Origin of the sequence: Lysinibacillus sp. BS3 (assembly GCF_039614735.1) — a bacterium.
Classification (GTDB): Bacteria; Bacillota; Bacilli; order Bacillales_A; family Planococcaceae; genus Lysinibacillus; species Lysinibacillus capsici.
Genome location: NZ_CP154860.1, coordinates 1902369 through 1960039, shown reverse-complemented (window position 1 = coordinate 1960039; position 57671 = coordinate 1902369). Strand labels below are relative to the sequence as shown.

Sequence of the window (57671 nt, the reverse complement as noted above, 5' to 3'; positions counted from 1 at the left end):
AAATAAGAGGAAGAGTACAACGAAAAGGGGAACCGCATGTGCGTAAAATTTATACAATAGATACATCGAATTTTGAACAAGATCAACTTCATTTTAGTTTAAACGACAATGAAGTAAATTTACAGTTAAAACCTGCTGGACAACTCATTGCAGATTCAGATGATTTTGCATTCATTTATTTACTTGATGCAGGTGAAGACTATCATTACTTGCGTTTTCCACCGAGTAGTTGGGGGAATCTTGTACATATTTTACAAAAAGGGAAAAATCCATTGCTACGAATAGGTGAAGAAGTGATTGAGCTGACAAATTTCTACGAGGAATTGGAAATGCTCGTGTATAATATTGAAGGAAATTACAATTATGGGGCAGAATTTGTCCAGGCAGTGGAACAACACTTCAAGGCTATTCTTGCTGAATAGAAAGACAAAACGAACAGACGGTGGTGTTCGATACCGATTGTCGGGAGGTTTTTACAATGGGACAATGGGAAATTTTTTTAAGTCCTTATAAACAAGCAGTAGACGAATTAAAAGTAAAATTAAAGGGCATGCGTTCGCAATTTGGTATTGTTAATGCAAATTCACCAATTGAATTTGTTACAGGACGTGTCAAGCCTTTAGCAAGTATATATGACAAAACGTTAGAAAAAGGACTAGCTTTTGAGCCTTCTAAACAACTTGGTGATGAACTTGGTGATATTGCTGGCCTTCGGATTATGTGTCAATTTGTTGATGATATTTCAACGGTAACTGAGCTAATTCGTCAGCGAAAAGATATGCGTGTAGTGGAAGAACGCGATTATATTACACATAATAAGCCTAGTGGTTATCGCTCCTACCATATGATAGTGGAGTATCCTGTTGAAACAATTCAAGGAAAAAAAGTAGTATTAGCAGAAATACAAATCCGTACACTAGCCATGAATTTCTGGGCTTCAATAGAGCATTCTTTAAATTATAAATATAAGGGCATGTTCCCAGAAGAAATTAAGAATCGCTTGCAAAGTGCTGCCGAGGCAGCATTTCGGTTGGATGAAGAAATGTCATCCATTCGTAGTGAAATTCAAGAGGCACAGGCCTACTTTAGCGAATATAAAGAAGCATCGAATCCTAATTTACTAACGGAGAAGGAGCGTGACGCGCAATGAAATTTTCGATTCAATCACGTAGAGATGCACAATCTAACGAGCTGATGGAACTTGCTAAAACCTATTTACAGGATTTTGGCTTGACCTATGATGAAGAGACGCCAGAAATTGTTGTTTCGATTGGAGGAGATGGCACACTATTGCATGCCTTTCATCGATATTCCCATTTATTAGATCAGGTAGCCTTCGTTGGTATCCATACAGGGCATTTAGGATTTTATGCGGATTGGAAACCATCTGAATTAGAAAAATTAGTTTTGTCCATTGCTAAGAAGGATTTTAATGTTGTGGAATATCCACTGCTGGAAGTAAGGGTAGAGCATCATAATGCCGAATCAAATACGTATCTTGCTTTAAACGAAGCAACCGTCAAATCGCCAGATGTTACACTTGTGATGGATGTAGAGTTAAATGGCAATCAATTTGAGCGTTTCCGTGGTGATGGTCTTTGTGTATCCACTCCCTCGGGTAGTACGGCTTATAATAAAGCTCTAGGTGGAGCCATCATACATCCTACACTAGCGGCACTCCAAGTCACTGAAATTGCCTCAATTAATAACCGCGTTTTCAGGACAGTAGGATCGCCATTAATCTTACCAGCACACCATCATTGTGTATTGCGTCCTGTAAATGAACAAAATTTTAATATGACTGTTGATCACTTGCAAATTACTCAAGGTGATGTCAAAGCCATAGCGTTTAATGTAGCAAATGAAAGAGTACGTTTTGCCCGTTTCCGACCATTCCCATTTTGGGAGCGAGTGCATGAATCATTTGTTGCAAATGAATAACGTGGATACAAGATTTACATTACAATTTGAGGCAAAGAAAAATGGCCAATTATTACGAGAGGCTCTTCAAGAGTGGCGTATTTCTAAGCGAGCTCTAACAGCTATTAAGTTTGATGGTGGCATGTTGACTGTGAATGATGTCGAACGTAATGTGAGACATATCCTGCAAGTTGGAGATTGTGTGAAAGTAACGTTTCCTCCTGAAGAAAAAAGTGAAGGGCTTGCTATCGAGCATGGAGATTTGTCCATTGTATACGAAGATGATGCCATCTTAGTGCTCAACAAACCAGCTCATCAAAGTACGATACCCTCACGAGAGCATCCAACAAACAGCATTGCAAATTTAGTTTGTGGCTATTTTCAGCAACAAGGATTGGCCTCTACGGCTCATATTGTTACAAGGCTAGACCGAGATACATCAGGTTTACTATGCATAGCTAAGCATGCTCATATTCATCATTTAACAGGGCTTGCTCAGCGTAAGAGAGAGATTTCAAGACAATATGAAGCCATTGTACATGGGCATGTCGAACAAAACTTTCAATCGATTATAGCTCCGATTGGTCGTAAAGAAGCTAGTATTATTGAAAGAGAAGTACGAGAAGATGGACAATATGCACATACGGATGTAAAGGTTCTGAAGCGTTTTTCACTGGGTGCTGAACCAATGACACATGTACGACTTCAATTGCATACAGGGCGTACACATCAAATTCGCGTGCACATGTCACATCTTGGACACCCACTTGTGGGGGATGACCTTTATGGTGGTAGTCGTCTTCAGATTGATCGACAAGCATTACATTGTGTATCTTTAAGTATGGAGCATCCTTTAACAAGTGTGCCATTACACTTTACAAGTATGCTAAATGAAGACATGCAAAGATTACTGAAGGAATCTTCAGCATAAATTTTTGATAAAAGGAGGTGTTCGCGCAAACGAGCATCTCCTTATCATTTTTTGAATTAGGTTAAACTGTGTATTTCTTCACGAGGGAGATTCTTAATATCACAGGTCGTATGGTAGGTGAAAATTGGATGTATTGTTTATCTGCGCGTCAACAACAACTATCCTGGAGTTTAGAGAATTAGATTATTTTACACCTTATTCATAACAAAGTGACAAAGGTAAGGTATAGTAAAATAGAATCGCCATGATTTTAGGCGTAATATTGAATTTTATAAAAATCTGCCCAATTGCTCATAAATATAACTTAAAAAAGAGTTTGCAGAAAAGGTACATTACACTCTATTATATAGAAGGTAGATTTACGGCAGCATTGCCCGTAAAATGATTGAAAGCTCGGAAGGAGGGGACAAGCATGATAGAGGAAAGAAATGAAAAGGATGATGTGCAATTTGATGAGGCACATCTACGAGAAATGCTGGAAGCACATAATATTGACGCATTCCGTGATGAGTTTTTAGAACTTCATCCATATGATCAGGCAACGTTTTATGAAAAGGTGGAACCTGATATAAGGAAAATCATCTATTCGTTCTTGTCTCCGACAGAAATGGCTGATATTTTTGAGGCAATCGATATTGAAGATGATGAGTATAAAGCATATCTTGCTGAAATGGATCCATCATACGGTGCAGAAATGCTATCTCATATGTATGCGGATGATGCGGCAGATGTCTTAAATGAACTGGATACAGCACAGCGCGAAAGCTATTTAGAAATGATGGATGAAGAAGCGGCAGAAGATATTAATGAGCTATTAAGCTACGATGAATATACTGCTGGTTCTATCATGACCACTGAATATGTCGCTATACCAGAAAATTCAACAGTTCGTTCAGCTATGGCCATTTTGCGTAAAGAGGCACCAGATGCAGAGACCGTTTATTATATTTTTGTTGTGGATGAAGAACATCGTCTAACGGGTGTTATTTCGTTACGTGATTTAATCATTGCTGACGAGGATACACTTATTCGTTCCATTATGAATGAACGTGTCGTGATGGTACATGTAGGCGATGACCAAGAAGAAGTCGCGCAAATTATGAAGGATTATAATTTTTTAGCGACACCTGTTATTGATGATAAAGGAGAATTACTTGGTATTATCACGGTTGACGATATTATTGATGTTATTGATGAAGAGGCTTCTGAGGATTACTCTAAATTGGCTGGTATTTCGGATATGGATAAATTTGATGTAACACCATTCCAAGCAGCTAAAAAACGTTTGCCATGGCTAGTAGTTCTACTGTTTCTAGGTATGTTAACAGCTAACCTAATGGGGCAATTTGAGGATACTTTAGATAAGGTTGCCTTACTAGCGGTCTTTATTCCATTAATTTCAGGAACTTCAGGTAATAGTGGAACACAGGCATTGGCCGTGGCCATTCGAGGGATTGCAACAGGTGATGTAGAAGAACATAGTAAATTGAAGTTACTATTACGTGAAGCAGGTACTGGCTTAATGTCAGGCATTGTTTGTGGATTAATTGTTATTGGGATCGTTTATTTTTGGAAACATGAACTTGTCCTAGGTATGTTAGTAGGGGCAGCGCTTTGTGGTTCTATTTTAGTGGCAACATTAGCTGGTTCATTTATTCCATTGTTAATGCATCGACTAAAAATTGACCCTGCTGTTGCATCAGGACCCTTTATTACTACATTAAATGATATTACAAGTATTTTAATTTATTTGGGCTTAGCAACAGTTTTCTTAAGCCAAATAGGCTAAGAACCAATTTGCTTACTTTCGCATATTGTATGGAAAAAAGGGAAGTGAGTAAAGTGGATCAAGAACCACGCTTGTTTATAAAATCACCATCATATTTTTTAAATATTTCTAAGGTGTTACATGAACTTGATTTGGATGAAAGTACATCTGTCTATGTAAAGGACACTATGTTCGATGAGCAAATAGTTGAAGAAAAAAATGAGACAGTGGATGAAGTACAAATAGATCCTTATTTACTGAAACAGCTCCAGTTTTTAGAAAAACCATTTCGTCAGAGAGCCTATCAGCCATTATTAGTTTGTTTAAAGGATGGTAGAAAATTAACTGGGACAGCTTCAGATGTACAGAATGATTCTTTAATGCTCACATCATTAGAATTAAAAATACAGGAAATCATTCATTTTGAAGATATACAGCAAATACTTTGGCGAGGAAGAAAATTGCCAACTTTATAAAAAAAGTGTACAGCAGAGGATGCTGTACACTTTTTTTATGTGTGTGTGTCAAAGGTGAAAGAATTAGTCACAAATCCCTAAGTCAACATCAGCGATACATTGTACAGCGCAGAAGCAAGATAAATCCACAGTAATACAGCTATCTGTTGAGCTCCAGTCATCTACTTTACAGATTTTCTTCATGTTGATACAACAACCATCTTTGCTTAGTAAGTCTACTGTACTTTCACTAGAGTCAAATGTACATAATGGCTCTAAAACACGTAAAGTAGCACAGCATTCATCAAACATATCTTCTACGCGGAAGAATACGGATGTACAAATACAAGGATCTGCTGTTGGAGAGTTAAAGAATGCTTTGAAAGGAGTACCATCTTTTGTAATTAACATGAAAACACGTGTATCTGCTTGTGAGCGTGCAGGACTAACAATCCCGCCTAGTGGCTCTAAGAAACAGTTTGCTGTACATGGAGAACACTCATCTCGCACCGCTTGATTTTGAATATCTAAAATAGCGCGAACTACGTCACAAACGCAGCCTGCTGAATGGATTGGTCCAATAGGATTTGTTGGCTTACCACAACCCATATTGTCACCCCCTTTCCTTGTTACTACTTCTACAATATGTACTTTTGAAAACTGGACTCGGGCTTTTGTGTATTTCTTTGAATGAATAGTTTTTTTATGTGTGGAGAAACTGTAAAGAAAAGGAGGGTAAAACTTGAGGCTACTAGGAATGACGTTACCTCTCTTAGTTGTTTTATCGCTGTTAAATGGTTGTGCTGAAAAGGAAAAATTTATCGTCTATGGGTCTCCACAAAATGAAAGTGAAGTCGAAACCCTTATTAAAGAAGAAGACTATGTTGATCGCTCAACGGTTATTCAATATGACGATAGTATGCTTATCGCAGTACAAATTAAACCATGGGAAAAGTGGAAAAAAACTAAGTTAGAGAAAAAATTGCAAAAGAAATTTGAAGAGAAATATCCAAACAAAGAAGTGTTTGTCTCCGCTGATTACAAAATTTTTTATGAAGCCAATAAAATAAAAAAGGATCAGATGGAAGATAATAAATTAAGCGATAAAATTACAGAACTAAAAGAGCTTGCAAAGGAGGAGACATAAATGGAAAAAGAGCAGTATCAACAGTTAGAGCAAAATGTTACACCAAAGCCCCCTTATTTAAAGAATGTAGCAAAAGCCTTTTTCGTTGGCGGTTTTATTTGTGCAATCGGTCAAGCTGTGTCTCTTTTTTATATTATTTTCTTCAATTTTACAGAAGCAACAGCAGGAAATCCTACGGTTGCAACGATGGTATTTTTCGCAATGATATTAACAGGTCTTGGCCTTTATAAAAGAATTGGTCAATTTGCTGGGGCTGGATCAGCAGTTCCAGTAACAGGCTTTGGTAATGCTGTTATTTCGGCAGCAATCGAGCATCGTTCTGAAGGGCTAGTATTGGGAGTCGGAGGAAATTTATTTAAATTAGCAGGATCAGTTGTTTTATTTGGTGTAGTGTCAGCATTTTTTGTAGCGCTCATTAAATATATCCTCGTAACGATAGGAGTGGTTTCATGGTAATTGTATTTCAATCGAAGCCCTCTCTTTTAGCAGGTGGTGTGGTAGCAGGTCCATTAGAAAATAGGAGTATTTTTAGTCAATATTTTGACTCTGTGTATGATGATGAACGTTGGCAAATGAAAACAAACGAACAGGGACATCGTAAAATGATCGAAGAGGCCTGTGAATTTGCTATGAAAAAAATGGGCGTACAAAAAGGTGATATCAATTATTTAATGGGTGGAGATTTAGTCAACCAAATGACACCAACTAATTTTGCCGCTAGGGATTTAGAAATCCCTTTTATTGGACTCTTTTCGGCATGTGCCACATCTGTATCTTCAGTCATTATTGCATGCCTGTTAACCGAGTTAGGTGCTGCTAATTTTTCATTAGCAGGTGCCTCTAGTCAACATAATGCAATTGAACGCCAGTTTCGTTACCCCATCAATTATGGAGCACAAAAACCACAAACAGCTCAGTGGACTGTAACTGCTGCTGGTTATGCGTTAATTGGCAAGCATCGCGAGGAATATCCTTCTATAGAAGCGGCAACAATTGGCAAATCCGTTGACTATGGTATGGATGATCCTTTCCATATGGGTGCAGCAATGGCACCTGCTGCTTTCCAAACGATTCAATCTCATTTACAACAGAGAAATCAAAAAATTTATCATTACGATTTAATTTTAACAGGCGATTTGGGCCAGCTTGGCTTAAAGCTATTGAAAGGAATGCTTGTGGAAAATGGCGTGAAAAATGAAGAGCTCACGTTATTACGTGATGCAGGTGCTGAATTTTATGGACAGGATGAAGCATTCCAATCTGGTGCAAGTGGTGCAGGCTGTTCGGCAGCTGTTTTTTTTAGTTATGTTATTCAACAAATGCGTGCAGGGAGCTATAAGCGAGTATTACTAGTAGCAACGGGTGCGTTATTATCTCCGCTATCCTATCAGCAAGGCGAGACGATTCCATGTACGGCACATGCGATAGAAATTACGATGAAATGAGGCAAAAAACATGGTTATGACTTTTGTATTTGCATTTATTGTTGGAGGCATTATTTGCGTCATAGGCCAATTATTAATGGATGTTGGCAATTTAACACCGGGCCATACACTAAGTACGTTAGTGGTTGTAGGTGCGATTTTGGATGGTATGGGCTTATATGAGCCATTAATTAATTTTGCTGGAGCAGGGGCGACAGTGCCCATTACATCCTTCGGGAATTCATTAACACATGGTGCTCTGGCGGAGGCAGAAAAACATGGACTTGTTGGCGTATTAACAGGCATGTTCGAAGTAACAAGCTCAGGAATCAGTGCTGCTATTGTGTTCGGCTTTATTGGTGCCTTAATATTTAGACCAAAAGGAAATATTGACTAGACGAATACCCCTCCCATTTTTACGACCGAAACATATTATAGGTTGTAGAAGGGAGGGGTGCTTTTATGGGATACCAAGGCTGGGGCTCACAACCGTACGGAAATAACGTTGGTGGGTGGAACAATAGCTACTGCGGAGGATACTCTGGAGGCAACAACTATGGTTATGGTTCTACATTTGTTCTAATTGTTGTACTATTCATTCTATTAATTATTGTTGGCGCTACTTACATCTAATTTGATGAACATAATAAAGGCTTTAGCTTTTATTTAGGAAATTCTAAATAAAGTTAAGGCCTCCACCATTTGCGAAATGTTTCGTGCAAGAAGCAAGGTCATATTGAGTTTTAATGATAGGAGGGAAAACATGCATCGCTCGTTTTTTAATTCGATTGAGCAAAAAACAGGTGTATCGATGGATGAAATCTTCGCATTAGCCAATGCCATTCAACATGCGGATTTTACCAGTGAAAAACAAGTAAGAAAAATTGTACGACGTGTTGCTAAAATATCTAACAGATCAATTACGCAAGAGTTAGAAGATAAATTAGTACAATCTATTATTCAAGATGGCGCATCACTAGATTTCGATAAAATCACTAGAATGATGAAGTAGCGCATGGCATATCTACTTGGCAATGCAGCTTGTTACGATAGAGTAGATAAATGGTGGCAAGCGAATTCGTCTCATAAAAAGGGGTGTTACGACATTATAAATATCGTAACACCCTTTCATTAAATATTCTTCTCCATAGCACGGTGTGGAATACCTGCATCCATAAACTCAGGTGAGGTAACTGTAAAGCCTAGCTTTTCGTAAAAGGGAATTGCATAGCTTTGTGCATGAAGTTTTAAGGCTTTTTTATTAATAGAAATGGCATGCTTCTCCATTTCCTTCATAATTAAAGCGCCTAATTTTTTGCCGCGTTGGGATTGTAAAATACAAACACGCTCAATTTTAGCTGTATTGTTGTCAATACTGCGTAAACGTGCTGCTCCTACAGGCTCATCGTTATTATACATAATGAAATGTGTTGCAGTTGCATCCTCAGCATCACATTCTAGATGAAGCGGAACACCTTGCTCTTCAACAAATACTTTTTTGCGAATGGCAAAGGCATCATCGTGCTCTTGCTTTGTTTCAACAATTTTAACGGTATACAACAATCACTCAGCTCCAGACAAACGGAATGTTTCGTATGTTGTCCATGAACCATCTTCTAATTGATATAAAAGATGAATGCGATCAATTGTATCTTTTTCATCAACGCCCGTCATGCGTAATTGACCAAAAATGTCATCATGCTCTGAATCTGACATTTTTTGAGCGATTGTAATGTGTGGTACAAATACATGCTTCATTTCCCCATAAGGGATTTTTTCTTGAAGTTCATGTTGGAATGCTGCTAATTGTTCTGTTGGTTCAATGCGGAAGTAAATCGCATTTGTTGTAGGGAAAAACGAACTAATGCGAGATGCATGAATGTTTAAAGGTGCATATTTAGCAGCAAGTTCATCTAATTGCTTGACGATGGTTTGAATCTCTTCTTCAGACGCATCGAAGCTGTCCTTTAATGTCATATGCGGTGTAATCTTTGCATAATGAGGATCGTATCGTTTGCGATAAGTATTCGCTAAATCTTGCAATTTTTTTGATGGAAATGCCACAATACCGTACTTCATAGTCCATTACCTCCCGAAAATAAACAATTTTTCTAATTAAGTATAACAGAAATTTCAGTTTTCGTAATTTGAATCGCTTCATATTAATTGAAATTTTCAATTAATGCACGTCGAAGGTCTGGTTTCCAATATTTCCATGTATGATTGCCATCAAACTCGTCATAAAATGTAGTAAACCCTTTATTTATCATGAGATCATGCAATTGACGATTAGGTGTTAAAAAATCTTTGATGGTTTTATCCATTGTCACAACCTGATCTTCGCCTTTGCCGACGATATGGTAGATAGAAATAGATCCTGGATCTTTAAAATTTTCCACAGCCTTTAATACATCAGCATCTACATAAGGTGATTGTAGGATGACTTTGCCAAAGATGCTTGGATACTTTAAAGCAGCCATTAAGGAAGCAGTGGCAGCCATAGAGTCACCAATCACTCCACGACTCATACCCATTTGGTAAGTGGCATACTCCTGATCTAAATAAGGCACTAGCTCATGTGCTAAAAAGCGAAGATAGGCTTCATGTTGCTCACCGCTCGGGATATATTTATGACGTCGATCTTTTATGTCTTTGTAAGGAACAAATGCAATAATTAAATTTTCGATTTCATAGTCATCAATCAGTTCATCAGCTAGCTTTGTAATACCACCAAGTTGGAAATAATCTTTACCGTCTGATGCGATTAAAATGTTGTATTTATATAGTGGAGAATAATTTGCAGGAACATAAATATAGAGCTGTAATTCTTCCTGTAATGACTCACTGTAAAATGTTAAATCCTGTACTGTTCCCTTATCCAATGATGACACTCCTTCTTGTGTTTGTAACAAAATTGTACCATATTACGTAAGTAAAGGTATAATAGGTTGGGCTAGCATTATACTAGCAATAAAAATCGAAATGAGGGTTAAATATGCATAATAAAAGTATTCGTGTGCACTCTGACGAAGTAGCAAAGGCAGCTCAAGCCGCGTTAATTCGTAGAGGTGTAGCGATAGAGGATATCGCACAAATTGTTTACGAAATGCAAAAAACCTATAATGAAGGTTTAACACTAGAGCATTGTGTTCATTCTGTTGAACGTGTATTACGTAAGCGAGAAGTGCAACATGCTTTATTAGTAGGGATTGAATTAGATGAATTAGCAGAGAAAAAATTATTATCTTCACCACTACAACAAATTATCGAATCAGATGAAGGTCTATTTGGTGTAGACGAAACAATCGCACTAGGATCTGTATTTACATATGGCAGCATTGCCGTTACTACTTTTGGTCATTTAGACAAGCAGAAAATAGGGATTATTAAAAAACTGGATACAGAACCCGGACATCATGTCAACACGTTCTTAGATGATTTGGTTGGTAGTATAGCAGCGTCAGCAGCTTCCCGTATTGCACATCGTATGCGTGACCTAGAAGAAGAAGGCGAAACATTCGCTGATATCGAACCTGAAGAGCTAGGACCAAAACCAAAATCACATAATGAAATTTAAAATGAGTTTCTTCTATATAAAAGTGAGCCTTCTCAAATTTTGAGAAGGCTCTAATTTGTATTACTTTTTATCGTTATATGCTTTTACCAATTCTTTTACTTTTTCGCTATCTGCTTCAAGTTTTAAACCAGTATCAATTAATGGAGAGACTGTGGATACAGCTGGTTTTTTATTGCCTTGATAATAGCTAATGAATTCATCTTGGTTAATAGAGTATAGAATTGCTTTACGTAAATCTGCTGAATCAGAAACCGCACGGCCAGATGTATTCATTTGTAGGTAAGACACAGCATTACTATCTGCCGTATTTAATGTTAATTTAGCATCTGATTTGACAATATCCAGTTTCGTTTCTGGTACTGTTTGCAGAACATGAATTTCACCATTACGTAATGCAGATAGGGCACTATCAACATCAGAGATAAAACGGACATTGATTTTAGCAATTTTTGGCTCATATTCGCTACCAGCTCGATAAGCAGGATTTTTCACAAACTGTGCTTCATAATCATTTTTCTTCACTAAAATGTAAGGACCACTTGCATATAACTGGTTATTGAATGTAGCTGAACCTTCCGTTACAGTAGCTTGATCACCATAGGCAATGTCCTTGTCAGGGTTGTAGTTAGCCACATCATACGTATTAACACTTGTTACTTGTTTTTCAGATACGATACCACCAGATTGGTGTGCTAAATAGTTTAATACTTGTGGGAAAGGTGTAGGTGTTGTAATTTTAACAACTTGGTATGCACCAGCTGCATTATTAACAGCACCTTTATCTTCTGCTAATTGCGCTACAGAAGCAGGTAGGTTTTGTGATAATGCTTCTAAAACGGATTGCTCAGAGCCTGCTACTTTTTTATTTTGTAATTCAGTTAAATCTGAAACGATTTCGACTGTTTCAATGTTTTCATGAATGCTGTAAGTACGATGATCTGGTACTGAATTAGCGTCTTTCGCACGGTTTAATGAAAAGACTACATCTTCAGCTGACACTAATTCACCTGAATCAACAGCTGCACCATCTTTCACTGCTGCAAAATTGATATCATCTCGTAAAATGAAGTAATATTCTTGATTCCCTTCAGCCATTACATGGTTGTAAGATAATGAACCATCTGACACAACTTCATCTGTGTCTGTTAAGTTAACAAGACGAACATACATATTCGTGTTTAATGTGTTGATTGAACCATCATTCCCTTTGATTGGGTCTAGTGAAGTAAGAGAATTGATTGTTTGGTGTAAAATTAAAGGTTCTGTTGTATTTTTAGATGTATCATTAAATTCTATTTTTTCCCAAACTTGTGCTCGAGATTTTGGTAAAAGTACTGTTTTAGGGTTTACAAGTTCAGAGTAGATACCTTGATACTTATTGGAAATATATAAAGGCGCAATATAAGCTTGATCGAATACTAATAATTGTTCTAAATCTTTATATTTAGCTGCTGCTTCTTCACCAGTCAATGTACTCGCTTCATCAATCAATGCATCTAGTTTTGAATCTGCCACCACACTGTAGTCACCGCCAGTTTTAAATAAACCACGAACAGCATAGTCTGGGTTCCCTGTAACTGTCGTCCAGCTTGAAAGAGCAAGATCATAATTACCTGCTTCTTTTTGAGCAGAGAAAGAACCGTAATCAGGTTGAATATTTAGCTTTACATCAAAACCATTTTTCACTAATTGGTCACGCACAATATTCATATCTTCTTCAGAAGCTGCCATCCCTAATACTTCAATGGCAACCTTGCCATTGCTCTTGTCACTATCTTTTGAATCTTTACTGCCTTCTACGTCAGTTTTTGTTTGTACACAGCCAGCCAAAGCTAGTACTGCAACGAATAAAAATACAAGTAATTTCTTCATAGTTACCTCCGATTAATTTGTTTTTGGATCTAAAGCATCTCGTAAACCATCTCCTAAGAAGTTAAAGGAGAGGACAAGAAGCATAATACAAAGACCTGGGAAAATCGCGACATATGAATGTGTTTCCAGGTACGTACTACCAACTTTTAAAATATTGCCCCATTCAGGAATGTGTGGCTCAATACCTAGCCCTAAAAAACTTAAACTACTTGTGGAAATAACAGCTCCACCAATCGTTAATGTTGCTTTCACAATCATTGGTGCTAAAGAATTGGGGACAATGTGCTTGAAAATAATAGCTGCATCAGATGCACCTAAAGCTCTAGCCGATTCTACAAACTCATAATTAGCAAGCTGCATAACATTTGCCCGCATTGTACGGGCATAGGTTGGAATTGCTCCAACACTAAGTGCAATAATAAGATTCACAGTATTAGCACCAAATGCGGCGATAATAGCAATGGCTAACAATATCCCAGGAATGGCATATAAAATATCGAGACTTCGCATGATGATATTATCGGTGGATTTACCATAATAGCCTGAAAATGCTCCTAATGCGCCACCAATAACTGCGGGGATAATCGTGGAGAAAAATCCGACGATTAATGATATTTGTGCCCCAAACACAATACGAGAAAATAAATCTCGACCATAATTATCTGTACCTAGTGGATATTCTAATGTCGGTGTTTGTAGCAATGCTCCATAATTATTTTCAGTAGCGAAATCATAGTCGAAAGTCCAAGAACTTGTAACGGATAACGAGAACATGAAAATAATGAAGAATAAGCCGAATACAGCCATTGTATTGCGTAAAATCTTCTCCCATATTTTTTGCCATTTCTCAATAGAAGATGGATTTGCCCTTCTAGCCTTTTGGATAAGGCTATATCCTAGTAAAGTCGCAAATAGATTACCAGTGAAAGTCGCCAATAATAGGACAATACCTGGAATGAGCATCCAGTTAGGTGCCTCAGTTGCTGTGACATATTTCGTACATAAAATGGCCATCACGATATAGAGAAGCGAGAGTACTAAGAAAACGCCCATTGCCAGTACAAAGGTATCTGTGACATATGGCTTAAATAAATTCAATGCTGCAATACCTAAGATGAATAGCTGTGTTATAAAGGCATAGGCAGCAAAAGTATATTCAGCAGTCTTTCTTTTTGACACAAGCATAAATGCAAAGGATGTCGAAAAAATATTGCCTGACAGTATCGTTATTAAAAGAGGATAGCCAAACATTCGAGTATTTTTTTGAATGTCACCATACGTTGCTAAATCCTTTTTAATTCGTAAATTGACGAAGGCAACATATGCCGTAGTGATGACATAAATAACAAAAAGAAGCAGAACCACTGGTCGCCAGCTATTGCTGGAAAAATTATAGCTATAGGCTAGAAATAGTAAAGAAAACAGTAAGGAAAAGACAAAAGTAAAATGAGAATTGACATATTCCTGTGTAATCTTCAAGAGTAGTTTGACATGTAAGATGTTTTTCACAGGTGATCCTCCTTTAAGACTTCTTCATTTTTGAGCGAATGCGTGGATCAAAAAAGGCATACATGATATCAATGAATAAATTGACAATCGAAATGGTGATGGCAATATAAACAACGCCCCCAAGAATGGCCGGAATATCAGGGATAAATTGTTTATCGACGATATAACTACCTATACCACTAATGTTGAATACCTTTTCTGTTACAGATGCGCCTCCCAACATACCTCCAAAAAGAAGTCCAATCACCGTAATAATCGGAATCATAGCATTGCGAATGGCATGTTTTGAAATCACTTTGAATTCATTTAAGCCCTTAGCTTTTGCTGTAATAATGTAATCCTCATGAATCACCTCAAGCATACTTGACCTTGTCATCCTAGCAATAGAAGCCGTAATGGATGTTCCTAAGACGACAATTGGCATGATAAGCGATAGCCAATTATGAGGGTTATAGGTAGCTGGAAACCATTGTAGCTTTAGAGCAAATGTCAAAATAAAAATTAAACCTTGCCAAAAGCTTGGGATGGATAGACCAATTAAAGCAATGAACATAAATGTATAATCCAAATATGAATTTGGACGAACAGCTGAAATAATTCCAACTGGTATGGCAATAGCAATAGCCATTAGCAACGACAATACGGCAATTTCAAGAGTGACAGGAAATTTTGTAGCAATGCTATGTGTGATATCTTCTTTACCTGCAAAGGATGTACCTAAATCAAATGTAAATAGACCAGATAATGCGTTCCATAGCTGTGATAAATAAGGTTGATCCAAACCATGAATGCGATTAAAGTTTTCTATTTGCACAGGTGTTGCTTCAACTCCGAGTAGGTTTCTTGCTGGATCAAAAGGTGATAAATATAAAATGGTAAATACTAATGTAGCCACTCCAACAATCACAATGAAGCTTTGTAAAATACGTTCAATGATAAATTGCAGAAATGGATTCGCAAATAAGATAAGTACTACATAAAATAAAACAGCTGGTAGAAAGGTAAGAGCCACAAAACGTTTGTTAGTTAGTTGCTGATTAAAAAATTGGACATAGGATAGTTGTTGTATGTCCTCTTTTTGTAAATCCTGATCCACTTGCTGTTGAAGCTTCCTTTGAGCTAAGTGCTTGGCTGTGAGCTGAATTTGTGACTCCAATACAGCCTCTTTAAAAAATGTAGCTTTTGCTATTTCTTGTTGCTCAAATTCCTTTTGCCACTGGGCAACCAATCCATGATCTATATAGTACTGACTACGCAATGCAAAAGCCTGATCATAAGTGTTTGAAAGTTTCCTTTTCCGATAGATAAAGTATGTAAAAGGGTGAACTAAAATACTAAAAAGAAAAAGAAGTAGATGATAAGGCTTTTGATGCATTAGTTTTTGATAAACCGTAGAAAAGAAAATAAATTTCTCTGGTTTTAAATGATTTTTTGAAGTAACCATGCATTTCCTCCAAACGTAAATAAAATATTCAGCATTATATTGTATAATTCCTATCAGTATTGTAAAGTATGGATTATACTTGAAAGTAAGTCAATCACAAATTTTAAAAAGGATGGGTCGAATGAGTGAAAAGCTTTTAGAAATCAATAATCTTCGCGTATCCTTTATCACAGGGGAGACAGAATTTGAAGCCGTTAAGGACGTTAACTTCCATCTAAATAAAGGTGAAACACTAGGAATTGTGGGAGAGTCTGGGAGCGGGAAAAGTGTAACGGCTCGCTCCATTATGCGTTTATTACCATCGCCACCTTCATTTTTGAAATCTGGCTCAATTGTGTTTAAAGGGCAAGAACTCACTGAATTTAGTGAAAAACAAATGGAAGGGATACGTGGACAAGATATTAGTATGATTTTCCAAGATCCGATGACATCCACAAACCCTACTATTCGAATAGGTGATCAAGTGGCTGAAAGTTTAATCAAGCATCAGTCAATGTCAAAAAACGAAGCCTATCAACAAACAATAGAATTATTAAAACTGGTTGGTATTAGAGACGCAGAAGAACGGTATCGACAATACCCTCATGAATTTTCAGGTGGTATGCGTCAACGGGTAATGATTGCTATGGCGCTTGCTTGTAATCCCTCACTGCTTATTGCAGATGAGCCAACAACAGCACTGGACGTTACTATTCAAGCTCAAATCCTAAAATTGATGCGCGATATGCAAAAGAAAATGGGAACGTCTATTATTTTAATTACACACGATTTAGGCGTTGTTGCAGGTATGTGTGATCGCATCATAGTGATGAAAGAAGGAGAAATAGTTGAACAGGGCACAACAGAAGAAATTTTTGCAAATGCCCAGCATCCGTATACCCAGAAATTATTGAATGCCTTACCAAAACTGCATGAGAAAAAGCAGCCAAAAGAGATTGCTACTATTCAGCCAGGTATCGATCGACATAAGCCGTTAATCGAAGTGACCCATCTATCCAAAGAATTTCCATTAGGTCGTGGTCAAACGTTGAAAGCAGTGAATGATTTATCGTTCTATATATATCCTGGTGAAACATTGGGCTTGGTTGGTGAATCTGGTTCAGGTAAATCGACTACAGGTAGGACGATTCTTCAACTTCATCAGCCTACAAATGGAGAGATTCTGTATCAAGGAATACCTGTAACGAGGCTATCGAAAAAACAGCTAAAGGCAATGCGTCGCCATATGCAAATTATTTTCCAAGACCCCTATTCATCGTTAAATCCTCGCAGAAAAATCTTAGATATTATTGGCGAGGCTCTTGATATTCATGGTCTGGTGAAGACACATGAGGAGAGGCGACAACGGGTAGAGGAATTGCTTGAACTTGTTGGTTTGAAAAAAGAGCATGCCATGCGTTATCCTCATGAATTTTCGGGAGGTCAGCGTCAACGAATTGGTATTGCGAGAGCATTAGCGGTTGAGCCAAACTTTATTGTTTGTGATGAACCCTTATCGGCACTTGATGTTTCCATTCAAAGGCAGATTGTTGATTTATTAAAAGAATTACAACAAAAGCTTGGGCTGACGTATTTATTTATTGCCCATGATTTATCCATGGTGAAGCACATCAGTGATCGTGTAGCCGTGATGTATGGTGGAAAGATTGTAGAACTGGCAGAAAGTGAAGAGCTATACGCTAACCCACAACATCCATATACACGTGCATTACTACGTTCTATTCCTATTCCAGATCCTGCAATTGAGAAGCAGAAATATACTGATGCTGATCATGCAGAAGATGTGAAAATACGTTATGAGGTAGAAAATAGTCAGTTAGTAGAGGTTTTACCAAATCACTGGGTAGCAGTGACAATATGATAGCTTGAATGTAGTAGCTTGATATTTTACAATAGAAACATCGTGAAACTTGTTGTCTTTCTGATGATGAGGTGCACAACTTATACGAATCGTAAGTATAAGCAATGATGATTAGTTGTGAGGGGCCTACTACATGAAAATGCAAGATATAAAAACATTAATAACAAGTGGTACGATTATTTTGGCTGTAGCATTGTACATGATATTTGGCAGATCACCTGCGGAAGATCAAAGTACTAAATCAGTTACAGATCAGCAAGGTACTATTACCATTGAACAAGTGGAAGGAAAAACAGGTAATAAACGCTTTGAGATAGACTATAATAAAGCATATGATGGGTTATCACTATAAAACTGTATATTAAATTATTGTACACATTAAAATCGTAAAGTGTTGGTATTACTGTAATTTCATGTAGGACTCTAAGAATCAGGTGTACACATTAAAAAATGTTTAGTTATAGAATTTAGTTGTATCTTGATTAATTGTTTTCTAAGAAATTGTACGTATTTATCCCATGTAGAGAAAATAATGCATCACTATATAGATATTACTTATTATAAAGGACTATTAATCTTCAGTTTAAAGACTGAAGATTTTTTGTTTGAATAAAATTATTTCATGCCTTTTGAAAAGAAAGCTAATTCATATGCATTGTGATTTTACAATATAGATAATAGACTAAAGTAAAGTGTTTATTGAATTTAAAGAAGAACTAATAGATATGAATGATAAAGATATTAAGACCTTAATTACAAGTGGGACTATTATTTTGGCATTTGTATTCTATTTGATTTTCAGTTAATGGAAAGCATTTATTATTAATGATATTTAATAATTGAAGGTAAAGGTGTTAATCGAGCATTATCTATTTTATTTGAAATTATAAGGAGGATATATGTTTTATATAACGAGTTTTAGATCACCTAAGAACAAAGTAGGATTTCATTTGGTACCTGATAATTGGAATGATTATGGATATCGAACATTGTATAACTTATTTTATGTGGATGAAAAAATGAATGAGCATGAAATTGGACATGTGAAAATTGGTTATACTGATGAAGAATTAGCAAGTCAATTATATTATCCTTTTGAGAATTTACAGGAAGGTTTATTTTCCTTAGGACAAGGTGTTTCTTATTATAGTAATTTAAGAAAGCTTGGAGATTCAGTCAGACTAAATTGCCTAATTGGATTAAATGATTTAGCTTATTACACAGATAAATATGAAAAGTACAAGCATTTAGAAATTGTAAGAAAATCTTTAATGAGAGAAATGAATATAAGGAACATGGAAAAGCAGTACAGGAGGGTAGCACATGGGGGAGCGGTTTTAACTAAATACGAGCTTGATTTTCCAATTCAATCAGGTAATGGAACTGGAAACTTTGAATTTGTAGTAACACCTGAATCATTTCCACCAACTAATATTCATGCTTTAATAGGTACAAATGGATCTGGGAAAACTACTACATTGAAAGGTATTATAAAGGGCTATTTATCAGATTCATTGAGTGAACAGTTTTCAAATGCCATATTTGTTTCTTTTAGCTTATTTGATAAAAGTATTGAGTATGATTTTACTGATAAATCAAAAGAATACTATTATGTAGGTGTAGTTAATTCATTAGATTCCAGTATAAAATCTCTAGAAACATTAAATACTGAATTTAATGTTTCTATTCAAAATCTATTAAAGAAAAACCGAATTTTATATTTACATCGAATGATTGAAATATTAAGTACTGACAATAATATTAAAAATTTAGGGCTATTAAATATTGTTGAAGATTTTTTAGAGATAGATTTGGAAAAAAAAGGGGAAGACTTAATCAAGGAACATAGCCTAAGAATGACACAAGTTTTCGATACGCTAAGTTCGGGACATAAAATTATTTTGTTAACAATTTCTAAAATTGTAGAATTAGTTGTTGAGCAATCTTTAATAATAATTGATGAACCTGAAACACATCTTCATCCACCTTTGCTATCTGCATTTATTCGTGCAATTTCTGAAATAATAATAGCTGAGAATGCTGTTGCAATTATGGCTACTCATTCACCAGTAGTTTTACAAGAGATACCTAAATCTTGTGCGTGGATTATAAGAAAACATGGGTCAGAAATGAAAATTTTTAGACCAAGACTAGAAACTTTTGGAGAAAATATTGGGGTACTTACTGAAGAAGTATTTGGTTTAGATATTCCTAAAACGGGATATCATACCCTTTTACAAAAAGTCATAGAAGAAACAAATTCTTATGAAGATGTTTTAGAGAAATTTAATTATGAATTGGGTATAGAAGCCAAGTCCGTTATAAGAACTTATATTAATGAAAAAAATTTGAGAGAGGATTAATTTAATGTAATGTATTTATTAAAAAAGCCTAGTTATAAGATAGATGATTTTTATGATGAGCTATTGATTAATCGTCACAACAACGAAAAAAATGATTTTTTGATTACAAAGTTAAATACATTAAAACAAACGCTTATTAATGCTGAAGAACAGTACTTTAACAATGGAGAAAATAATAAGTTACATGAAATAACTCAGGAAAGTGAAATTAATCTACCTTCAAGAATTGATCAAGTTAAAAATAATAAAGTCACCTTTAAAGACATTGAAAAAGTATATTCAAATTACTTTGTAGAAAAACCCGGCTCTACAAAAATTGGTCGTGTTATATATGATTCAATTTTAGCAAATGCAGAGTATAATTTATGTCCTTATTGTTCTCATAGAGAGGTTAATACTTTAGATCATTATTTACCAAAATCACAATTTATTACTTTTGCTATTACTCCAATAAATTTATTACCTTGCTGTACAGATTGTAATAAAGAAAAACTAGATACTTTTAGTTTGAAAAAAGAGAGTATGCTAGTTCATCCTTATTTTGAGAATGTAGATGATTTTAATTGGCTGCATTGTGTAGTTAAAGAAAACGTTTGGCCAATAACATTTCAATATAGTATCTCAAATAATATCCAGAACAAAGAACTGGAGTCACGAATCCAATATCAGTTTATTTTATTAGGGCTAGGTAAATTATATGGAGACAATGCAGGTAGGGAATTTAATAGAAGAGTTAAGTCGTTAGTTAAAGAATACAATTCAAAGAAAAGTGAGGAAGTATCGCGATTTTTGGAAGATAATATTGAATCTTATAAAGTAGCAGGAAGAAATTCTTGGCAGACAAAAATGTTTGAAGCATTAAAGGAATCTAAATGGTTTATAACAGAGGCATTATCTAACTTAGAATCATTTTATTTGAGTTCCAGAAAATGATACATAGTTTATGTTTTATTCTTCTGTTTATTGCTTCTAAGTGCATGTACAGAAGAAACTTGTACGTATATTATTGAAAGAGAAGATGTACAAATTATTGTAAATTCAACAAAAGAAAATGCTGAAAAGCATAAAGTAAGTGAATTTGAAGAATATGAGTTGCAAGAGATAATTGACGGATTATCACTATAAAATATTGTACACATTTTTGCTAATAATAAGATAGAATATAAAATAGTATGATCTTCAGTTGTGAGAACTGGAGATTTTTTTTATTCTGTTTGTTATAAAAGCCGTTAGAAATTAAGGCTATTCGTAACAAGTAGTGGAGACTAATTTTTAAAAATTATATTTCACTACGCATTTTAAACATATTGCGGAGAAAGGAATTAATATTATGATTAATTTATATGTGGATGATTTAAGAGATTGTCCTATTGGTTTTGCCGTGGCAAGAACGTTTCAAGAAGCAATTCACTTACTTGAAAATCACGAAGTAGATATACTTTCTCTTGATCATGATTTAGGAGAAGATCTACAAGGTAATCTATTGCCAACAGGTTATGACTTAGTAAAATATATTTGTGAAAAAGGGTTACGGGCAAACAAAATATATATTCATACTGACAACCCTGTTGGTAGAGAGAATATGTATCAAACACTGCATGGAGCGAAACGAAGAGGGTTCATTGATTCAGATATTGAAATTTACCACTATTCTATTACGGAAAATAAATATACCGAATGAAGTAATACTAAACAATTCGAAAATTGTTTAGTAAGAAAAGGAAAATTAATGGGCAGTCAACCACTTATTACGAATGCCCGAAATTAAAATTAATGAAATGAGCTTGATTTATTGTTATGGTCATACATTGATAATAAAATGTAGAGTGGCGATAATAAGAGTTGGAAAAGGAGTAAGGAAAATGAGTGATAAAGACATAAAGACTTTAATTACGAGTGGTACAATTATTTTAGCGGTTGTATTGTATTTGATATTTAGTTAAATCATGCAGCTAGGAGAGTAGATAAGTTTGAAGTTAGAAGGGGAATAATATTGAAAAAAATTTTGTATGTATTATTTTTCTCTACATTACTTTTAAATGCATGTGTAGAAGAAAATACGACAGATAATGTAGGTACAGAAGACATTCTGGGGATTGTTTCATCAACTATAAAAAGTGCTGAAAAGTATGATGTAAGTAATTTTGAAAAGTATGAATTACAAGAAATCATTGATGGAGATACAATAAGAATAAAATACAATGGTAGCTCTGAAAAAGTTAGGCTGCTTCTTGTCGATGCCCCAGAGACAAATCATGAAACATTAGGTGAGCAGCCGTATGGACCTGAAGCTAAAGAGTTTTTAAAACAGTTATTAGGTGGTCAGGATTCAGTATATGTAGAATTCGATGTTTCGTATCGTGACAAATATAAAAGGTTATTAGCTTACCTTTATACAGAAGATGGAATAAGCATTCAAGAACAACTTTTAAAAAATGGTTTAGTACGAGTAGCATATATTTATGATCCTAATACGAAGCATGTAGAATGGTTTAAGGAAGTTCAAAAGACTGCACAAAATAAAGCAATTGGAATTTGGTCAGTTGAAGACTATGTAACCAAACGAGGCTATGATAAAGAAGTTTATTATGCTTCTGTCAAAAAGGATACTTTCGCTAGTGTAGATGAAAATAAAGTGGATTTAACTGAAGATAATGGGAGCTGTGCAATAAAAGGTAATATTAACTCTAAGGGAAACAAAATTTATCATATGCCAGGGCAACAAGATTATGATAATACAGAAGCAGAAGAAATGTTCTGTACAGAAGAAGAAGCAAAAGACGCTGGATTTAGACCAGCAGCTCGTTAAGGATACGATTGAAATATTTATACAATATTATAGAAGAAAGTGATTATTTTGAATTATTGTAACTATTTCACTTGATTAATAAAGTACAGATGGTATATATTTTTGTATATAGAAATCCGACAAAATTTTTATTATTAATATTGATGAAATGAACATTCGTTTATATATCAGGAAAATCTGTTTTTAAAAAAACAGTATTAACTTGAATATATGTAGCGGATGTTTTTTTTGTCGTTTCATATAGTATAAACGCAAAATATTTTTAAATATATGTAAGTTGTATAACCCTAGTATTCATCAATGATAGAGAGGTGTTTTAATGTGAATAATAGAAAGATAATCGAAATTTTTCCTAATAAATACGAATTTATTACAACAACAATTTGGTCAAATGATGCTATTAAAAAAACAAAGAAACAATTGGCTTTAATTTGTATACGAGAAACAGCTACTAATCTACAAGTTATTCACCCGCTTAGCAATTTTATTATTAATTGGAAGTGGAAGGATCGAGCATATAATACGCAACGTAAACAAGCGAAAAATATTGTTCGATTCTTAAATTATTTATTAAGCAAAGGGATGGTTATTAAAAGTTTATCGAACTTAACGATTGAAATTGGAAATGAATATCTAGATAGTATGGTAAGTGAAGGACGTAGAAGAGATACAGTGACGGATGCAGGGAGAAGTCTTACAGCTTTTTATGTATGGCTTTCCAAACAGGGGCTTTTAACTGAAATTAATGAAAATTTTATAGAAAGCAAAAAATATACTAACCCGAAAACGTATAAAAGTTTTTATGAATCATTATTTAGTCCAATTTTGCCTCCAAAGATGGCAACTAATAGAAAACACTTAATCCCAACAAAATATATCCCTCTACTTTTAGAGATAGCTACATTGTATGCACACCCAATTGTATTAGGAATTTATCTACAAATATTTGGGGGATTAAGAGCTGGAGAGGTAGTTAATTTAAAACGTACACAAATCAAAAAAAAGTTAGATAGCGGTGATTTCTTACTGGATATTAAAGAGCAAAATTTCAGAATGGATCTTAAAGATAGTTCTGGAGCAAGTTATGTGAAAAAAAATAGAAAACAGCAGGTTCTTCAAATAAAGGATTGGGGTGAAATATTATATAAAGAACATTTTGAAATTTATAAAGACCAAGATATAACAAATACAGGGGCACTATTTATAAATAGGGATGGTCTTCCGATGTCTGGCAAGAGTTACTGTCAATACTTTTATAAAGTAAAGGACAAGTTTGTGAATTTTTTAAGAGATTATGGGACTGCTGAAGATCGTATTATAGCGGCAGATTTAAGAATTAGTAACTGGGGAACCCATATTGGTCGAGGTACTTTTACAAACTTGATTGCAGAAGAAATTGAGAATCCAGCAGAATTAATGTTTTTAAGAGGGGATAGTGATTTATTATCGTCATTACCCTATTTAGCAAAAACGGATAGAGTGAGAAAAAAAATTGAAGATCGTCTACAAAAGATGCATGAAGAATATGTGCCAACTTTAGTGTTAAGGAAGACTGAAAATAATAGGTAGGTTTTTATATGGATAATAAAGAAGTGCGACTACTTAAAATGGCAGAAATAGCGAAAATGTTAGGGTTAGGGCATAGTACATTTACTAAAAAGATTTATAACGAAGATATTGAAAAAATTTATGTGAATAATAAAGTATTTATTCCGAGTACTGAATTGAGCAAAATAAAATCAATAGTAAAGTTTAATGAAGAGTTTTTAACTGGAGAGTATATTTCAACATCAGAGGCAAAAAATTATTTCCAATCTCACTTTATAGATATAAAAAGAACTGATATTTCAAACTGGATTAGAGTGGGGAAAGTGAAAACTATACTCCACATGGGATATAGATATATCAAAAAACAAGATTTATTAGAATTGGTTACTAAAATTGTAGATGAAAGGACTATACCAGACGGCTATTGCTCTGTAAATGAAGCTGCTGAATATAGTAATAATTCTGAAGCAACAATAAAAATTTGGGCAATGAATCAAGATATTCAATCTAAATTGATTATTCAGGAGGGTTATAAAAGGATATTTATAAAAAAGATGAGTTATTAAGGGTAAAAAAAGAAAAAAATGAAAAGATATTGAGTTGTTTAAATATTGATGTAGAAAAAAAATCTCTATTTTTGAATGTAGAGGATTTTGAAAATAAAAAGAAAGAAAAAGAGAAAATAGAAAATGATTTAGGATACATAAATTTAAAGGATATCGAAAGTAAATATTGTATTGATAAAAAGTTCATAAAAAGGCATAGTGTTAAATATTTCAAGAATACCAAAAAAATACTCGGTGATTGGTTTATTTCAATTGTAGATATTCAAGAATATTTTGAGCATTCATCAATTGAAGGATTTATAAGTATGGCAAAGGTATCCAATGAATATAAAATCAAAAGAGAAAGGATACATCAAATTGTAAAAGAATTTAATATACCAATGAAAAAAGGGCACAGAGGTAAAATTTATTTAGATGAAAACTCAATTCGATCAAAATTAGGTGAAGAAGTAATTAAGAACTTAAATCTAAAAAAGGAGAAAGAAAAAGAAAAGGCAAAAATTCAAAAAGAGAGGGAAGAACGAATAAAATTAAAAAAGGAGAAGGAAGAACAAGCAAAAGTAAAAAAACAACTACCAAGTGGATATGTAAGAATGGGGGATTTAAGCAGTTTATTAGAGATAAGTAATTATGCGATTAAAGCTTTAGTGAGAAAAGGAATAATACACGAAACAAAGATAAGAGGGATGAATTGCTATAATATCGGAGAATTGAAAAACTATTATGAATATATTGAAGAACAAAAAAGACAAAAAGAAGAGAGGGAATCTAGAGAGAAAGTAAATTTAATAATACCGAAGAATTTTATAACAAAACAAGAATTAAAAAAAATAATAGGAAAAAGTAATAGTACTATATCGAGGTTAGTGAAAAAAGGGGTCTTAAGACGAGAAAAAATAGGTAAACATAATTATTATGATAAAAATTTTTTATCAGATTACTATGATTATAAAATATCCATAGAAAAAAAGGCAAATATCAAGAAAGTTTCAATACAAAAATCTAATCCTTTAGGGGGGATTTTGACTAATGAAATAGCAAAGACATTAAGTCGTAGAATTAAAGAAACTATATTTATAGATGAAATCAAAAGATTAGTTACTATAGGTTTTTATCATATTGATGAAATTGTAGAGAAATTAATGGTTGATAAAAAAGAAGTCGTTAGGGCTTGTAAACAAGGGATTATAGATTGTAATTATATTAAAAAAGAAATTTTTCTACATAATAGTCAAATTAAGTTATTACAGAATCATTTTGATTTACTTAAAGAAATAGAAGAAAATAGATATATTTCTCTCGGTTTAGCAGCTCAGATGTTAAAAAAGCAGAATAAAACAATAAGTAAAATGTGTTCAGAGGGTATCTTAAGTTATGCTGAAGTATATGGGAAACTGTATTTAAAAAAGGATACAATTTTGAATTATCTTCAAGAAAAAGAAGATGAAAAACTCCAGAAACAACAAGCACAAAAACAGAGATACGAAGAAAAAAGAAAAAAAATAGAGGTACAAAAGCAGAAAGACGAAGAAAAAAGAAAAAAAATAGAAGGTTTTATAAAAATAAGTGAAGCAGCAAAAATCTTAGATGTGTGCATTGAAACAGTATCAAAATATATAAAAAAAGGTATAGTTGAAAAATCTAATAAAGTGGGTAGAAATATATATATATGTATGGAGGAAATAAATACATTAAAAAAAGAACGAGAGTTGAATCGAGTAAAATCACGCACTAAAGAAGAATTGATTGCTGAATATGCTTCTTTCATTAATGGGGTTTCAGTAAGAACTGTACACAAAAAGACTTTTGATTTATATAAAAAATTTGGATTGGCAAAATTGAATGCTACAGAAGGTCGGATTAGTAATATAAGAAGGACTTTGAGCTATGTAATAAGGCTATATGAAGATATCTTAACTAAATTAAAAGGAGAAATTTTTTCTGTTAGTGAAGAAAGCATTGAACTAGTTTTAAAGAATCAAAAATATTCCAATCCGCTAAGAGAATTGTTTTTGAAGTTCATTAAATATGCATTTTCAAATAGTAATATGGAGTTACCAAGAGAATATATGCTTTCTAGAAAAGTGAAATTAACGAATAAAGATATTAATGATGAAAGGTACAGCCCTGAAACGTATCAAGTGTATTATTTACATACGAAGAATACTCAACATATTTCGGCAGCTATCACATCCAGGGAATACAGTAATATGTGGGTTTTTGTAACGATGCTTTTAACTAATGCGTGGAGACCAAGCGATATAATTTATGAAATGCCAAGAATCGATTTAGAGGTAGTGGGAATAGCTGACTTCGTATGGTTCCAATCTAATGTACTCACTCTCGAAAATTGTAACCTCATAATTCAACAATTGTATTTAAAATTAAATAATGCAGAAGCTAGTAAAACTTCGACAGTATTAAATTTTTTGGTGGTTCCTACGATGATTGAGGCTCTTGCAAACGCCTGTGTTATTTCAGAATTACATGCAAGGAAAGCTGAAAATTCAGGAAAATATGAGGAAAAATTATTAGGTAGCTTTATTAATCAAAATACATTAGAAACCAATACTTCTGGTAATAGGAAACATAAGAAGTTTTTTGGTAAGAATATTCAATTAAAGGACTTTAAAAGTAGAAAGCTGCAAAATAGTACAATAACCTATTTATTTTTAGGGATTAGTGAAAATCAAGAATCTGCAGAGTTATCTTTAGAAATGCCTGCATGGATGAGAAGCCACAAAAGTATCGAGACTACTGCCACGTATATTAAGCTAACAAATAAAGATGGTACTTTAGATAGAGTAGCTATTAATTTATATGATCGAGGACATTTTGGATGGTTGTATAATTATATGGTTCAATTTGCATATAAAAATTTGAATTATACTCAAACTATTGAGCAAAGAACAGATACTATTATTGATTTAAAAAAAGAATTTATGCCCTTAGAATTAGAAGATTGGTCAAAAGAACTATTGAATCAAACGGAAAAGCAGAGAAATGTAATTTATAAATTAAATCAACTTGATGAAGACTATTTGAAGCAATTGATACTAAAGGTTTTTAAGGGTGAAATGCCAGCAAGGGATACTACAGGACAGTGTTTAAATTTCCCAAGCTGTGAATATCCAAATCGAAAACTTTGTGTGGGTTGTGAGTTCCATATTCCCCAATTATATCAGTTTTTATTTGAAATAAAGATAGAATTTTTTAGATTAATTGATGCTATAGAAAAGAATACATCTTCACTACTAATTAAAAGGGATACTAAATTATTGATGAATTTATTAGTTGTTTTAAACGAGGCAGTTAATACATTTGGAATAGAAATAATTAATTCGTTTATAAGTATTGAAGAAAGAAAAGAAAATTTGCATAAAATAATCGGAAAGTTAATTTATTGAGGGAGGTGTAATTAATTATGGAAGTACAAAAAGATATTAATTTTAGAGGTGTAAGTAAAGTATATGTTAAAGAAAAGGTGATTTTTAATAAATCAGAACTAGGAGAATATATAAAGATATTTGATGAACTTAAAGAGAAGGGCTATATTATAGCTGAATCTTATGAGTCTAATAGATGGATTTTACCCTGTAAAGCATCAAATGAGTATCATAATTTGAACTTTGAAGTGGATATTTTTCCTGATTTTAAAGAGGCTTTAAAATGTTTTTGCCTAATAATATTAAGGAAAGGGAAATCTAGAGCTCATGTAGTGCTTAGTGCTATTAAATTGAATGCAACAATTATAGTTTCTAAGGGTTTTAAAGATGCTGAATCATTCGAAATGCTCCTTCAAAAAGATAGTCAAAAATATATTTTAGCAAGAACGGTAATAGCTTTTTTAAAATATATAAATATACCAAATTCGGAAAAAATCGAATTAATTTGTGATGAAGTTTGTGAATGTGAAAGAGGAAACAAAGAGTTGCCACCTATAAAGGAAGTATTATTATTTGATGAAGTATTAAATGATTATTTTGTATTGAATGAAAATACTTTCGATTTAATATATTGGCCGATTAGATTATGGTGGGAAATCACTACGATTTTACCTATGAGACCATCAGAATTTTTGAGATTAAAGACTAATTGCGTGGAAAGGGATTCAAACGGTATCTATTGGTTAACTGTTATTAGATCCAAAAAAGTGAAGGAATCTGTTTATGATGTTGATCCCGTACAAAAAATTCAAGTTAATGAACATATTTATAAGTTAATCCAAAAGTTTGTGAATGAATTATTGCAAGCTGAAATATTTACAGAGTATCTATTTTCACAAGAATATTATGATTTACGATCGAATTATGGAAAAACAAGAAAAACCGTAGTAAACAGGTTACATTTGGATCAATTTAGATCGATTTTAAAAAAATTTCAAAAAGAAGTAGTCGAGGAAAAATATAAAATAGATATGACAAAAACAATAGTGCCATCCCATACTCGGCATTTCGCAATTATTAATTTGTTTTTACAAGGATTCAATCTTGTATCAATAGCAGAACTTGCAGGGCATAATGACTTGAATTCTCCTGCAAATTATTATAATCATGCAAAAAATTATGTAGAGTCTTACACTTATTTATTAAATAAGGTTAATCTAACCAATAATATAAATAAAAATTTTAGTGATGGCTTTATTGGCGGTAGGCGTGAAAAAATTGATAGAGGTAAGATTTATTCTACCAGTGAGGCTGAGAGTTTATTTCTGAAAGTAGATTATGGATATTGTAAGGATACAATTGATTTTCCGAAAAACTGTGGGGAAGATTGTAGAATATGTCCATTTTTTATCTTTAAGCCAACAATAAATGATACTACAGAAGCTTTATATTGGTTAGAGGAGTATTCTGGAAAATGTTCGGCGGATATTGGCAAAGTTGTTGAATCAATGATCAATTCTAGTAAAGCTTTACATGCTCATTATAAGCCCGATTTAAATGAAGTTTTAAAATTAAAATCAAGATATTTGCAGCAGCTTATGGATCACAAATTGAAAGTCGAACAAATATTGATGGAGGAACAATTGTATGACTGATGTTATTAAAGGGAAAAGGGGTCCTAAAGAGAAGCTAACGGATATTCAAATGAGAGAGCTGGCTTTGAAAGTAAAAAGGAAATATAAAAATAAGGCTTTATCTTATTTACTGTTAGAAAAGGAAACAGCGATTAGCAGAAATACTTGGAAACGAAGATTGGAGAGTTTTATACAAGAATTAAATACTCCAATTGTTCGTGAAATCAATAATGTAGATGGCGATGAAATTTATTTTCCGAATATTGAAAGTATTTTCGAATTGTATGGAGATAACACTGATAAAATTATTAACGAACTTCAGGATTTCGAAATATTATTTCAACTTTTATTTAAAGAAAGAAATGAATTGAAGACTAAATTTAAAACGATCCAGAAGGTCGCAGAAAGAGCTAAAGAACAAGAAGAGTTTATTGCTAAGCTGAAGTTAGAAAAAGAGCACTACAGGCAATTATATGAGCAAATTACAGTAGCCAGTGTAGATTCAACTTTAAGAAATCAAATGGGGCTGAAAAATAACTTAATCGATTTTAATGAATCAGTTAATCAAAATTTAGGTTTAAATAATTTACATGATTATTTCCCTGCACCACAGCAAACGAAGGAAGAAAAAAAATCGATAAATATGGAGAAACTTAAAGATAAATTTGAAAATTTATTTTGATTTAATTCAGAAGGAGATTTTGAAAGAGCGAACGGTTAGAGTTATATGACAGATTCACAACCCATACAGCCTTGATGAAATTTCTGTAAGGGTTGTGAAATTTTAATTTTGTTTTTGTAAGGTATTATGATTAACCTTCTCGATTTCTAAATATTTATGGAAAGCGTTATTAATCATATATCGCTCATTATTAGTACGTTCAGTATATTTGAGAGCAAGTTTATTTATGATTGCCTTATTTCTACGTTCACTATAGAATTCAAATTCATTTTCTCTTATTTCTTTTCCTAAAAAAGTTAATTCACATAGTATTTCAATTATATTATTACAAGTGTCAGAGTTCGTTTCACCCAAACATTTTTCGATTTCTAATCTTGATAATATTGATTTTTCTCCAGCGAAGTCATATAGTAAGCTTTCAAAATTCTCTATTCTTCCTCCGTTTTCAGGAAGTAAAGATTGTAAAGCATATTGGGAATAAAGGTACTCAGCTTCTAAAAAATCAGCTTCTTCTACTATGGTATGTCCTCTATTAATAGATTCTTGTATTGCTGCTTTAAATAAAAAAACAATATCACGAGGTCTAGGTAAAATTAATTTTTCAACGTATTCCTTAAGGCTAACGCCATTTATTGTTTTGCAAAAGTATTGATTCCATAGTTCTTCTGGACTTGCGATAGATTGACTGCTATACTCGATTCTATTTTCTATGACTCTGAATAATTGAGATGTGTCATTCCAAGACATATGTTTAAATGGAATTTTATCTTGTTCAGGTGCAAAAGAAAGGATTCTGCTAAATATATCGCTACGCAAGAAAACGATAAGAGCCAAATTAACACTATTGTGTTTATAATTCTGTTTTTTAAAGTCATCTGAAATTTTATGAGTAACATTCAAGAGTCCAAATAATAATAAACTTAATTGCTCTAAATCTTCATTATCACTCCAGGTCTTGTCTAGGTTATCAATAAGAACTATTACCTTTTCTTTTTTATTAAGAATTTTACCTAGATGGAATCGTAAGTTACTAATTACAGTTTCATGTAAGATTTCACTAATTTTTATTCTTTTATCTTCTAACGAATACCCTTCCTTTTTTTCAATGATATTTTCTAAGATATTTTCTAATCTCAATGTAAAATCAGCATTAATGAATTTATAATTTTTTCGTAAAATTCAACAAACTCTTTTTCGTCTTCGCTGAAATCGTAATGCTGAGGTTGGTTTATTAAAGAATCATAATATTGTTTTGAAATTTCTGTGTAAATTAAGTATTTCCATATACTCTCGATTAAATGCCCTTTTTCAGAATTTGATAAAACCTGTTTCATAATGTGCAATATTCCTTCAAATTCATGACCAAATGGTTGAATTACAACAACAAAATTTCTTTTATCATGATTAAAAGTATCAGTTAATTTAATTAAATTTGCAGTTTTTCCTGTTCCTTTTCTTCCCACAAATAATATTTGTCTAGAGGTTAGAGCTTCTTTATATTCAGATGTTTCAATAAAATAATCAATTAAATCTATTTGTTCATTTTCAGCAATATGATCGCCTAAAATTAAATTTGATAAAGCACTTAAAGCTTTTTTATCTTTTACATACCCAGTATATTTTTCGTTATTAATTTTAAATTCTTCTTGAAGTGGAGCAATCCATTCTCTTACAATTTCTTCGCAATGAGCAATATTTTTAGGCGTTTGGATTAATGCTTTATAATCCATTGGAGCATCTTCAGCATCATCATAAGAAAGTAAAAGAGACTTAACATTAAATCCGTAAGCTAGTCCTGCAATGAAAGCTTTTTTTGCATCTATACTATTGAACTCATCATTATTTCTCGCATTAAAATGAATAACTATTCCATAGGAATTAGGGAGAAATTCTAAAAACCAGTTTAATAATTGATTACCTTCATAAGGATCTTCAACTTTTAATGGAATACCGCTTTTATCTAATATACTTGTAACTTTCTCGGTTGGAGCTTCATTTCTATCACATTTTAAATAAACTAGATTTTTATCAATAGATGTTTGATAAGAATGTATATTGTTTTCAGATTCATGAGGAAGTTCAGAAAAAAAGTTATCTCTTAAATGATAACCGTCTTTATAAATGGTGTACCCTATACTACTAATAGGGAGCTTACCGTATAAACTTTTACCATTTCCGATATTTTGATTTAATACGATCCAAATTTTCTTTTTCTTAGCTATTGCGTAACCTAGTTCAAATAGCACGTTATAATTTAATAAGGATAAATCACAAATAAATACATCGTTTGCATCAATTGTTGCAAAGATTTTTTCAGGGATGAAATTACCGTTAATACCTAATGACTCCCATGAAGTAATTTCTAAAATTTGGGATTTGTTGATTTCATTGATGGCATAATTAATTTGAGACATTAATTCTTTATCTTGACTACTATATGCGAAAAAAGCTCCCAAATAAGACACCTCCTATTTTAATACAAATTATATACTTAATTTGTATTAAAATCACTTCAATTTATCTATGTGTTTATTAGTAATTTATTAATATGAAGTTAACTGCACTGTAAATAGAGGTTTCTTTATGAGTACTAAAATATATTATTTTTGAAAGTAGTATAAATAGTTAATGTGTCATCGTTTATACTTGCCAAGTACATTATTCATCTTAAATAGTTTTTATTGTTGAAGATCCTTTCCGATGTTAGCTCTCATATTAGAGCAGAAACAATAAGAATCTATACAACCGCTAATAGGTATATTATGTTTGTATTATGGTTATTTATGGTTATATATTCCTATTATCTAACTAATGACGTACAATATATGTACAGTATAATTTGTTACAATTATTTTAAAAGGAGGAAATTATGTATTTAAAGTATGAAACCTATGCTGATTTTGTTGAAGGAAATCAAGCCTATAAATATCATGAGTGCGAAACTTGTAATGGTATTAGAGAATTAAGTATTGAAGATTTAGACATTACGATTGAGAATAGAAAAATGCACTTCAAGGATTTTTTAGTACTAACTTGTCTAAAATGCGGAGAAAATTGCGTACCTCAACATTCTAAACAAATGGTCGATGGCTGTTATAAAATCATGATTAGGGATGGTCATTTGGAAGGTATTCAAAAATATACTGGGTACAAGAAAAAATTTATGTATTGTTCACAACAAAACTTCAATTATGATCATAGAGATTATTATAATATTCCAGGATTATGCTTTGATGAAGAAAATTCAGAAGAGGGATTTCTTACGCCTGTATATTTCACCAAAAATGTATTAATTTACTTTATGCATCACCCAGAATATAAAATGAATTTATTTTCTGAATCATATGGAGTAATAAGTTATAAAGATGAATGGAATGTTCCGTTTGGTATAAATAGGAATGGTAAAGTGATTTTTTGGTTAGGTGATCTGAACTTAATGGATATAACAAGTTTAGAAATAATGAAACCTCATAATGTTGATTCAGATCATAAACTTATCGATTCTGAATTTTATGCAGCACAGCTGTGTTGTATTTGGAGTGAACCTAATAAAGAGTTAAAAGCATGTTATAAAAAGCAAGAATTATTTGATTTAATATTGAAAAAATATGGTATTAATTTATTTCATTTAGAAGATGAAATAGAACAACAGATGAGAGACTTTGATAAACCTGTAATTTTCACAAAAAAATCAATTGAAGCAGCAATTAATATGTTACATAAAGTACTAATTGAGGGCGTAAATATAAAGTCTTTTAGAGAATTATATGTACAATTGTATGAACATCCAGAAAAAGGGTATAAAGAGTGGAAATCTATAAAATTTTATCATAAGTTGCTAGAAAAAATAATATCCGATCAAGACAAAGTGAAAGAAATTATTGCACCACTATATTTGATAAATGATTTGAGGCAATATTACGACCATTTATTACCGAAGGATAAAAAAGAATATATTGAAGCTAATGTAAAAACATCATTAGGTATAGATTCTTTTGAAAATATTGATTTAGTTTATGATGGATTGATAAATAAATTGAACATATTATTTCAATACTTAGTTATCGAATATTCGAGAGATTGATATTTTACTGATTTATGTTGCTAATCTTCTGATTAAATAAAGAAAAGGTCATCTGAAAATTCAGACGACCTTTTCTTATATATTGAAAATGCTTTCGCTATGCTACATTTAAGGTATCGTAGAAAATTAATGATTCCAGTATAACCAGCAAACGATTATCTCTTAACGGAACTCTTGGTGATCGTTTAGATAAGGCAAAACGCTTTTTAGTCATAAATTTTGTAGCTAAATGATCAATTCTTAAAGGTGAATTTAAAACCGTAAAGCCATCTAGCTTCCATACATCATAATCTCGATCATCAGCATAAAGTTTTTGTGCAATACGTATTTCTAGTTGTCCAGTAGCAAAAACGTAAGTTTGCTCGCCAATTTGTTTGGTTAATAAGACATTCATTCCTGGTTTCCCTGTTTTTTGACTAAATCCTACTGCTTGATTAGCTAGACTAACCTGAACATTTTCGTCATTTGTTTCATGTGAACATAAAATCATACTTATCTCCCCTTAATATGATTGATTTTTTACATAATCGATACTAACTTTAATAAATCAGTTACATTTTCAACTTCGAAAAAGCTAATGTCCTTCTCATTAAAAATATCTTGTACAAACTTCACTAATTTCGTAGGAGAAATAAGATGCAATAAAGTATCATATTCATCCAATTCGTCATCAAAATCCGTGATAAGAGCTACCACCATATCGAAATCATTATCAATTGAAGTTAAAAAGAATGACATAGCAATATCAGTTTCATAATCTCCATCTTGATATACTGCGTTTAACGTCACTACATCACCTTTAATGAATACGAAGTTAGGAAGTAATTCATCCAGTTCGTCTAAATTAATATACGTCCCTACTAATTCCTTTGTTTGTAATAAAATAGTTTCATGTAAATATTCATTTGATACAAGAGCTACATTTACATTTTGAGGACAGCCTTCATTTACTTCAATGTCTTTCGATTCATTTGATACAAGAGTTACATTTACATTCTCGTTTGTAGTAATCATATTAAACGCCTCCGATTCTTCATGTTTTTTTATTAGCGTTTTTAATTCAGTTATAGCCAAATTAAAATTAGTGTATGAAATTTTTAAATCAACATTTAAAATTTCTTTTGCTTTTTGCAACAATTGTTCATTATCTGCGTATCGTTCAAGGAAACTTACCCAAATTACCAAGTGCTCCAAATGAACCTTTGAATACCTAATAATATTAGTATTAATTTTAAGCACACGACTAATTGCTTGCTCCAATGCACTCGCTCTATCTGGAAGATCTTTGTAATTATTAGAGGTTTTTACAATCTGTGATGAAAAATTTCTGTAATTTGTTGGTTCTACTTCATTATTTGTTCCTAATTCATCATCCGCTGAAATGATAATCAATTTTGCTAATGTTAGATTTGATATGGATTTAAATTTGCTAGTTGATTTAACAAAAACACTTGTTTTCATACCTTGAAAATTAGTTAAAGCCCTTTGTCTTAAATTCATTAAATTTGCCCTCCTTGGTAAGTTGAGAGATTATTTTTGACTCCCTTTAACGTAATTATATATGTAAAATTATGTTATTTAACCTTTAGTTTTTTTGAATCTATTATTAAAAAAAGTAAAGGGACACTAAAAAAACAAGATATCATTTGATACCTTGATTTACTAGAAATACAACGATAACCCTAAAACAATTGTCACTCCCATTTTTGCACTTTAAATCTCCTCAACTATTAAACTAAGTAGGGGGGCGTTATGAACATCACAAACTGGTTTAATTCTCTTTAATAGTATAAAATATGAAAATATAGGGTTATATTTGTAGAATTTTGCTTAGCATATGCTTTGTGCGAAATTTTGGCGATACTGATGACATCAAAGATGACGCCTTGGTGAGGGTAGTCGAAGCTCCTGATGTTGTATTTGCTTATGAAGCAGTGGCGTTAGCCGTTAAAAAAACTTTTTATATAGAGAAATTTTTGTGGTAGGGGGCAGTTTTTGTGACGCAAGAGGTTGAAAAAAATCCAGTAGTTTTTATTAGTTATACGCATGATTCTGATGAGCATTTAGATAGAGTTCTAGAATTTTCCAATAAACTTCGTGCTGAAGGTATAGACGCTGTTTTAGACCAATATGAGGAATCACCTCCTGAAGGCTGGCCTCGTTGGATGGATAGACAAATTCGTAGAGCTGATTATGTCATTATGATTTGTACGCCTTTGTATTTTAAAAGAGTTATGGGAGAAGAAAAACAAGGTGTTGGATTGGGGGGAATTTGGGAATCAGGATTGATTTACCAGCATTTATACAATGAGGGTGGAATTAATAATAAGTTTATTCCGGTTTTATTTGAAGATGTTTCTTCATATATGGATATTCCTACTCCATTACAAGGTTCTACTCACTATATTGCTAATAATGAAAGAAGTTTTGATAGATTATATTGGCGATTACGTGGCGTATCTAATGCGGCAGTTAAACCAGATTTAGGAAAACTACGTCCTGTAGAAGAAAAAGAACGAAAAACTATGTTCGTTACTTCTTTGATTGATATTGAGGTTTGGAATCAAGCTAGTTGGAAAGGCTGTGCTTATTTATATTCTCCGAATGGAGAATTACCACCAGCCATTGGTTTGTTATTTGAAAACAAAAAGGCTGCTGAAGTTATTTTGAAGCAGTGGAAGAGTGCATTATTCAAGAATCATTCTTCCAATGATTTTTATGAGGAATTAAGGATTTCTATAATCAATACTGACTTTGAGGGAGAAAAAGCAGGTTATTTTATAACAGTCGGAACTAACCCTGATGGATTATTAAAGCGTTATAAAGATTTAGGTGTAGAGGTTGATTATGATACATCACTGTTTATGATGGTTAGTCGAATTCAATATATGAACCGTATTCAAGGCTCTGTACATCAGCAGATATTTTTTGACCACTATAGTAAGCATGGTAAATATTTTGTTGAACTTGGTTATTTGGAAAATGGACAAATAAATCTTTTAAAAGATTTTAGGTTGGAGAAAACAGTTATTGAACAAAGACATATTTCTGAAATAAAAGAAGATGATTTAGATGTTTCAGTATTGGGTAGATATCAAGAAATGTTAAACGATTAAAATTTTTATATCGTTAACTTTGTTCCATAAATGGTTTAAGATAGTTAGTTTTTTAAAAGAAAGGCAAAGTTATTTACCTTTGAAAAATAGGCTAGTTTGGAAATGGTTTTCATCTGCATTCACTACCATTTATTTGTATACAAAAGTATTTAAAGGTTATAGAGTATGCAAAATAAAACTGTATAACGTTCTCAAATAAAAGTTTGAAAATGCATGAAAAAAGCACGAATGTCGTCACATGAGCGTTTCGTGCTTTTTCTTATGAACAATATTTATGCAGTATTTTATACAGCGTGTTTAAAACGTTGAGACGATTGAATTTATGAAACGTATTCCTCATTTTGTATAGAATTTTGTATATTCTTAGTGTTATAAATCATCATTTTTCTGAAGAGATTCCCTTTTTGATAAAAGTCACTTTTCATTCCCCTTAAATCGACCAAAAATCTCATTAGATACATTCAATAACATACGAATATCATCTACATCTTTATCTTCAAGTGTATTTATTAAAAGGTTTAGAATCTCATTTCTATTGCTCGGTGAATCATCGTGTGCTCTTGTTTCAGGTATGAGCACACTTGCTGCATCAACCTGTAGAGCGTCTAATATTTTCGTTAATGTTTGTAACGTAATATTTCTTTCGCCACGTTCAACGTCTGATAAGTAGGGGGCTTGAAAATCACACATCTCTGCTAATTCATCGATTGTTAGTTTTTGAGCCTTTCTTATTGCCCTAATGTTCATACCCACTCTTTTTGTTAAATTCATTTGAATCACCTCAATTAAAGCCTAATTGAGCTAGGGGAAACATAAAATACCACTTAAATATAAAAAAAATAACTTATAAGTTATTTTTGGTTGCTTTATATTATCTTTTAGTATTAAGATGTGAATACCTAATTTAAATGTGCGAATAGCATGAGGTGACCATGTAAGGAGAGAAATTAAAAGATGGTTAATACAGATAATTTTAATAAGAAGTTTTCAGAGCTTTGTTCTGTAATGAGCAATGATGTATATAAGTATTACTTTTACGGATCAGATGAAGAAATGGATATTGTAATTGATTTTTTAAATCATGGGGAAATTGAATATGACATTAAGAGTGGGGAAGTTTCAATTCGCCTAGTGAAGCATTACCAAAAATATGATAGTGATCGATATGATTGGGATGAAAAATTAGACAACTTAAGAAAAGGTGCAATAATAGAAGTTCTAACATACAGTGAATCTTCGAAAATGACCTCGATAATAAAAGATCGGCTAGTAGTAATTGAATGTAACGGTGAAGAAATAGATACCAAAGTCACTTTATACATCAAGTTCGAAAAATTCTTCAGTGATCTATTAATGTTCTTTTGTAAAACAGGGATGTTGAAGTTAGGTTAAATGAGGCTATTAAAAATATAAATTACTTTGAAAGTTCACTTGCATTAACTTAATGCATATGGGCTTTTTTTAATAAATTTAGATGCTAGAATCAAAGATGTACATATTAAATAATTAATATGTACATCGATTTTTTATGTACATAGTGAATTATTTGATGATATATTTGGAAATAAAGGGTTTTGATAAAAATTTTAATTTTGTACACTTTTAATTATGTTGATATGATGGCGATACGATTCAGGCGACAATTAATGGTGAGAAACGAAAAATTCGTCTATTAATGGTGGATACTCCTGAAATGAATTACAATAAAGGTGGCGCTCAGCCATATGCGGAAGAAGCAAAAGAGTATACGATCAATTTATTGGAAAAGGCTAAGAAAATTGAAGCGGTCTATGATGTTGGACCAGAAACAGACAATTATGATCGCCTTCTAGCCTACGTGTTTGTAGATAATGTCTTATTGCAGGAATCTTTATTAAACGAAGGGCTTGCAGTTGTACGTTATATTCATAAACCAAACAATACATTTGAAGATGCATTTAGATCTATTCAACAAAAAGCTCAGGATGCAAAATTAAATATTTGGTCACATGAGGATTACTTCCAAAAAGATGGTTTTCACCCTGAAGTAGTTCAATAATCTATAAATCCATTACTATACGCTTTTAAGTTTAATTTTAGCTAGGAAGCTGCTTCCAGTATCTTACTGGTAGCAGCTTCCTATTTTAAATTCCCTTTGCAAAAGCTTTTGGCATGAGAGGGTGATTCCCTTTTCTAGGGTCGTCTCTCTGTATATAATGCACTCATGATATTGGTCGTAAAAATCTACTGTAGAGGTTCAGCACACGGTAGCGGAAAGCGATCGCACAAAGGAAAGCAAGATGCCAGCAACGTTTTGTTTTCCTAACAGAGGAAGACGGCTACTGATAAATGAAAAAATCATTTTTATTAATGTTGACAATCAATATGATAATGATTATCATTATCATATAAAGAATATTCCTTGTTCTACAATACAGTGTAGAGAGGATGAACTTTAGCTACTTTTCTCCAGAAGTTTGCTAGTTCATGATTACGCTCCTGAAACCCCCCTCATTTTTGGGAACGTTAAAAATTGTAGACGGCTCATTCTATTATAGAATGAGCCGTCTACAGTCTGAATCTATTTACTAATGAGTAGTAAATGGGTTCTCTTTTTATGCTTGTACATCTTTCGTCCATTCGGCTACTTTATCTTGATTATTGGCAATCCATTTTTTCGCAGCATCTGTGGCACTCATGCCTTCCATTATATCAAACATTACACTTTCTATATCTTCAGCACTCCAGTTGAAACGGTCAAGGACGCTATAGGCTTCAGGGGCATCCTCTTTTAAACCATTCCGCGCAAAAGTGCCAATATATTCTTCGTCTCCATATAAACCTTTGGGGTCATCTAAGTACTTTAAATCATAGGCATTAAAGATCCAGTGTGGTGACCAGCCTGTGATGATGATTTCTTCATTATTAGAGATAGCTTGACTGAGGGCTGCGGTCATTGCACCAGCAGACGAGGTCAATACATTCCAACCTTCCAGATTCTTATATTCCTTATAGGCATTTTCTGTCGTAGCCATCATATTAGCTCCTGGTTCAATGCCTGTAATGGTTTGATTAGCTTGGTTTGTTAAATCTTCAATAGAATCGACATCCATATAACTTGGTACAACCAAACCAATCTTAGCACCAGTTAGGTTTTCTCCTAAGTTCTCTATCTTATTGTTGTATTTTTCTACTTGTGGGGCATGTGTTTGTGGCAACCAAGCAGATACCATACCATCGACCTCTCCGTTTGCAAGTGCTTCCCACATGATCCCATTGTCTAAAGGTGTCAGTGTTACCTTATATCCTAAATCTTCTAGTACTTGTCCTACTACATGTGTAGATGCAACTTCAGTATCCCATTCAACATATGCTAAATTAATTTCACCTTTATCAGTATTCTTTGTGTCCTCATTTTCTAAACCACATGCAGTTAACACAATAAGGCATATAAATGCTATTCCTATTTTCAATAACTTGATGAGTTTCATATTACATCTCCTTTCTATTATTTCTTACATAAAAATAAAAATATTAACAAGTAACAACTTAATTTTATAAACAAGTTGTTACTTTTGTCAAATTGATGGTTTAGTCACACCGTGCTAAAAAGATGAAACATAATCAACTAACTTATTTGAGCCCATTAATTTTTTTATTGTTGTCATACGATAGGTGAAAATGGAGACGGAGATTTGAGGAGGCTTAGTATGCATTGGATTACAATTATTCTAATAGGAATCGCTGCGAATTTAGATAACTTGGGGATTGGTCTAGCCTATGGAGTTAAACAAGTTAAAATTCCAATTTTATCAAATGCTGTGATTGCTGTTATGTCGATGATTGTCACATATGTCGCAGTAACAGCTGGTAGCACAGTTGTTGAGTATATTTCACCGCATACTGCCAATTTACTAGGGAGTTTACTACTGTGTGTGATTGGTATATGGACTTTGATGTCCAATAATTTTTCTAATCAGCGGATAGCAGGAAATCCCGAATTATTTGATGAAGATAAAAATCTAGTAATCTCAACAAGAGAAGCAATGGCACTTGGCTTTGTCTTGTCAGCAAACTGTTTAGCAGGGGGGATTGCAATAGGCGCAAATGGCATCTCAGCCCTTTGGACAGTCATTTCCATCGGCGTATTTTCCTTTATCACAGTTGGAGTAGGAAGTAGATGTGGCTCTTTACTAGCAAAAACGTTTATTGGCAAGCATTCTACAGCAATCTCAGGATGGCTACTTATCATGATTGGTATTTTTGAGGTTTTTGCAAAATAATATATTGCTGCGGCTAAATATCACCAAATATTGGTGATATTCTTTTTATTACATAGAGAGGGATGTACCGATGACTCGACTTTTTTTATGTTTTAAAAATTTATTTTTAATTACTTGACGTAACTAAATTATTAATATATAGTAGGTTACAGAAAGTAATTAAAAACTTTTCATAAGCTAAGATGTAAACACATAAGTAACTACAAATGTTTATCCTATCCAATTTTGGGTAACATAAAAGATGTAGTTGCTTCATATTTTAAAATATATCTCGAAATCGAGATAAAATCAACCAATTGGAGGAATTTATAATGGCAAAATGGAACATTGATTTAGGACACTCAGCAATTAACTTTCAAGTAAAACACATGATGGTATCAAAAGTTAAGGGTGTATTTGACAGTTACTCAGCTGATATTGAGGCAGCAGATCTTGCAGATTTAACAACTGCTAACATTAGTTTTACAATCGATCCAGCAAGTATTAATACACGTAGCGAAGATCGCGATAATCATTTAAAAGCAGCAGATTTCTTTGATGCCGAAAAATATCCAACGATTACGTTTAAATCTACAAATATTGCTAAAAAAGCAGGCGATGAATATGCAGTAACTGGTGATTTAACAATCAAAGACGTTACAAAATCAGTAACATTTGATACAGAATTTAATGGAAAAGGCACAAATCCATGGGGTCAAGAAGTATACGGCTTTGAAGCTGAAACAACAATTAATCGTGAAGACTTTGGTCTAACTTGGAATGCGGCATTAGAAACTGGTGGGGTCCTTGTTGGGAAAGATATTAAAGTAACGGTTGAATTAGAAATTAATCCAGCTTAAAAATAGATAGCTAGGGCATGTTTGAAGTAATCTTCAAACATGCTTTTTATATAGCTCAAAATAGATACTTGTGAATGAAGAAATCTAGTAAAAAGAATTTGAGAAAAATTTCCAGTAAATAAGTTTCTTGCATATTTTTAGTAATTACTGCATATAAATCATCATATTGTTTTTGGGGGCGATAGGATGAATGTATTAGTGACAGGTGGCTATGGTTTTATTGGCAGTGCAGTAGGTAGGCGCTTTTTTGAAGAAGGTGCAACGGTTTATATTATTGATAATTTAAGTACGGGGCATTTACGGAATGTTGACTTCGAGCATAAATCCTATCTTTTAAATGTTGAGGATGAGGTTTGCGAGCATCTCTTTAAGGAAATAAACTTTGATGTGGTCGTCCATTGTGCAGCGCAAACGAGCGTGCAGCAATCTATCCAGGAGCCAGTAAAGGATATTTTGACAAATATAGTTGGGCTTAGCCAAATGCTTTTTTTATCATCCAAGTATAAGGTACAGCACTTTGTCTTTGCCTCCTCAGCAGCTGTTTACGGGGATAGTCACTATCCTCCATTAGAGGAATCAGATGTCTGTGAACCAATATCTATGTACGGATTAAACAAGAGCATTGGCGAAACCTACTGTGAGAAATGGCAAAAAGATTATCGTTTGCCCGTTCTTATCTATAGATTTGCCAATGTTTTCGGGCCAAGACAGCAAATGCAAGGTGAAGCAGCTGTGATTCCAAGTATGTTAAAAAGCAGTATGGCAGGTAAACCATTTACAATTTATGGTGATGGTGAACAAACACGTGATTTTATTTATGTAGACGATATTGCTGATGCTATTTACGCAGGTGTATCTGCACGTTTACAAGGCACGTATAATGTATCCACTAATGAGGCTTGGTCAATTCACCAGGTCATCTTACTGCTCCAACACTTAAACCATCCACTTGAAATTCAATATGCCCCAGCACGAGAAGGAGATATTGAGCATTCATTTTTAAATAATGATAAATTAGCCAATGCAATTGGTTGGAAGCCTAAAATATCTTTTGCAGAAGGCATTGAACGTACATTGCATGCGCTACAAAATGAATCATTAGCAGAAATTCAACAAAAAAGTGGATAAAGTAAAAAGACATATTACATTGAGTAATATGTCTTTTTCTATGTCTATAGTATAATAATTCATTAAAGAAATGGTTGTGGACGGAGGTTTACATATGCTTGTAGATTTTAGAGTAAAGAATTGTTTAAGTTATAAAGATGATACGTTGTTTTCAATGGTAGCTGGAAGTCGCCTACGAAAATGGAAGGATACCCATACAATTCAGTTTGATACACTTCGTCTTGTAAAAAGCGCATTTATTTTTGGTCCAAATGGAAGCGGAAAATCTAATCTGTTTACGGCTATTAAAGTATTACGTTCCTTGCTTTTTAATTTTGAAAACTTAAATAATGTAAAGCAGTTACGTCTACCCTATCAACCGTTTAAGTTAGGAAGTCAGCAAGACAAACCAACAGAGTTTATGATATCGCTTTTTTTGGACGGAGCTTTATATGATTATGAAATACAGTATAATGCTTCTCAAGTTCTTTATGAACGTCTTGTGAAAACGAACAAGTCACTGAAGGAAGAACTATTTGTCAGACAATGGGATGGTACAGAATATTCTTATGAGACATTTCAAACAGCTTCACAGGAATTGACAAGATATACTCGTAATAATACAGCCTTTCTATCCGTATTACATGTTTTTAATGATCCAGACGCTTTAAAGATATTCGATTGGTTTTTACATAAAATTCTTTTCCTAGATGAAGCAAATCGGTTATCAAGTCATCCTCTTATTCGTAAACTTGAAGAGGAGCCCTTTAAAAAGGAAGTGATCAAACTGCTAAAAATTGCAGACCTCTCCATTCAAGATGTCACGGCTAGACGTGTGGAACGCAGAGAGAAAAATACAATTGGCTATGAGTTTGATTCGCCTGAGGTGATTCAAGAAGTAGATATTGATCTACATTATTTATCATTTGATGAAGCAGGTGCACCGATAGGGACAAAAACAATTAATTGGACAATGGATTCTAAGGGCACAGTGCGAATGCTACATTTAGCCTGTGTGATGGTGGATGCTTATAATAAAGGAAAAACCATTTTTATAGACGAATTCGACACAGCCTTCCATGTATCGATTTGTGAGTTTTTAATGGCTATTATGAATAGCAAACGCAATAGCAGTAATCAATTTGTCGTGACAAGTCATGAAATAGAATTACTTGATCAGCCACTACGCGCCGATCAAATTTGGTTTGTTAATAAAAGCTTTAAAAATGAATCGGAACTATACTCCTTATTTGATTTTGCAGATTTACAAAGGAAACGTGGAGATCTTTCTTATGCGAAACGCTATATGAAAGGGGAATTTGGTGCAACGCCTGTCATTAATGAGTATTTATCTGAACAATACTTAGAAGAAGCGGAGGTATCTGAGCAGTGAGAGTACGTCAACAAGGGAGCCGAACACTGCGTAAAACTATTTTAATTTATTGTGAAGGTGAAACAGAACGCATCTATTTTGAACAAATGCGTATTTTAAAGCGCTCTAAGATGGTTAGCGTCAAGATAAAAAACGTTAAACGTTCAGCGATTAAGCTTGCCCAACATGCTTATCGAGATTCCAGCTACCAATACTTTGATGAAGTTTGGATTGTTTTTGATAAGGATGATCTAACCGAAAAGCAACTAGAGGAAGTAAATCAATTTTGTGAGGAAAAAAATATTCATATTGCCTATACAAATGAAGCATTTGAATTGTGGTTACTCTTGCATTTTGAGGAAGTTGATAGTACAGAAAAGTACCCTCGTGCTGTCCTTAATGACAAAATGGAACAGCACCTTGGTGTGAGTCGTTATTTCCGACATAAGGCTGATGAATCCCTCATAGCCCCCATTGCATTACGACATGAGTTAGCGATTAAAAATTGCACAGATATGATGGCACTTCGAGAGACAGAGAGCCGTGACAACCCATACTGTAACATACATGAAATGATACGATACATATTTTAAGATTGAGCAGGTTTTCTATTAACAAATAGAAGCCTGTTTTTTATCTTTACATAATGCTTTGTCGGAATGAAGGTATGTTTCTTTTTCCGAAACATATAGTGTATATGGAGCGAAATTAGTACATGTATGAAAGGGGATTGTGTGGATAACTCAAAGTCGAATCAATCCAAAAATGGAGAAGGAAACCCAAAGGATCATCAATTAGAGCCGTTTCGTGTCGAGAATGAGGGTACGAAAATGACAACGAATCAGGGACTAAGGGTGTCCAATGATGAGGATTCGTTAAAGGCAGGTGTTCGTGGTCCGACAATTATGGAGGATTTTCATCTTAGAGAAAAAATTACCCATTTTGATCATGAACGTATTCCAGAGCGTGTTGTACATGCCAGAGGTTTTGCAGCACATGGCGAGTTTGAATTATATGAATCCATGTCGGAATATACGAAGGCAAAATTTTTGCAGGATCCGAAAAAGAAGACACCTGTGTTTGTCAGATTTTCGACAGTGGTAGGGAGCTTAGGTTCAATGGACACAGCTCGTGATGTACGTGGGTTTGCAACAAAATTTTATACGGATGAGGGGAATTATGATTTAGTTGGTAATAATATCCCTGTATTTTTTATTCAGGACGCCATTAAGTTTCCCGATTTAATTCATGCCGTAAAGCCCGAGCCTCATAATGAAATGCCACAAGCAGCCTCCGCACACGATACTTTTTGGGATTTTGTAGCCAGTAATCAGGAAATTGCACATATGATAATGTGGGTAATGTCTGACCGTGCCATTCCGCGAAGCTTTCGTATGATGGAAGGTTTCGGTGTGCATACATTCCGTTTCGTCAATGACAAGGGAAGATCAAGATTTGTGAAATTCCACTGGAAGCCTGTGTTAGGAGTGCATTCTCTTGTTTGGGATGAAGCACAAATAATTGCAGGGAAGGATCCAGATTTTCAACGGAGAGATTTATGGGAAGCCATCGAAATTGGAGATTATCCAGAGTTTGAGTTAGGCATACAGATACTAGAACCTGAAGATGAATTTAAATTTGATTTTGATATTTTAGATGCGACAAAGCTTTGGCCAGAGGAATTAGTACCTGTGAAGAAAATTGGAAAGATGACCTTAAATCGCAATGTGGATAATGTCTTTGCTGAAACAGAGCAAGTTGCCTTTCATCCAGGTAATGTTGTACCTGGCATAGATTTTACGAATGATCCTCTACTACAAGGTCGATTGTTTTCCTATTTAGATACACAATTGATTCGATTAGGTGGACCAAATTTTGCAGAAATCCCTATTAATCGCCCGATTTGCCCAGTGCATAACAATCAACGTAATGGCTTTAGTCGACAGACCATTAATTTAGGCAGGGTAAGCTATCATAAAAATTCATTAGCAAATAATACACCAGCTACCTCTACTGCAAGAGAAGGCGGATATGTTCATTATGAAGAAAAGGTTGAAGGAAGAATCACGAGAGCGCGTAGTAAATCCTTTAACGATCACTTTTCACAAGCAAGGCTATTTTGGAACAGCATGTCTCCACCTGAAAAACAACACATTATCGATGCCTTTAGCTTCGAAGTAGGAAAAGTGAAAAGTAAATCTGTTCGACAGCAAGTAGTGGATATGTTTGTTCATGTGGATAAAGAAATGGCTACCACAGTGGCAGACAACGTTGGTGTTAATCGACCTAATGGCGAGCAGTCTAAAGTAACGGCCTCTTCACCTGCACTGAGTCAAGCCAATACCGTTAAATTACCCTATACGTTGAAAGTAGGCGTCTTAATTGGTGATGGCTTTGATGCAAATGAAGTTGGGGAAGTATTGAAATATTTAACAAGACAAGGTGTGCGCTATAGCATAATCTCTGATCGACTAGGTGTGGTAATAGGGAATAATGGTGTGCAATTAACGGCTACTGACACATTTATTACAACCGATGCTGTATTATTTGACTCATTATATGTTGTTGGAGTAAAGGCAAGTAATCAGGCGAAATTCAATACTTATATCGTCAATTATATAAATGAAGCATATCGCCACTTTAAGCCTATAGGATTTGCTGCAACTGGCACAACCTTCTTCAATATGTCGAATGCCAATGTAGGGCCAGGAATCGTTTTAGCTACAGGTAATAAAGATTTTCCGAAAAAGTTTGTAGCTGCCATTGCCCAGCAACGATTTTGGCAACGAAATATTTATTAAAAAGATCAATGAGCGTCGAATACTCATGAAAGAGAAGCAAATACCCGCGGAGAGAAAGCCTTATACCTGCGAAAGAGAAACGAATGCTCATAAACGTATATAAATAAGTCAAAAGGCCTTTCATTGTAATGAAAGGCTTTTACTATGTCTGTCATTGCATTCAAAATTTGCAAATGATATGGTGGTACATGAGGTGAAAATTATGGAAAATTTTGATATTGCTATTATTGGAGCGGGACCAGGTGGCTATGTGGCTGCCATACATGCAGCCAAGAATGGCAAAAAAGTAGCACTCATCGAACGAGATAAATTGGGAGGAGCCTGCTATAATGTTGGCTGCATTCCATCAAAGATTTTATTGGAGCATAGTAAACTTGTGCAGGAAATAAAAAGAGGGAATAGCTGGGGAATAGAAGTGCCTAAAGTGGAAATTAATTTTCCTCGACTAATGCAACGGAAAGATACAATTATTCATGAACTACTAACAAACATTGAGCAATATATTATCGATAATCATATAACTTTATATCGTGGTGAAGCTTCAATCGTAAAGGACTTAACGATAACTATCGGGAATGAGACGATAATGGCATCAGATATAATTTTAGCGACAGGTAGTAAACCCTTTGTTCCACGATTCGAAGGGTTAGAGACATCCACCTACTATACGACGGACACATTTTTTGAGATAGACAAGCTTCCAGCCCAGCTAACAATCATTGGCGGGGGCGTAATTGCCATTGAAATGGCGTTTAGTTTAGCACCACTTGGTACAAAGGTAACAGTGCTTAATCATAGCGAGGATATTTTACAAACGGAAGAGGCGGATGCAAGACCGCTGATTCGAGAAAAGATGAAGAAACTTGGTATTGAACTTGTGACAGATTTTCAATTTGAAAAATTTGAAGGTAATATCATTCATACATCTAAAGGATCTTATACATATGAAAACCTTTTATTTGCTACTGGACGTCGTCCCAATATAGAAATTGCTGAGCAACTAGGATTAGCTTTTGATGGTCGATTAATCGCTGTTAATGAGCATTTTGAAACAAGCCTGCCGAATATTTATGCGATAGGTGACTTAGTGGGTGGTTATCAACTTGCACATTCTGCCAGTGCTGAAGGAATTTACGTTGTCGATTATATTGTAGGAAATCAACCAATACCAATTGATCAAACAAGCATTCCACGTTGTGTTTATACAAACCCTGAAATTGCTACATTTGGTTTACTAGAAGAGCAAGTCAAGGCACCGTACATTGTAACCAAAATGCCACTACAAACAAACCCAAAGGCATTAATGGAGGGGAATACTGAAGGCTTTGTCAAGCTAATTTCATCTAAGGATAATGGGCAAATTTTAGGGGCTTGTGTAGTAGCTGATGGTGCAACAGAAATACTTAATGCACTATTAGCAACAAAAAATGCTGGTGGTACAGCTCTAACACTTGCACATATGATTTTTCCACATCCTACTGTATCGGAGCATATTGGAGATGTGGCTAAAGCTGTGTTTGGGAAAGCAATACACCAATAAAAAGCTGTTGACATTCTAGAAATTTATGTTAAATTAATTTTATAAGAATACTAGGAATTTAAGTTAACTAGACATCTAGAGGCTTCTATTTTACAAAACGATGTTTCATCGATTTGTAGAATAGGGGCCTTTTTTATAACATTGCTAAAAGGAGTGGGCAAGATGACAAAAGCAGTCATTATTAATGGAAGTAATTCGAAAAATTCTAGAGTTACCGCCATTCATGAAAAGGTGGAGAATCATTTCATTGCACAAGGAGTAGAGGTTCACTCAAATTATATACATGAGCTCCCAGCTACAGATTTATTAACAGCGAATTTTTCTAGTAAGCAAATACAGTCTGAAAATGAGCATGTTAAGGAAGCAGATTTTATTGTCATCCTTACACCAATTTATAAAGCATCCTATACAGGTATTTTGAAGACTTACTTGGATCTACTACCGCAAAAAGCCTTGCTCGATAAGGCTATACTCCCCATTGCTGTAGGAGGTTCGATCAGTCATTTGTTGGCATTGGAATATGCATTAAAGCCAGTATTAGCTGTACTAGGAGCCACTTCCATTACCAATTCTGTTTACATTGTAGATAAACAAATTATACGTTTGGAAGAGGGCGGCTTTGCGATAGAAGAAGAGGCTATCAGTAGACTTGAAGCACAATTAAATCAATTGCAGCAAGCATTCATTGTTAATTAGAATAAATAAAAACGCATTATAGGGGCATCCTATAATGCGTTATTTTTTAATTTCCTTCTGGATTTTCTTCATTCTCCACAGGTATTGTAGAGAGATATAAGAAAGCCTCATCTTGCAATAGCAATATTTTTTCTTCACAAATTCCATGCGATAATGGTCCAGAAAAAATGGACTCCCACCATGTTCCTGTTGTTGTTGTCATTCATCTACGCCCCCGTTTCGGTTTTAATATGTAGTTGTATATTTCCCGAGATGAAAAAACTAAAACATTTCATTTCACATATTGCTATTTCACCCCCTCGATGTAGAAAGAGGATTTTTGCCTCTCGATGTTGTATCGTATAGACAAAGATAGTTTGTTTCAAAATGAAAAAACTATGTATGCCATTTTAAAAAAAGGGGTGCTTTATTGATGAATTTTACGACACAAGATGTGGAAAATATGATTACAGAGCAACGTCAATTTTATTTTTCACGTGCTACAAAAAGTGTGAAATTTAGAAAAGAGCAATTAAAGAAATTAAAAACTTCAATTTTGAAATATGAGAAGGAAATATTAAATGCGCTTTACTTAGACCTTCGTAAAAGTGAATTTGAAGCGTATGCAACAGAAATTGGCATTGTATTAGATAGTATTTCATATATGGTAAAACATGTAGAAGAATGGATGGAACCAGAAGCAGTCAAAACACCAATACAATATCAAATGGGCAAGAGCTTTATTGTTCGTGAGCCCTATGGCGTAACGTTAATTATTGGGCCATTTAATTATCCATTCCAACTTGTAATGGAGCCACTGATTGGCGCCATAGTTGGAGGAAACACAGCAATCGTCAAACCATCAGAAACCTCTGTACACACAGCAGTCATTGTGAAAAAAATCATTGAGGAAACATTCCCGTCTTCATATGTACGTGTCGTGGAAGGCGAAAAGGAAGAGGTTACGGCTCTTATTCATGCTTCCTTCGATTATATCTTTTTTACAGGTAGTGTAGCCGTTGGTAAAGTAGTAGCAAAAGCTGCTGCAGAACGTTTGACACCAGTTGCGTTAGAGCTTGGTGGCAAAAGTCCAGCAATTGTCGATCAAACAGCAAATCTAGAGGTAGCAGCAAAGCGGATTGTGTGGGGTAAATTTACTAATACTGGACAGACATGTGTGGCCCCTGATTATCTGCTTGTACACAAAGACGTTTATGACCGTTTTATGAAAATATTAAAAGAAACAATCCGTTCGTTTTATGGCAAAAATCCTTTAAAAAGCCCTGATTATGGACGTATCGTTAATTTAAAACAATTTGATCGTTTACAGCAAATAATTGTGGACGAACGTGATGCCATTACATATGGTGGACGAATAGATCGGGATGATTTATATATTGAACCTACAATAGTTGAATATGTAAAATGGACAAGTCCATCCATGCAGGAAGAACTATTTGGTCCTATCTTACCTGTTATGATGTATAATGATTTGCCACTTGCCATTCATCAAATCCGGCAATTACCAAAGCCTTTAGCGGCATACTTCTTCTCAGAACATGAAAAAGCCATGCAATACTTTTTAGAAGAATTACCATTTGGTGGGGGATGTATTAACGACACCATCACACATGTTGGAAATTTACATTTACCATTTGGTGGTGTAGGTCCATCAGGTGTGAAAGCATACCATGGCAAAGCGAGCTTTGAAAACTTTACTCACCCGAAATCTATCTTGAAGAAATCTTCCAAGCTGGAGACAAATGTGTTGTTCCCGCCATATAAACAGAAAGTGAAAATTGTGCGCTCAATTATGAAATAGTTTAACAATGGAGGTATCTTCTTGATGCCTCCATTGTAACTATAACCTTACCATGCATAGACAAGTGTTCTCTAAATAACCTTTTCTCGTTATGTCGAAAAATGCCGATTGGTGATTATAAATGAAAATTTGAAGAAAACATGATTTTTTCCTCAAATGAAAGCGGTTTCGTTGAAAAAACACTAGAGAGGCATTTTATTTATCATGAAATAAGTAGTAAAATAAGTTCAATAGAACGTGGGGGATTTCATATTGTCGTTTTTTGTCGATTATTAAGAATGATGACATGAGTGTAGAGATTGATTGGAGGATTATGAAATGTATGCAGAGGAATTGTTAAGCGCATTACCTTTGAAAAAAATAATTGGCGTGCTGCCAGATCAGGTTAGCGATATCGTAGTAGATTCAAGAAGTGTGCAACCAAATAGCATGTTTGTTTGTATCAAAGGGTATACAGTAGATGGGCATGATTATGCGCAAAAGGCTGTAGATGGTGGCGCAACAATTGTTGTGACGGAGCGAGAATTACCGTTAGGAGAGACAATCGCACAAGTGATTGTGAAAGATACAGATCGTGCAGTAGGTTTACTAGCTGCAAAGTTCTTTGATTATCCTTCAAAGGACATAACGATGATTGGTGTAACGGGAACGAATGGTAAAACATCCGTAACAGGAATTATTCAAAATATAATGCATGGTATGGGCGAGAAATCGGCTTTATCAGGCACAATTGGCTTTAATTTAAATGGAATTTTATATGAATCAGCTAATACAACGAGTGATGCGTTATCGACACAACAAATGATTTTCCGTGCAAAAATGGAAGGCTGTCGATTAATGACAATGGAAGTTTCATCACACGGGTTAGCACTTGGACGTTTAGCAGGTGTTGATTATGATATCGCTATTTTTACGAATCTAACGCACGATCATCTTGATTTCCATGGTACGATGGAGGAATATGGCCATGCAAAAGGCTTATTATTTTCCCAACTTGGACAAGATTTAGAAAAAAATAAATTTGTTGTGTTGAATGCAGACGATGCTTGGTCAGAGAGATATGCTGCAATGACACCATTTCCCGTGTGGACATATGGTTTAAAAAATGAAAATGCTGATTTCCGCGCCATTAACTGTGAATATCACGACTATATGACATCATTTGACGTGGAAATGCCTGAAGGAATTTATCGTGTAAAAATGAATTTGCTTGGGGAATTTAATATTTATAATGTATTGGCAGCCATGATTGCGTTTTATGGTAGGGGCTATTCAATGGAGTCCATTATTGAACAAATTGAGCAACTACCGCCAGTCAAGGGTCGTATGGAGAAAGTATGTTCAGATCTACCTGTGCAAATTTTTATTGATTATGCCCATACTCCAGATGCAATTGAAAAGGCAATTCAAGCAGCGCAACCTTATAAAAAGGGCAAGTTGATTTTCTTAGTTGGAACAGGTGGCAATCGTGATAAATCGAAGCGTCCTGCCATGGCTGAAAAAGCGTCTGCTGCGGAATATGTTATTTTAACGACAGATGATCCACGCTATGAAGACTACGATAGTATTACAGGCGATCTTGCTAAGGGTATGCTTCATGATAATTATGCTTGTATTGGAGATCGTGCAGAGGCAGTGCGCCATGCGATTGAAATTGCTGAACCGGGTGACATGATTATTTTTGCTGGTAAAGGCCATGAGGATTATCAAATTATCGAAAATACAAAATTTCCACATAGTGATGCAGAAATTGCGATAGAAGCAGGCCGATTAAAATTCGTGTGATGAAAGCTAAATTCTTAGGAAACCCTTTTAGTTGTAACTAAAGGGTTTTCTTTTTTGAGATTTCATGTAAAAAGGTTGTACGAAAGGCAAGTCTTCTTTTATTATTATTAAGTATGAAAAAAGGAGAATGACGAGATGAATTCAAATTTAGAACAAGATATACTATCGCGTCGTACTTTTGCCATTATCAGTCACCCTGATGCTGGGAAAACGACGATTACAGAAAAGCTTTTACTTTTTGGTGGTGCTATTCGTGATGCAGGTACAGTAAAAGGTAAAAAAACAGGTAAATTTGCAACATCGGACTGGATGGAGATCGAAAAACAACGTGGGATTTCGGTTACTTCATCTGTCATGCAATTCGATTATAACGGGTCTCGTGTGAATATTTTGGATACCCCTGGTCACCAAGATTTCTCGGAAGACACATATCGTACATTGATGGCTGTAGATAGTGCCGTCATGGTAGTGGATGCTGCCAAAGGGATCGAGGCACAGACTTTAAAGCTATTTAAGGTTTGTAAAATGCGTGGTATTCCTATTTTTACATTTATTAATAAGTTAGACCGTCAAGGGAAAGAGCCGCTTGAATTGATCGAAGAGCTTGAAGAGGTATTAGGTATCAATGCATATCCTATGAACTGGCCAATCGGTATGGGTAAAGAGTTCCTTGGTATTTATGATCGTTACAATAAACGCATTGAGCAATTCCGTACAGATGAAGCGGAACGTTTCTTACCAATTGACGACAATGGGGAGCTTGCTGTGGAGCATCCAATGAAGGTGACTTCTTATTATTCACAAGCAATGGACGATATTTTACTTTTAGATGAAGCGGGAAATGCATATTCTGAGGAAAAAATTCGTCGTGGGGAATTAACACCTGTATTCTTTGGTTCAGCATTAACGAACTTTGGTGTTCAAACTTTCCTGGAAACCTATTTACAATTCGCACCGACGCCGCAGCCAAGAATTACTGAAGATGAGCAGTTTATTGATCCTGTGGAGCATGATGAGTTTTCAGGTTTTATTTTCAAGATTCAGGCCAATATGAATCCAGCACACCGTGATCGTATTGCCTTTGTACGTATTGTTTCTGGTAAATTTGAACGTGGAATGAATATGACGTTATCTCGTACAGGGAAGTCATTTAAAGTCACACAATCTACACAGTTCCTTGCAGACGATCGTGAGACAGTAGATGAAGCAGTTGCTGGTGATATAATTGGTTTGTACGATACAGGAACATACCAAATTGGAGACACTGTTGTAGGTGGCAAGAAAACATTCCAATTTGAAAAATTACCACAGTTTACACCAGAATTATTCGTCCGCGTAACGGCGAAGAACGTTATGAAATCAAAGCAATTCCATAAAGGGATTTTACAATTAGTGCAAGAGGGTGCTATTCAATACTATAAAACGCTGCATACAGAGGAAGTTATACTTGGAGCAGTTGGTCAATTACAATTTGAAGTATTTGAACATCGTATGAAAAATGAATACAATGTGGAAGTAAAAATGGAGCCAATTGGTTCGAAAATCGCACGCTGGATTGAAAATGAAGAGGATGTCAAAGAATCAATGTCATCAGGTCGATCAATGCTTGTAAAAGACCGTTTTGACAATCTTGTTTTCCTATTTGAAAATGAGTTCGCTATGCGTTGGTTTGCAGATAAAAACGAAAACATTAAACTTTATAGCCTTTTATAATTATAAAACACGAATCGACAATTTTGCGATTCGTGTTTTTTTGCAAGGAAAAATGACACTGTTTGTAGAATATATACATTATTAGGAAATATAAGTTTCCTTAGAGATAGTATCTCAATAACAGGAGCTTATTTATAAAATAATCTCCTTTTCGGCTATCATAGAAAGGAAGAGGTAGAAAAGGAGTTTGTTTATATGAATATTAGTCATTTTTCTATTAAAAGACCTGTCTTTACGATTGTTACTATGCTTTTTGTCATCATACTAGGCGGTGTATCTTTATTAAAAATACCGATTACGTTAATTCCAGAGTTAAATCCTCCTATTGGAGTGGTTGTCACCTCTTATCCTGGGGCAAGCCCGACGGAGGTAAATGAAAAGATAACGAAGCCATTAGAGGCTACACTTGCCACCTTACCTGGTATCAAAAAAATCCAGTCAACCTCACAGGAAGGCTCCAATTTAATTGTGCTTGAGTTCAACTGGTCCACAAATATGGATGTTGTCCAACTTGATATTTTACAGCGAATTGATATGACCCCATTGCCTAATGATGCTGGCAAGCCTAGTTTCCTAAAATTTGATCCGTCTCAATTTCCTATTATTCAGCTGTCTTTACGTGCGGAAAATAATCAAGTAGATGTACGTGTATTAGCAGAGCACTTAGAGAAGGAACTGCTACGGACAGAGGGTGTTGCCAGTGTGAATGTTTCTGGCAAATTGATTGATGAAATCCAAATAGTATTGGATGAAGCAAAGCTAGTTGAAAAAGGCTTGACTCAGACAGATGTGATGCAAATAGTTCAAGCGAATAATGTGTCTCTTCCTGGTGAGCCTGTTTCAACAGATGATGGCAAAATGCTAACAACACGTATAGTTAGCACATTATCTTCTCCGGAAAGCATTGCCAATTTAATTGTTTCGGTGGACCCTTTAACGGGCAAATCATTAACCATTGGTGATCTTGCAACCGTTGAGAGGACAGAACAACAATCTATTACCACAACACGAGCAAATGAGCATCCAGCAGTTCTTATGTCTGTATTACAGGAATCTGGTGCAAATACGGCAGAGGTTTCTAAGGATTTCCAGAAGGCCTTAGAGACATTACTAAAGAAAGATCAGTATAAAGGTATCACAGCAGATATTTTAATTGATCAAGGTAATTATGTGGATTTAGCGATTAGTAATATTGGCTCTTCCTTACTCTTAGGTGGATTATTTGCGATGTTCATCCTATTTGTTTTTTTACGTAGTGTAAAGAGTCCGATCATCATTGGTATTGCGATTCCTTACTCCGTTATTGTCACATTTGTTTTGATGTTTTTTGCGGATTTTTCCCTCAATATTATGACATTAGGTGCTCTGGCACTTGGAATTGGTATGCTTGTGGATAATGCCATAGTCGTTATTGAGAATATAGAAAGACATCTAGAACTAGAAAAAGACCCGATAACTGCAGCAAAGGAAGGAACAAAGGAAGTAGCCCTTGCCATTACAGCTTCCACTTTGACCACAATAGCAGTATTCATTCCTGTTATGTTCATCGAAGGATTGATTGGTCAAATATTTACAGAGTTTGCCTTAACAATCTCATTCAGCTTAATTGCATCTTTAGTAGTTGCGCTTACAGTCGTTCCGATGCTAGCAAGTCGACTT

General features: G+C 34.1%; 54 protein-coding genes (1 of these 54 only partly in view). 40 read left to right on the top strand and 14 right to left on the bottom strand.

The window, feature by feature from the left end; all coding sequences use genetic code 11:
• Positions 1-38 precede the first annotated feature (38 nt).
• The 6 genes from AAJG31_RS09960 (at position 39) to AAJG31_RS09935 (ending at position 5095) form a co-directional block, all read left to right on the top strand.
• The gene (locus tag AAJG31_RS09960) at positions 39-422 is read left to right on the top strand and encodes a hypothetical protein (protein ID WP_279493998.1); all 384 of its coding nucleotides are present in this window, start codon (positions 39-41) and stop codon (positions 420-422) included.
• Between the two features lie 56 nt (positions 423-478).
• Positions 479-1150 carry a GTP pyrophosphokinase family protein gene (locus tag AAJG31_RS09955; RefSeq protein ID WP_004227437.1) on the top strand — a complete coding sequence of 224 codons (672 nt, stop codon included), beginning with the start codon at positions 479-481 and terminating at the stop codon, positions 1148-1150.
• Positions 1147-1941, top strand: coding sequence for an NAD kinase (locus tag AAJG31_RS09950; RefSeq protein ID WP_004227435.1), 795 nt, complete (start codon positions 1147-1149; stop codon positions 1939-1941). Before AAJG31_RS09955 ends, AAJG31_RS09950 begins: the two co-directional genes overlap by 4 nt.
• A complete protein-coding gene (locus tag AAJG31_RS09945; protein WP_066036268.1) occupies positions 1916-2851 on the top strand; it encodes an RluA family pseudouridine synthase in 936 nt (311 codons plus the stop codon). Before AAJG31_RS09950 ends, AAJG31_RS09945 begins: the two co-directional genes overlap by 26 nt.
• A 412-nt stretch (positions 2852-3263) precedes the next feature.
• On the top strand, positions 3264-4640 hold the full coding sequence (gene mgtE / locus AAJG31_RS09940) for a magnesium transporter (RefSeq protein WP_048392024.1): 1377 nt from the start codon (positions 3264-3266) through the stop codon (positions 4638-4640).
• Positions 4641-4693: 53 nt separating this feature from the next.
• On the top strand, positions 4694-5095 hold the full coding sequence (locus tag AAJG31_RS09935) for a hypothetical protein (protein WP_231595610.1): 402 nt from the start codon (positions 4694-4696) through the stop codon (positions 5093-5095).
• Positions 5096-5158: 63 nt separating this feature from the next.
• Here AAJG31_RS09935 and AAJG31_RS09930 read toward each other — a convergent pair whose 3' ends face one another.
• Positions 5159-5683, bottom strand: a complete 525-nt coding sequence (locus AAJG31_RS09930) for a CotY/CotZ family spore coat protein (RefSeq protein ID WP_004230953.1) — start codon at positions 5681-5683, stop codon at positions 5159-5161.
• Positions 5684-5816: 133 nt separating this feature from the next.
• Here AAJG31_RS09930 and AAJG31_RS09925 point away from each other — a divergent pair, with 133 nt between their 5' ends.
• The 6 genes from AAJG31_RS09925 (at position 5817) to AAJG31_RS09900 (ending at position 8657) form a co-directional block, all read left to right on the top strand.
• Entirely contained in the window at positions 5817-6221 is a 405-nt protein-coding gene (locus tag AAJG31_RS09925; protein ID WP_225340734.1) for a YhcN/YlaJ family sporulation lipoprotein, read from the top strand.
• Positions 6222-6677 carry a stage V sporulation protein AC gene (gene spoVAC / locus AAJG31_RS09920; RefSeq protein ID WP_004230957.1) on the top strand — a complete coding sequence of 152 codons (456 nt, stop codon included), beginning with the start codon at positions 6222-6224 and terminating at the stop codon, positions 6675-6677.
• Positions 6671-7666 carry a stage V sporulation protein AD gene (locus AAJG31_RS09915; RefSeq protein WP_054549787.1) on the top strand — a complete coding sequence of 332 codons (996 nt, stop codon included), beginning with the start codon at positions 6671-6673 and terminating at the stop codon, positions 7664-7666. The genes spoVAC and AAJG31_RS09915 overlap by 7 nt, the downstream gene beginning before the upstream one ends.
• Positions 7667-7676: 10 nt before the next feature.
• On the top strand, positions 7677-8042 hold the full coding sequence (gene spoVAE, locus AAJG31_RS09910) for a stage V sporulation protein AE (protein ID WP_048392021.1): 366 nt from the start codon (positions 7677-7679) through the stop codon (positions 8040-8042).
• Positions 8043-8107: 65 nt separating this feature from the next.
• Positions 8108-8278, top strand: a complete 171-nt coding sequence (locus AAJG31_RS09905) for a YjcZ family sporulation protein (RefSeq protein WP_009374137.1) — start codon at positions 8108-8110, stop codon at positions 8276-8278.
• A gap of 130 nt (positions 8279-8408) precedes the next feature.
• On the top strand, positions 8409-8657 hold the full coding sequence (locus AAJG31_RS09900; RefSeq protein ID WP_004230969.1) for a stage VI sporulation protein F: 249 nt from the start codon (positions 8409-8411) through the stop codon (positions 8655-8657).
• Between the two features lie 119 nt (positions 8658-8776).
• Here AAJG31_RS09900 and AAJG31_RS09895 read toward each other — a convergent pair whose 3' ends face one another.
• The 3 genes from AAJG31_RS09895 to AAJG31_RS09885 all read right to left on the bottom strand — a co-directional run bounded on the left by AAJG31_RS09895 (position 8777) and on the right by AAJG31_RS09885 (position 10527).
• On the bottom strand, positions 8777-9205 hold the full coding sequence (locus tag AAJG31_RS09895) for a GNAT family N-acetyltransferase (protein ID WP_269899039.1): 429 nt from the start codon (positions 9203-9205) through the stop codon (positions 8777-8779).
• A 3-nt stretch (positions 9206-9208) separates the two neighbouring features.
• Positions 9209-9724: a YjcG family protein gene (locus AAJG31_RS09890; protein WP_054549788.1), complete on the bottom strand. Its 516-nt coding sequence runs from the start codon at positions 9722-9724 to the stop codon at positions 9209-9211.
• An 83-nt stretch (positions 9725-9807) separates the two neighbouring features.
• The gene (locus tag AAJG31_RS09885; protein ID WP_054549789.1) at positions 9808-10527 is read right to left on the bottom strand and encodes an alpha/beta hydrolase-fold protein; all 720 of its coding nucleotides are present in this window, start codon (positions 10525-10527) and stop codon (positions 9808-9810) included.
• Positions 10528-10640: 113 nt separating this feature from the next.
• Here AAJG31_RS09885 and AAJG31_RS09880 point away from each other — a divergent pair, with 113 nt between their 5' ends.
• A complete protein-coding gene (locus AAJG31_RS09880; protein ID WP_054549790.1) occupies positions 10641-11222 on the top strand; it encodes a phosphatidylglycerophosphatase A in 582 nt (193 codons plus the stop codon).
• A gap of 60 nt (positions 11223-11282) precedes the next feature.
• Here the strand turns inward: AAJG31_RS09880 and AAJG31_RS09875 are convergent, their stop codons facing one another.
• From AAJG31_RS09875 to AAJG31_RS09865, 3 genes are read right to left on the bottom strand one after another with little or no spacing between them, the layout of a single operon-like run.
• Positions 11283-13094 (bottom strand): ABC transporter substrate-binding protein, encoded by a 1812-nt coding sequence (locus AAJG31_RS09875; RefSeq protein ID WP_279493999.1) that lies wholly within the window; start codon positions 13092-13094, stop codon positions 11283-11285.
• 12 nt (positions 13095-13106) lie between these two features.
• Positions 13107-14603: an ABC transporter permease gene (locus AAJG31_RS09870; RefSeq protein WP_115673836.1), complete on the bottom strand. Its 1497-nt coding sequence runs from the start codon at positions 14601-14603 to the stop codon at positions 13107-13109.
• A gap of 13 nt (positions 14604-14616) precedes the next feature.
• Entirely contained in the window at positions 14617-16047 is a 1431-nt protein-coding gene (locus AAJG31_RS09865; RefSeq protein WP_279494000.1) for an ABC transporter permease, read from the bottom strand.
• 121 nt (positions 16048-16168) lie between these two features.
• Here AAJG31_RS09865 and AAJG31_RS09860 point away from each other — a divergent pair, with 121 nt between their 5' ends.
• The 11 genes from AAJG31_RS09860 (at position 16169) to AAJG31_RS09810 (ending at position 30896) form a co-directional block, all read left to right on the top strand.
• Positions 16169-17908, top strand: a complete 1740-nt coding sequence (locus AAJG31_RS09860) for an ABC transporter ATP-binding protein (RefSeq protein ID WP_279494001.1) — start codon at positions 16169-16171, stop codon at positions 17906-17908.
• 133 nt (positions 17909-18041) lie between these two features.
• Positions 18042-18260: a hypothetical protein gene (locus AAJG31_RS09855; protein WP_279494002.1), complete on the top strand. Its 219-nt coding sequence runs from the start codon at positions 18042-18044 to the stop codon at positions 18258-18260.
• Between the two features lie 547 nt (positions 18261-18807).
• Positions 18808-20271 (top strand): AAA family ATPase, encoded by a 1464-nt coding sequence (locus tag AAJG31_RS09850; RefSeq protein WP_279494003.1) that lies wholly within the window; start codon positions 18808-18810, stop codon positions 20269-20271.
• Positions 20272-20280: 9 nt separating this feature from the next.
• Positions 20281-21204 (top strand): hypothetical protein, encoded by a 924-nt coding sequence (locus AAJG31_RS09845; RefSeq protein WP_279494004.1) that lies wholly within the window; start codon positions 20281-20283, stop codon positions 21202-21204.
• Between the two features lie 397 nt (positions 21205-21601).
• Entirely contained in the window at positions 21602-21952 is a 351-nt protein-coding gene (locus tag AAJG31_RS09840; protein WP_279494006.1) for a cyclic-phosphate processing receiver domain-containing protein, read from the top strand.
• A gap of 312 nt (positions 21953-22264) precedes the next feature.
• Positions 22265-23080, top strand: a complete 816-nt coding sequence (locus AAJG31_RS09835) for a thermonuclease family protein (protein ID WP_279494007.1) — start codon at positions 22265-22267, stop codon at positions 23078-23080.
• A gap of 321 nt (positions 23081-23401) precedes the next feature.
• The gene (locus AAJG31_RS09830) at positions 23402-24649 is read left to right on the top strand and encodes a hypothetical protein (protein WP_279494008.1); all 1248 of its coding nucleotides are present in this window, start codon (positions 23402-23404) and stop codon (positions 24647-24649) included.
• 8 nt (positions 24650-24657) lie between these two features.
• A complete protein-coding gene (locus AAJG31_RS09825) occupies positions 24658-25194 on the top strand; it encodes a hypothetical protein (protein WP_279494009.1) in 537 nt (178 codons plus the stop codon).
• 29 nt (positions 25195-25223) lie between these two features.
• On the top strand, positions 25224-28601 hold the full coding sequence (locus AAJG31_RS09820) for a hypothetical protein (RefSeq protein ID WP_345803576.1): 3378 nt from the start codon (positions 25224-25226) through the stop codon (positions 28599-28601).
• A 17-nt stretch (positions 28602-28618) separates the two neighbouring features.
• Positions 28619-30235, top strand: a complete 1617-nt coding sequence (locus AAJG31_RS09815; RefSeq protein WP_279494011.1) for a tyrosine-type recombinase/integrase — start codon at positions 28619-28621, stop codon at positions 30233-30235.
• Complete coding sequence (locus tag AAJG31_RS09810; protein WP_279494012.1) at positions 30228-30896, top strand: hypothetical protein; 669 nt, start codon at positions 30228-30230, stop codon at positions 30894-30896. The genes AAJG31_RS09815 and AAJG31_RS09810 overlap by 8 nt, the downstream gene beginning before the upstream one ends.
• Before the next feature lie 102 nt (positions 30897-30998).
• Here AAJG31_RS09810 and AAJG31_RS09805 read toward each other — a convergent pair whose 3' ends face one another.
• Positions 30999-32033 carry a hypothetical protein gene (locus AAJG31_RS09805; RefSeq protein WP_279494013.1) on the bottom strand — a complete coding sequence of 345 codons (1035 nt, stop codon included), beginning with the start codon at positions 32031-32033 and terminating at the stop codon, positions 30999-31001.
• Positions 32030-33352, bottom strand: coding sequence for a hypothetical protein (locus tag AAJG31_RS09800; protein WP_279494014.1), 1323 nt, complete (start codon positions 33350-33352; stop codon positions 32030-32032). Before AAJG31_RS09800 ends, AAJG31_RS09805 begins: the two co-directional genes overlap by 4 nt.
• Before the next feature lie 413 nt (positions 33353-33765).
• Between AAJG31_RS09800 and AAJG31_RS09795 the strand changes: the two genes are divergently transcribed.
• The gene (locus AAJG31_RS09795; protein WP_279494015.1) at positions 33766-34980 is read left to right on the top strand and encodes a hypothetical protein; all 1215 of its coding nucleotides are present in this window, start codon (positions 33766-33768) and stop codon (positions 34978-34980) included.
• Positions 34981-35077: 97 nt separating this feature from the next.
• On the opposite strand, the gene AAJG31_RS09790 is transcribed toward AAJG31_RS09795, so the two are convergent.
• Both AAJG31_RS09790 and AAJG31_RS09785 read right to left on the bottom strand, forming a co-directional pair.
• Positions 35078-35470, bottom strand: coding sequence for a hypothetical protein (locus tag AAJG31_RS09790; protein ID WP_279494016.1), 393 nt, complete (start codon positions 35468-35470; stop codon positions 35078-35080).
• A gap of 29 nt (positions 35471-35499) precedes the next feature.
• A complete protein-coding gene (locus tag AAJG31_RS09785) occupies positions 35500-36480 on the bottom strand; it encodes a hypothetical protein (protein ID WP_279494017.1) in 981 nt (326 codons plus the stop codon).
• Positions 36481-36977: 497 nt separating this feature from the next.
• Here AAJG31_RS09785 and AAJG31_RS09780 point away from each other — a divergent pair, with 497 nt between their 5' ends.
• Positions 36978-38096: a toll/interleukin-1 receptor domain-containing protein gene (locus AAJG31_RS09780; protein ID WP_279494018.1), complete on the top strand. Its 1119-nt coding sequence runs from the start codon at positions 36978-36980 to the stop codon at positions 38094-38096.
• Positions 38097-38510: 414 nt separating this feature from the next.
• On the opposite strand, the gene AAJG31_RS09775 is transcribed toward AAJG31_RS09780, so the two are convergent.
• Positions 38511-38867, bottom strand: a complete 357-nt coding sequence (locus AAJG31_RS09775) for a helix-turn-helix transcriptional regulator (protein WP_279494019.1) — start codon at positions 38865-38867, stop codon at positions 38511-38513.
• A gap of 183 nt (positions 38868-39050) precedes the next feature.
• On the opposite strand from AAJG31_RS09775, the gene AAJG31_RS09770 reads away from it, so the two are divergent.
• Positions 39051-39488 carry a hypothetical protein gene (locus tag AAJG31_RS09770; RefSeq protein WP_279494020.1) on the top strand — a complete coding sequence of 146 codons (438 nt, stop codon included), beginning with the start codon at positions 39051-39053 and terminating at the stop codon, positions 39486-39488.
• Positions 39489-39789: 301 nt separating this feature from the next.
• Entirely contained in the window at positions 39790-40134 is a 345-nt protein-coding gene (locus tag AAJG31_RS09765; RefSeq protein ID WP_279494021.1) for a thermonuclease family protein, read from the top strand.
• A gap of 556 nt (positions 40135-40690) precedes the next feature.
• Here the strand turns inward: AAJG31_RS09765 and AAJG31_RS09760 are convergent.
• Positions 40691-41566, bottom strand: a complete 876-nt coding sequence (locus tag AAJG31_RS09760; RefSeq protein WP_279494022.1) for a glycine betaine ABC transporter substrate-binding protein — start codon at positions 41564-41566, stop codon at positions 40691-40693.
• Positions 41567-41785: 219 nt separating this feature from the next.
• Between AAJG31_RS09760 and AAJG31_RS09755 the strand changes: the two genes are divergently transcribed.
• The 8 genes from AAJG31_RS09755 to ssuE all read left to right on the top strand — a co-directional run bounded on the left by AAJG31_RS09755 (position 41786) and on the right by ssuE (position 50713).
• Complete coding sequence (locus AAJG31_RS09755; protein WP_048392011.1) at positions 41786-42358, top strand: manganese efflux pump; 573 nt, start codon at positions 41786-41788, stop codon at positions 42356-42358.
• Positions 42359-42669: 311 nt separating this feature from the next.
• The gene (locus AAJG31_RS09750) at positions 42670-43197 is read left to right on the top strand and encodes a YceI family protein (protein WP_004224534.1); all 528 of its coding nucleotides are present in this window, start codon (positions 42670-42672) and stop codon (positions 43195-43197) included.
• Positions 43198-43383: 186 nt separating this feature from the next.
• Entirely contained in the window at positions 43384-44325 is a 942-nt protein-coding gene (locus tag AAJG31_RS09745; RefSeq protein ID WP_048392010.1) for an NAD-dependent epimerase/dehydratase family protein, read from the top strand.
• Between the two features lie 94 nt (positions 44326-44419).
• Entirely contained in the window at positions 44420-45697 is a 1278-nt protein-coding gene (locus AAJG31_RS09740; protein ID WP_279494023.1) for an ATP-binding protein, read from the top strand.
• A complete protein-coding gene (locus tag AAJG31_RS09735; RefSeq protein WP_048392008.1) occupies positions 45694-46269 on the top strand; it encodes an RloB family protein in 576 nt (191 codons plus the stop codon). The genes AAJG31_RS09740 and AAJG31_RS09735 overlap by 4 nt, the downstream gene beginning before the upstream one ends.
• A 126-nt stretch (positions 46270-46395) precedes the next feature.
• Positions 46396-48477 carry a catalase gene (locus tag AAJG31_RS09730; protein WP_279494024.1) on the top strand — a complete coding sequence of 694 codons (2082 nt, stop codon included), beginning with the start codon at positions 46396-46398 and terminating at the stop codon, positions 48475-48477.
• A gap of 202 nt (positions 48478-48679) precedes the next feature.
• Complete coding sequence (lpdA, locus tag AAJG31_RS09725) at positions 48680-50017, top strand: dihydrolipoyl dehydrogenase (protein WP_279494025.1); 1338 nt, start codon at positions 48680-48682, stop codon at positions 50015-50017.
• Between the two features lie 162 nt (positions 50018-50179).
• Positions 50180-50713 carry an NADPH-dependent FMN reductase gene (gene ssuE / locus AAJG31_RS09720; RefSeq protein ID WP_048392005.1) on the top strand — a complete coding sequence of 178 codons (534 nt, stop codon included), beginning with the start codon at positions 50180-50182 and terminating at the stop codon, positions 50711-50713.
• A 46-nt stretch (positions 50714-50759) separates the two neighbouring features.
• Here ssuE and AAJG31_RS09715 read toward each other — a convergent pair whose 3' ends face one another.
• Complete coding sequence (locus AAJG31_RS09715) at positions 50760-50915, bottom strand: hypothetical protein (protein ID WP_004224556.1); 156 nt, start codon at positions 50913-50915, stop codon at positions 50760-50762.
• 210 nt (positions 50916-51125) lie between these two features.
• Between AAJG31_RS09715 and AAJG31_RS09710 the strand changes: the two genes are divergently transcribed.
• The 4 genes from AAJG31_RS09710 to AAJG31_RS09695 all read left to right on the top strand — a co-directional run.
• The gene (locus tag AAJG31_RS09710) at positions 51126-52514 is read left to right on the top strand and encodes an aldehyde dehydrogenase (RefSeq protein WP_279494026.1); all 1389 of its coding nucleotides are present in this window, start codon (positions 51126-51128) and stop codon (positions 52512-52514) included.
• A 318-nt stretch (positions 52515-52832) separates the two neighbouring features.
• Complete coding sequence (locus tag AAJG31_RS09705) at positions 52833-54299, top strand: UDP-N-acetylmuramoyl-L-alanyl-D-glutamate--2,6-diaminopimelate ligase (RefSeq protein WP_048392003.1); 1467 nt, start codon at positions 52833-52835, stop codon at positions 54297-54299.
• 135 nt (positions 54300-54434) lie between these two features.
• Positions 54435-56012 (top strand): peptide chain release factor 3, encoded by a 1578-nt coding sequence (locus AAJG31_RS09700; RefSeq protein WP_048392002.1) that lies wholly within the window; start codon positions 54435-54437, stop codon positions 56010-56012.
• Between the two features lie 195 nt (positions 56013-56207).
• A protein-coding gene (locus tag AAJG31_RS09695; protein ID WP_103117507.1) for an efflux RND transporter permease subunit crosses the window boundary here: on the top strand, positions 56208-57671 show its start. Its footprint extends 1590 nt past the window's final position; the window shows 1464 of its 3054 coding nt (coding positions 1-1464); it begins with the start codon at positions 56208-56210; its stop codon lies off the right edge, out of view.

Excerpts from the sequence above, each read along its gene's own strand:
- AAJG31_RS09955 (WP_004227437.1), top strand. The coding sequence starts at position 479 with ATGGGACAATGGGAAATTTTTTTAAGTCCTTATAAACAAGCAGTAGAC.
- AAJG31_RS09950 (WP_004227435.1), top strand. The coding sequence starts at position 1,147 with ATGAAATTTTCGATTCAATCACGTAGAGATGCACAATCTAACGAGCTG.
- AAJG31_RS09945 (WP_066036268.1), top strand. The coding sequence starts at position 1,916 with ATGAATCATTTGTTGCAAATGAATAACGTGGATACAAGATTTACATTA.
- mgtE (WP_048392024.1), top strand. The coding sequence starts at position 3,264 with ATGATAGAGGAAAGAAATGAAAAGGATGATGTGCAATTTGATGAGGCA.
- AAJG31_RS09930 (WP_004230953.1), bottom strand. The coding sequence starts at position 5,683 with ATGGGTTGTGGTAAGCCAACAAATCCTATTGGACCAATCCATTCAGCA.
- spoVAC (WP_004230957.1), top strand. The coding sequence starts at position 6,222 with ATGGAAAAAGAGCAGTATCAACAGTTAGAGCAAAATGTTACACCAAAG.
- AAJG31_RS09915 (WP_054549787.1), top strand. The coding sequence starts at position 6,671 with ATGGTAATTGTATTTCAATCGAAGCCCTCTCTTTTAGCAGGTGGTGTG.
- spoVAE (WP_048392021.1), top strand. The coding sequence starts at position 7,677 with ATGGTTATGACTTTTGTATTTGCATTTATTGTTGGAGGCATTATTTGC.
- AAJG31_RS09905 (WP_009374137.1), top strand. The coding sequence starts at position 8,108 with ATGGGATACCAAGGCTGGGGCTCACAACCGTACGGAAATAACGTTGGT.
- AAJG31_RS09900 (WP_004230969.1), top strand. The coding sequence starts at position 8,409 with ATGCATCGCTCGTTTTTTAATTCGATTGAGCAAAAAACAGGTGTATCG.
- AAJG31_RS09890 (WP_054549788.1), bottom strand. The coding sequence starts at position 9,724 with ATGAAGTACGGTATTGTGGCATTTCCATCAAAAAAATTGCAAGATTTA.
- AAJG31_RS09880 (WP_054549790.1), top strand. The coding sequence starts at position 10,641 with ATGCATAATAAAAGTATTCGTGTGCACTCTGACGAAGTAGCAAAGGCA.
- AAJG31_RS09875 (WP_279493999.1), bottom strand. The coding sequence starts at position 13,094 with ATGAAGAAATTACTTGTATTTTTATTCGTTGCAGTACTAGCTTTGGCT.
- AAJG31_RS09865 (WP_279494000.1), bottom strand. The coding sequence starts at position 16,047 with ATGGTTACTTCAAAAAATCATTTAAAACCAGAGAAATTTATTTTCTTT.
- AAJG31_RS09860 (WP_279494001.1), top strand. The coding sequence starts at position 16,169 with ATGAGTGAAAAGCTTTTAGAAATCAATAATCTTCGCGTATCCTTTATC.
- AAJG31_RS09855 (WP_279494002.1), top strand. The coding sequence starts at position 18,042 with ATGAAAATGCAAGATATAAAAACATTAATAACAAGTGGTACGATTATT.
- AAJG31_RS09850 (WP_279494003.1), top strand. The coding sequence starts at position 18,808 with ATGTTTTATATAACGAGTTTTAGATCACCTAAGAACAAAGTAGGATTT.
- AAJG31_RS09845 (WP_279494004.1), top strand. The coding sequence starts at position 20,281 with ATGTATTTATTAAAAAAGCCTAGTTATAAGATAGATGATTTTTATGAT.
- AAJG31_RS09840 (WP_279494006.1), top strand. The coding sequence starts at position 21,602 with ATGATTAATTTATATGTGGATGATTTAAGAGATTGTCCTATTGGTTTT.
- AAJG31_RS09825 (WP_279494009.1), top strand. The coding sequence starts at position 24,658 with ATGGATAATAAAGAAGTGCGACTACTTAAAATGGCAGAAATAGCGAAA.
- AAJG31_RS09815 (WP_279494011.1), top strand. The coding sequence starts at position 28,619 with ATGGAAGTACAAAAAGATATTAATTTTAGAGGTGTAAGTAAAGTATAT.
- AAJG31_RS09810 (WP_279494012.1), top strand. The coding sequence starts at position 30,228 with ATGACTGATGTTATTAAAGGGAAAAGGGGTCCTAAAGAGAAGCTAACG.
- AAJG31_RS09795 (WP_279494015.1), top strand. The coding sequence starts at position 33,766 with ATGTATTTAAAGTATGAAACCTATGCTGATTTTGTTGAAGGAAATCAA.
- AAJG31_RS09790 (WP_279494016.1), bottom strand. The coding sequence starts at position 35,470 with ATGATTTTATGTTCACATGAAACAAATGACGAAAATGTTCAGGTTAGT.
- AAJG31_RS09785 (WP_279494017.1), bottom strand. The coding sequence starts at position 36,480 with ATGAATTTAAGACAAAGGGCTTTAACTAATTTTCAAGGTATGAAAACA.
- AAJG31_RS09775 (WP_279494019.1), bottom strand. The coding sequence starts at position 38,867 with ATGAATTTAACAAAAAGAGTGGGTATGAACATTAGGGCAATAAGAAAG.
- AAJG31_RS09770 (WP_279494020.1), top strand. The coding sequence starts at position 39,051 with ATGGTTAATACAGATAATTTTAATAAGAAGTTTTCAGAGCTTTGTTCT.
- AAJG31_RS09765 (WP_279494021.1), top strand. The coding sequence starts at position 39,790 with ATGAATTACAATAAAGGTGGCGCTCAGCCATATGCGGAAGAAGCAAAA.
- AAJG31_RS09760 (WP_279494022.1), bottom strand. The coding sequence starts at position 41,566 with ATGAAACTCATCAAGTTATTGAAAATAGGAATAGCATTTATATGCCTT.
- AAJG31_RS09755 (WP_048392011.1), top strand. The coding sequence starts at position 41,786 with ATGCATTGGATTACAATTATTCTAATAGGAATCGCTGCGAATTTAGAT.
- AAJG31_RS09750 (WP_004224534.1), top strand. The coding sequence starts at position 42,670 with ATGGCAAAATGGAACATTGATTTAGGACACTCAGCAATTAACTTTCAA.
- AAJG31_RS09745 (WP_048392010.1), top strand. The coding sequence starts at position 43,384 with ATGAATGTATTAGTGACAGGTGGCTATGGTTTTATTGGCAGTGCAGTA.
- AAJG31_RS09740 (WP_279494023.1), top strand. The coding sequence starts at position 44,420 with ATGCTTGTAGATTTTAGAGTAAAGAATTGTTTAAGTTATAAAGATGAT.
- AAJG31_RS09730 (WP_279494024.1), top strand. The coding sequence starts at position 46,396 with ATGAAAGGGGATTGTGTGGATAACTCAAAGTCGAATCAATCCAAAAAT.
- lpdA (WP_279494025.1), top strand. The coding sequence starts at position 48,680 with ATGGAAAATTTTGATATTGCTATTATTGGAGCGGGACCAGGTGGCTAT.
- ssuE (WP_048392005.1), top strand. The coding sequence starts at position 50,180 with ATGACAAAAGCAGTCATTATTAATGGAAGTAATTCGAAAAATTCTAGA.
- AAJG31_RS09715 (WP_004224556.1), bottom strand. The coding sequence starts at position 50,915 with ATGACAACAACAACAGGAACATGGTGGGAGTCCATTTTTTCTGGACCA.
- AAJG31_RS09710 (WP_279494026.1), top strand. The coding sequence starts at position 51,126 with ATGAATTTTACGACACAAGATGTGGAAAATATGATTACAGAGCAACGT.
- AAJG31_RS09705 (WP_048392003.1), top strand. The coding sequence starts at position 52,833 with ATGTATGCAGAGGAATTGTTAAGCGCATTACCTTTGAAAAAAATAATT.
- AAJG31_RS09700 (WP_048392002.1), top strand. The coding sequence starts at position 54,435 with ATGAATTCAAATTTAGAACAAGATATACTATCGCGTCGTACTTTTGCC.